We start from the raw sequence: 57671 nt of genomic DNA on the forward strand, positions 1-57671 counted from the left end.
TGGCTCAGCTGGCGGATCAGCGTGTCGATGGCCGTGGGCTCATTGGCGATCTCACCACGAAACTCCGGCTCATGCCGTCCCGCCTCGGCGATGGATACCGCAATGCTGGCCTTATGCACATCCAGCCCGATATAGGCGGCATGGACGTCGCTGGCGGCGCTGAGCCGCTCGGCGGCAGTGCGCTCCACAACGACCTGCTGAGTTGCGTTAGACTGTGTCATGACCTGCCTCCCTCAATAGTGGCTCTGTGTTGTTGCCCAACCTCAACGTAACCCACGACGTTGAGGAGGGGCAGGTCAATCCATCATGTCTACGCCAGGGGTGAGGAGGATTCCTCCGAACGGGCTGGCCATGGATGGCCAGCACCGGTCCTGCAAGTGGAGCAGGATGCGAGAGCGCCGCAGGGCGTCGGTAGCGCCCATGGAGGGTTTCACAGCGCCTCCTTGGAGGCCTATCGCCGGAAAAGCCGCGGATCAGGGCTTGTGCCGGTTCAACCCGCCCCGGTCGCCTTGACCGGGGCCTCGCGTTACCATAGCGGCCATTCGAGAGTCAGCAGAGTCCCGCTTTCATGACCGCACCGTCCGACAAGACCCGTGTCCTCACCGGCATCACCACCACCGGCACGCCCCACCTGGGCAACTACGTGGGGGCGATCAAGCCCGCCATTGCGGCGAGCCAGGATCCGTCCGTCCAGTCCTACTACTTCCTCGCCGACCTGCATGCGCTGATCAAGTGCCCGGATCCGCGGCGGGTGCAGGAGTCGCGCCTGGAGATCGCCGCCACCTGGCTGGCGCTGGGGCTGGATACCGATAACGCCATCTTCTACCGCCAGTCGGACGTGCCGGAGATCCCGGAGCTGACCTGGATGCTCTCCTGCGTCTGCGCCAAGGGCCTGATGAACCGCGCCCACGCCTACAAGGCGGCGGTGGCCGAGAACGAGGCCGCCGGCAATCAGGATCCGGACAAGGGCATCACCATGGGGCTGTTCGGCTATCCGGTGCTGATGGCGGCTGACATCCTGATGTTCAACGCTCACAAGGTGCCGGTGGGCCGCGACCAGATCCAGCACATCGAGATGGCGCGCGACATCGGCGGGCGCTTCAATCACCTCTACAAGGGGCAGTACTTCACCCAGCCCGAGGCGGTGGTCGACGAGCAGGTCGAGGTGCTGGGCGGCCTCGATGGACGCAAGATGTCCAAGAGCTACGACAACACCATCCCGCTGTTCGCCTCCGAGAAGAAGCTCCAGAAGCTGGTGCGCAAGATCAAGACCAACTCCCTGGAGCCCGGCGAGCCCAAGGACCCGGCGAGCTGCACGCTGTTCCAGATCTTCTCGGCCTTCGCGACGGCCGACGAGACCGAGGCCATGCGTGGCGAGTACGCCAACGGCATCGGCTGGGGCGAGGCCAAGAACCGTGTCTTCGAGCTGCTCAACGAGCAGCTGCGCGAGCCCCGCGAGCGCTATCAGGGGCTGATGGAGGATCCCGGTCATATCGAGCAAGTGCTGCTCCAGGGCGCCGAGCGGGCCCGTGCCGAGGCGGCGCCCTTCATGGATCGCCTGCGCCAGGCGGCGGGGCTCGGCCGCTTCGTCTAAGCGTTGTTAAGCGTCGTCTAAGCGTCGCCTGAGCCATGCTCACGGCCTCGGGCCGGGCCCCTTGTGGGCCCGGCCCTTTTATTGCCGGATCGAATGAAAACCATCCATACGATGATTTCACGTTCTGCTCCGGATTCGTTAGTCTGCGCGCTAACCTGACCACTGATCCAGACGCCTCCGGAGGCTCCGTCATGAGTGAACTTGCCCTGTCGCGGCGCTCCCGTCTGACCCTGCCGACCCTCGCCGCCGCCGGCCTGCTGCTGGGAGCGCTGGCCGTGGGCAGCGCCTTCGGCGCCCGTATAGGGGGGCTGATGGTGGTGGGGGGGCTGCTCGGCATGGTGCTCTACCACGCCGCCTTCGGCTTCACCTCCGCCTGGCGGGTCTTCATCACCGAGCGTCGCGGCCGCGGCCTGCGCGCGCAGATGCTGATGCTGGCCATCGCCGTGGCGCTGTTCTTCCCAGTGCTCTCGGACGGCAGCCTGTTCGGCCAGTCCGTCACCGGTTTCGTGGCGCCCATCGGCGTGTCGGTGATCGTCGGCGCCTTCCTGTTCGGGCTCGGCATGCAGCTGGGCGGCGGCTGCGCCTCCGGTACCCTGTTCACGGCCGGGGGCGGCAACGCCCGCATGCTGATCACCCTGCTGTTCTTCGTGGTCGGCTCGGTGATCGGCACGGCCCACTTCGCCTGGTGGCAGAGCCTGCCAGCTTTCCAGCCGGTCTCGCTGGTCAAGACCGCCGGTGCCGGCGGCGGCATCGCGATCAGTGTTGCGCTGTTCGCCGCCATCGCGGGGCTTACCGTGGTGATGGAGCGTCGCCGCCACGGCCAGCTGGAGCAGGCGCCTCGGGTCGATGTCGGCAATCGGCGCTGGCTCACCGGCCCCTGGCCGCTGCTGGCCGGCGCCGTGGCGCTGGCGCTGCTCAACTTCGCCACCCTGTCGCTCGCCGGCCGCCCCTGGGGGGTGACCTCGGCCTTCGCGCTCTGGGGCGCCAAGGGCTTCGAGCTGCTGGGCGGCGACGTCGGCCAGTGGGGCTACTGGCAGGCCCCATGGAACGCCAGGGCGCTCGAGGCCAGCGTGTGGGGGGACATCACCACGGTGATGAACGTCGGCATCATGGTCGGCGCCCTGGTGGCAGCGTCGCTCGCCGGCAAGTTCGCCCCCAGCCTGCGCATCCCGGCGCGCTCGGTGCTCGCCGCGGTGATCGGCGGCATCCTGCTGGGCTACGGGGCTCGCCTGGCGTTCGGCTGCAACATCGGCGCCTATTTTGGCGGCATCGCCTCCGGCAGCCTGCATGGCTGGGTGTGGCTGGTGGCGGCCTTCGCGGGCAACATGCTCGGGGTCAAACTGCGGCCCTTCTTCTTCGACGGGCGTGCCGCCCGGGTGTCGACAGCGAAGGGCTGCTGAGCCGCGTTTTCGTCTGCATCCAAGGCGCCCCGGCCCCCGGCCGGGGCGTCGTTGTTTTCGGCGTGGTAGAGTGTCGCCAAAGGCGCCGGTAGAGCGCCAACGGCCCGTTCCAGTCACCCTATCGAGGCGAGAGATGACCATCGAACACAAGCGCGCCCTCTACATTCCCTATGCCGGTCCACCGCTGCTCGAGATGCCGCTGCTCAACAAGGGCAGTGCCTTCACCCGTGAGGAGCGCCTGGAGTTCAACCTGATCGGGCTGCTGCCACAGAATGTGGAGACCATCGAGGAACAGGCGGAACGGGCCTATCGGCAGTACAGCCAGTGCCAGAACGACCTCGACAAGCACATCTACCTGCGGGCGATCCAGGACGACAACGAGACCCTCTACTACCGGCTGGTCTCCGAGCATCTCGAGGAGATGCTGCCGATCATCTACACCCCCACTGTCGGCAAGGCGTGCGAGGAGTTCTCCAACATCTATCGCAACCACCGCGGTCTCTTCATCGCCTATCCCGACCGCGATCGCATGGACGACATCCTCAGGAGCTCCACCAAGGACAACGTCAAGGTGATCGTGGTCACCGACGGCGAGCGCATCCTGGGGTTGGGCGACCAGGGCATCGGCGGCATGGGCATCCCCATCGGCAAGCTGGCGCTCTACACCGCCTGTGGCGGTATCAGCCCGGCCTATACCCAGCCGATCATGCTCGACGTGGGCACCAACAACCAGGCGCTGCTCGACGATCCCATGTACATGGGCTGGCGCCACCGGCGGGTCTCTCAGGAAGAGTACGACGCCTTCATGGCGGAGTTCATCACCGCGGTTAAGCGCCGCTGGCCGAACGCGCTGCTGCAGTTCGAGGACTTCGCCCAGGCCAACGCCCTGCCGCTGCTGGATCGCTATCGTGACCAGCTGTGCTGCTTCAACGACGACGTCCAGGGCACGGCCTCGGTGGTGGTGGGCACCCTGATGGCGGCCTGCCAGGCGCGCGACGAGGGCATCGGCCAGCAGCGAGTGGTGTTCGTGGGCGCCGGCTCCGCCGGCTGCGGCATCGCCGAGCAGGTGGTGGTGGCCATGCAGGCCGAGGGGCTGACCGAGAAGGAGGCGCGCTCGCGCATCTACATGGTCGATCGCGAGGGACTGGTCACCAATGAGCAGGCCTGGCTGCGCGACTTCCAGGGGCGCCTCGCCCACGACCCGGCCCTGGTGGCCGAGTGGGAAGGCCAGTCGCTGCTCGAGGTGGTACGCCGGATCGAACCCACGGTGCTGATCGGGGTCTGTGGCATGCCGGGCATCTTCACCGAGGAGGTGGTGCGCGCCATGCACGCCAACTGCGAGATGCCGCTGATCATGCCGCTCTCCAACCCCACCTCGCGGGCCGAGGCGGTGCCTGAGGACGTGATCCGCTGGACCGATGGCCAGGCCCTGGTCGCCACCGGCAGTCCCTTCCCGCCGGTCGAGCACGACGGCCGGAGCATTCCCATCGCCCAGTGCAACAACGCCTACATCTTCCCGGGCATCGGCCTGGGCGTGGTGGCGGCCGGGGCGAAGCGGGTCACCGATGCCATGCTGATGGCCTCGTCCCGAGCGCTGGCCCGCGAGGCGCCGCTGGTCAAGGAAGGGAAGGGCGCGCTGCTGCCGCCGCTCTCACAGATTCGCGAGCTCTCCAAGGCGATCGCCTTCGACGTCGCCGCCCAGGCCCAGGGCGAGGGCGTGGCGCTGAAGACCAACGGCATCAAGCTGCGCCAGGCCATCGAGCGCAACAGCTGGACGCCGGAGTATCGGCGCTATCGTCGCCGCTCCTTCTGAGCGGATTCCGGGCATGAAATAGGCCCCGCCGGTTTTCCGGCGGGGCCTTTTCGTTGCTCGTCATGGTGGAAGGGCTCGGGCTCTTTCGGCGACAGGCCCGGGGGTGCCGGACCATCGATGAGGCGCTGTGACCCCACCCCTGGGCGCTACCGATGCCCTGCGTCACTTTCGCATCCTGCTCCGCTAGCAGGGCCGGTGCTGGCCATCCATGGCCAGCCCGTTCGGAGGAATCCTCCTCACCCTTGGCATCGGACCCCCTCTTAGGCCTGTCCCCGACAGCCTCTCGCCCGTTGGTGTCAGGCCGACCCAATCATCTTGCGCAGCACGTAGTGGAGGATGCCGCCGTGGCGGTAGTACTCCAGCTCGTTCTCGGTATCGATGCGGCACAGCGCCTCGATCTTCTTCTCGCCCTTGTCGCTCTTGATGGTCACCTTGACCTTGCCGCCGGGCGTGAGCTCACCGAGCCCCTCGATGGAGACCTGTTCGTCACCGGTCAGGCCCAGCGTCGTGCGGCTCTCTCCCTCCGGGAACTGCAGCGGCACCACGCCCATGCCGATCAGGTTGGAGCGGTGGATGCGTTCGTAGGACTCGGCCAGCACCGCGCGCACGCCGAGCAGGCGGGTGCCCTTGGCCGCCCAGTCGCGGCTGGAGCCGGTGCCGTACTCCTTGCCGGCGATCACCACCAGCGGTGTGCCTTCCTGCTGGTATTGCATGGCGGCATCGTAGATCGCCATCTGCTCGCCGCTCGGCACGTGGCGCGTCTCGCCGCCGACCACGCCGTCGAGCATCTCGTTTTTGATGCGCACGTTGGCGAAGGTGCCGCGCATCATCACCTCGTGGTTGCCGCGCCGCGAGCCGTAGGAGTTGAAGTCCACCGGCTTGACGCCGTGTTCCTGCAGGTAGCGTCCGGCGGGGCTATCGGGCTTGATGGCGCCGGCGGGGGAGATGTGGTCGGTGGTCACCGAGTCGCCCAGCATGGCGAGCACCCGGGCGTCCTTGACGTCCTCGATGGCCTCGGGGGTGCGGCCCATGCCTTCGAAGAAGGGTGGGTGCTGGATGTAGGTGGAGTCCTTGGACCACTGGTAGACCTTGCTCTGCGGTACCTCGATGGCCTTCCAGACCTCGTCGCCGTCGAAGACCTCGGCGTACTCCTTGCGGAACATCTCGGTGTTGACCTGCTCCACGGCCTCGGCGATCTCCGCCTGGCTCGGCCAGATGTCCTTGAGGAACACCGGCTCGCCGTCCTGGTCGGTGCCCAGCGGGTCGCGGGTCAGGTCGAGCTGAACGTTACCGGCCAGCGCATAGGCGACCACCAGGGGCGGCGAGGCGAGCCAGTTGGTCTTGACCAGCGGATGTACGCGGCCCTCGAAGTTACGGTTGCCCGAGAGCACCGAGGCGACGGTCATGTCGCTGCCGTTGATGGCCTCCTCGATGGGCTCGGCCAGCGGGCCGGAGTTGCCGATGCAGGTGGTGCAGCCGTAGCCCACCAGGTTGAAGCCCAAGGCATTCAGGTCCTCCTGCACGCCGCCGGCTGCCAGGTAGTCGGTGACCACCTTGGAGCCCGGCGCCAGCGAGGTCTTGACCCAGGGCTGGGTGGTGAGCCCCTTCTCGCGAGCCTTTCTGGCCAGCAGGCCGGCGGCCATCATCACGCTGGGGTTGGAGGTGTTGGTGCAGGAGGTGATGGCGGCGATCACCACGGCGCCCGGGTTGAGCTTGAAGCTCTTGCCGTCGAGGTCGACGTCCTGGCTGGTGTGGTGTTCGTAGCTCTCCTCGACGCCCACGGCGGTCTGGCCGCCCTCGGACTGCCAGTTGCCCTGCTCTTCCTCCGTGGCCTTGTCGCCGTTGTCGGCCAGCAGCGTCGCGAAGGTGGTCTTCATGTCCTTCAGGGTGACCCGGTCCTGGGGCCGCTTGGGGCCGGCCAGGCTCGCCTCGACCTCGGTCATGTCCAGCGCCAGGGTGTCGCTGAAGATCGGCTCATCGCCGGGCTCGCGCCACAGGCCCTGCGCCTTGCTGTAGGCCTCGACCAGCGCCAGCTGCGCGTCGTCGCGGCCGGTCAGGCGCATGTAGGTGAGGGTCTCGTCGTCCACCGGGAAGAAGCCGCAGGTTGCGCCATACTCCGGTGCCATGTTGGCGATGGTGGCACGGTCGGCCAGCGGCAGGTCCTTGAGGCCGTCGCCGTAGAACTCGACGAACTTGCCCACCACGCCCTTCTTGCGCAGCATCTCGGTGACGGTCAGCACCAGATCGGTGGCGGTGATGCCCTCGCGCAGCTTGCCGGTAAGCTTGAAGCCGACCACCTCGGGAATCAGCATCGAGACCGGCTGGCCGAGCATGGCCGCCTCGGCCTCGATGCCGCCGACGCCCCAGCCGAGCACGCCCAGGCCGTTGATCATGGTGGTGTGGGAGTCGGTGCCGACCAGGGTGTCGGGGTAGGCCAGGGTCTTGCCGTCCTGCTCCTTGGTCCACACGGTCTGGCCCAGGTACTCCAGGTTCACCTGGTGGCAGATGCCGGTGCCGGGCGGCACCACGCGGAAGTTGTCGAAGGCCTGTTGGCCCCAGCGCAGGAATTCGTAGCGCTCGTGGTTGCGCTCCATCTCGATGGCCACGTTGTCCTTGAACGCCGTGGGGTTGCCGAACTTGTCGACCATCACCGAGTGATCGATGACCAGGTCCACCGGGGAGAGCGGGTTGATGCGGGCGGGATCCTCGCCGAGCGACTCCACCGCGGCGCGCATGGAGGCCAGGTCGACGACGCCGGGCACACCGGTGAAGTCCTGCATCAGCACCCGGGCCGGACGATAGCCGATCTCGCGATCGGAGTGGCCCTGCTGCTGCCAGTCGACCAGCGCCTGCAGGTCCTCGCGCTCGACGCTCTCGTCATCGGCGAAGCGCAGCTGGTTCTCCAGCAGGATCTTCAGCGTCTTGGGCAGGCGGTCGATGTTGCCGAGCGCCTCGGCGGCCTTGGGCAGGCTGTGGAAGTGGTAGGTATGGCCGCCGGCGTCCAGCGTCTCCATGGTATCCGGTAGGGAGTCGTTGCTCATGCTGTCTGTCCTCCTTTCGCATCGCGGGGAGTAGGGGGCACCATCCTGGCACCTCCTCGGTACATGGTCATGATAGAAGGCGTTTTCAAGCGCTGCCCGGGACCGGCAGTGGCCGGACGCCCTTGAAATGGCGGGCCTGGCCCTCCATATTGCTGCAACATCACACGAGGGCGGTGAACGTCGAATGAACGAGGAACAGCTCGAGTCGCGGGAGGTGCACTGCCCCTACTGCGATACGCCGTTCGACCTGCTGGTCGATCTCTCCCAGGGCAGTCACGCCACCTGGGAAGATTGCCCGCGGTGCTGTGCCCCGATCCAGCTGCGCATCGATGTCTCGCCGGTCAGCGGCGAGCTCGACTCGCTTTCGCTGGGGCGTGACGACGACGTGCTCTAGTCGGCGCTGCTCTCCGGGGCCGCAAGAACATCGCATCGTCGGGCTCACCGCACTGGCCCCAGCGGCCTGCGCCATGCCGGCATGCGTCGGCATCGCCCAGCCCACTGTGCCACTCCCGACTCCACGAGGTCATTCCATGAGCGACGCGCGTCACGAACGCCTGATCATCCTCGGCTCCGGCCCCGCCGGCTACACGGCGGCCGTCTATGCGGCCCGCGCCAACCTCAAGCCGCTGCTGATCACCGGTATCCAGGCCGGCGGTCAGCTGACCACCACCACCGATGTCGACAACTGGCCGGGCGATGACGAAGGCGTTCAGGGCCCCGAGCTGATGGAGCGCATGAAGCGCCACGCCGAGCGCTTCGACACCGAGGTGCTGTTCGATCACATCAGCGAGGTCGAGCTGCGTGAGAAGCCCTATACCCTGAAGGGCGATGGCGGCACCTATACCTGTGATGCGCTGATCATCGCCACCGGCGCCAGCGCCCGCTACCTGGGGTTGCCCTCCGAGCAGGCGTTCATGGGCCAGGGCGTCTCGGCCTGCGCGACCTGCGACGGCTTCTTCTATCGCAAGCAGGAGGTCGTGGTGGTCGGCGGCGGCAACACCGCGGTGGAGGAGGCGCTCTACCTCTCCAACATCGCCTCGAAGGTGACCCTGGTGCATCGACGCGATAGCCTGCGCGCCGAGAAGATCCTCCAGGACAAGCTCTTCGAGAAGGCCGAGAACGGCAACGTGGTGCTCGAGTGGAACCAGACCCTCGACGAGGTGCTGGGCGACAACAGCGGCGTGACCGGCGTGCGGCTGCGCTCCACCGAGACCGGCGAGACCAGGGAGCTGGCGGCACCGGGGGTGTTCATCGCCATCGGCCACAGCCCCAACACCGGCATCTTCGAGGGGCAGCTGGAGATGGCCGGCGGCTACATCCGGGTGCAGTCCGGCCTTGCGGGCAACGCCACCGCCACCAGCGTGCCGGGCGTGTTCGCCGCCGGCGACGTCATGGACCATGTCTACCGCCAGGCCGTGACGTCCGCCGGCACCGGCTGCATGGCGGCGCTGGACGCCGAGCGCTACCTCGACGAGCTTTGATAGCGCCAAGTCGTAAGCGCCGAGCGCCAAGCTGACAAGTGCCCGCAGAGTTGTTGGTGCTGAAACAACATTGACCCCGTTGGTTGTGAAAGCCAACGGGGTCAATGGTTGATGCAAGCCGGGCCTAAGCGATGATTCTGCGGCGCTCGGCGCTCGGCGCTCGGCGCTCGGCGCTCGGCGCTCGGCGCTCGGCGCTTGTGGCTAGTAGTGCGGCGGCCGCTCGTCCTCGGGGCGGGAGGCCGCCGCATCGCCCTCCTGCAGTGTCCGCTGCTGGTCGCGCAGCCGCTCCTGCATCAGCGCATTGATCCGCTCGAGCTGGGTCAGGCGCCGTTCCTGGCCGGCCACGGCCTCGTCCAGGGTGTCGAGCCAGTGCTCCTGGTAGGCGATCCGGCTCTCGAGGGCCTCCAGGCGGCGGGCCAGCTCGTCAGGCGTCGTTGCATCGCTCATGATAGAATCCTTGTGCTGCGTGTCGCCGTTCATCGTGGCACCTTCATGCATGAGGGTCCCTTTCTTCCTTTCACCACTATTAGAGAGTTTTACAGGTCCATGAATCGAAAGGTCGTGTTTCGTTGCAGTCTCATCAGCCTGCTGCTGGCCGCTCCGGCGCCGCTGCTGATCGCCCTGCTCGTCCATCTCACCGGCGGCGTGTTGTCCCGTGAGCTGTTTGCCAGTCTCGAGGTCGGCGGCGTTGCCGCGGTCTATTTTGCCACCGCGGTCGCGGTGTTCCTGGTGCTGCTGATCGCCACCCTGGCGCTCAACGCGCTGACGCCGCAATTGGTCAACCTGGCCGAGGTCGAGGACGACGATCGCGAGATCGGCGAGGTCAAGTGGTTCAACGTCAACAAGGGTTACGGCTTCATCACCCGCGACGACGGCGAGGATGTCTTCGTGCACTTCCGAGCCATTCGCGGGCGCGGGCATCGCACCCTGGCCGAGGGCCAGAAGGTGCGCTACCACGTCATCCAGAATGAGCGGGGGCTGCAGGCCGACGACGTCACCGTGATTACGTGAATCGAAGCGCCTGCGCTCGCCCAGGCGTTGTTGGAAGCGCGACGCGAGATGCTCATTTACTAACGTAAACTCCGCTCTCTCGCCGCGCTCCCGCCTAGCCTGGCCATCGCTCGGCAGCTTCTAGCTTGTAAACACCGCTGATTTCAAGCCTTTCATGACAGCGCCCCGCCTCGGTGGGGCGTTGTCGCGTCTGGGCCATGGGGCGGGCTCACTGCCCGGAGTCGGGCCAGTCGATCGGCTGTTCGGTGCCGTCGGGCAGCACCTGCATGAAGCGGTCCGGATCGTCGCCGGGCTGCCAGCCGCCCAGCGAGCAGCGCACCTCGCACTCCAGCCGTCGGGCGGCCTCGCGGGCGCACTCGGCGTCTGTCGCCCAGGGCGTGTGCGAGCTGTCGAACCACAGGCTGGCGAAGCCGTCGGCGGCCTTCTCCATCAGCAGCACCGGCACCGGCGTCACGTCCGTCCCGCCGCGGGTGCGCCACTGGCGCTTGCCGGCCGGGGCCAGCGCCTCGGCGCCGATGGCCTCGGCGAGCCAGGCGTTCAGGCGCGCAATGTCGCCGCGGGCCAGATAGATCTCGATATCGGGATAGGATTCCATGGGTGCCTCAGGGCCGCGCCGTGCCGTTGACGAAGAGCCGTGCGAGGATCGCCTCGTAGACTCGGCTCAGGTCGTCGAGGTCGGCGGCGCGCACCCGCTCGTTGACCTGGTGGATGGTGGCGTTGCAGGGGCCGAGCTCGACCACCTGGCTGCCCAGGGTGGCGATGAAGCGCCCGTCGGAGGTGCCCCCGGAGGTGGAGAGCGTCGGTCGGATCCCCACGGCATCCTCCACGCCGGCCACGGCGGCCTCGACCAGGTCGCCCTCGGCGGTCAGGAAGGGCTCGCCGTTGAGCGTCCAGTCCAGCCGGTAGTCGAGGCCATGGGCATCGAGCAGCGCTTCGGTGCGGGTCTTGAGCTGCTCGTGGGTCACCTCGGTGGAGAAGCGGAAGTTGAACACCACTTCCACGTCGCCGGGGATGACGTTGGTGGCGCCGGTGCCCGAGCGGAGGTTGGAGATCTGGAAGCTGGTCGCCGGGAAGAAGGCGTTGCCCTCGTCCCAGTGCTCGTGGGTCAGGGCGTCCAGGGCGGGCATCGCCTGGTGAATGGGATTGCGCGCCAGGTGCGGGTAGGCCACGTGACCCTGGATGCCCTTGACGTGCAGCACGCCGCCCAGCGAGCCGCGCCGGCCGTTCTTGATGACGTCGCCGAGGCGATCGGTGGAGGAGGGCTCGCCGACGATGCAGTAGTCGAGGCGGTCGTGGGTCTCGCGCAGGTGCTCGACCACGGCGCGGGTGCCGTCCACCGCCGGGCCCTCCTCGTCGGAGGTGATCAGAAAGCCGATCCGCCCGTGATGATCCGGGTGGGCTGCGACGAAGCGCTCCACCGCGGTGACCATCGCCGCCAGGCTGCCCTTCATGTCGGCGGCGCCGCGGCCCCTGAGCATGCCGTCGTCGTCGATGACGGGCTCGAAGGGCGGGGTGTCCCAGTGCAGGTGCGGGCCGCTCGGCACCACGTCGGTGTGGCCGGCGAAGGCCAGCAGCGGGCCATGGTGGCCGCGGGTGGCCCAGAAGTTCTCCACGTCGCCGAACGGCAGGCGCTCGATTTGGAAGCCGAGCGCCTCCAGGCGCTCGATCATCAGCGCCTGGCAGCCCAGGTCATCCGGCGTCACAGAGGGACGCCGGATCAGCTCGCAGGCGAGCGCCAGGGTCGGCGAGAGTTCGGCGGCCTCAGTTGTGGGCATGCAGCGCCTCGTTCAGCGCGATGGCGCTCTTGTTGGTGAGGCACTCGATGCGGCCGTTCTGGGAGTTGCGGCGCAGCAGCAGGTCGTCCTGGCCGGCCAGCTCGCGGGCGGCCACGGTGCTGGCGACCTGGCCCTGATCATCGAGCACGGTGACCTTGGCCCCGGCGGTGAGGTAGAGGCCGGACTCCACGGTGCAGCGATCGCCCAGCGGGATGCCGATGCCGGCATTGGCGCCGATCAGGCAGCCCTCGCCGACCTTGATGACGATGTTGCCGCCGCCGGAGAGGGTGCCCATGGTCGAGCAGCCGCCGCCGAGATCCGAGCCCTTGCCGACCATCACGCCGGCGGAGATGCGGCCCTCGATCATGCCCGGGCCTTCGGTGCCGGCGTTGAAGTTGACGAAGCCCTCGTGCATCACCGTGGTGCCCTCGCCGAGGTAGGCGCCCAGGCGCACCCGGGCGGTGTCGCCGATGCGCACGCCGGTCGGCACCACGTAGTCGGTCATCTTGGGGAACTTGTCGACGCAGTCCACGGAGAGCGGGCGCCCTTCCAGGCGAGCCTTGAGGCGACGAGCCGGCAGCTCCTCGATGTCGATCGCGCCTTCGCTGGACCAGGCGATGTTGCGCAGCAGGCCGAACATGCCGGTGAGATCCAGGCCGTGGGGCCTGACCAGGCGATGGGAGAGCAGGTGCAGCTTGAGGTAGACCTCCGGGGCGCTCTGCGGCGGGGCATCCACGTCGAGGAACATCGCCACCAGCGGGCGCTGGCTGGCCGCCAGGGTCTCGGCCAGCTCGGCCTGTTCCGGGTGGCCGGCGTCACGCAGCGCCCCGGCCAGCGCGCCGCACTGCTCGGGCAGGAAGCTCACCGCGGCGTTGCCGTCGGGGGCGTCGAGCACCTCGGCGGCGGCGGCCACCAGGCTCGCGTCCGGGCCGAGCAGCGGGGTCGGGTAGTAGATCTCCAGCCAGTCGCCCTGGGTGTTCTGGGTGCCGATTCCGAGTGCAAAGCTCAGCATGGGGGTGTCCTCTGAAAGCGTGGGGAGGGGCACTTGGGCCCCTAGAGTGAGTCGTAGTCGCCGTCGCGGTAGCCGACGAGGATCTCGTCGCCGTTCTCCAGCAGCGGTCGCTTGAGCAGGGTGGGGTGCGCCAGCAGCAGCTCGCGGGCCGAGTTGGCGTCGAGGTTCTCCTTCTCCTCGTCGTCGAGCTGGCGCCAGGTGGTGCTGCGCTTGTTGAGCACCTCCATGAGCGGCACCCGGTGCAGGATGTGCTCCAGCAGCGGGGCCGAGAGGCCGTCCTCGCGCAGGTCGTGGACCTGGAAGGGCATGCCCACACCCTCCAGGGCCTTGCGCGCGCGGCGGCAGGTGTCGCAGTTCTTGATCACATAGAGCGTCAGCATCGGGGGCTCCTCTCGATGAAGCGGCGCAGGCGGCGCGCGGCCTCGGCGGTGGCGTCGACCTCGGCCACCAGGGCCAGGCGCAGGCGCCCGGCGCCGGGGTTCGTGCCGTCGTGCCCCGGACGCCCCACTCTATCGTCGGTCGCGGGACGACCCATGTAGGAGCCGGGCAGCACGCCGACGTTCTCCTCGGCGTAGAGCGCGCGGGCGAAGGCTGCGTCGTCGCCGCCCGGCACCGCGGGCCACAGGTAGAAGCCCGCCTCGGGGGCGGGGAAGTCTAGCACCGGGGCGAGGATCTCGGTGACCGCGGCGAACTTCTCGCGGTAGGCGTCGCGGTTGGCGCGCACGTGGTCTTCGTCGCTCCAGGCGGTGATGGAGGCGTGCTGCAGCGGCAGCGACATGGCGCAGCCATGATAGGTGCGGTAGCGCCGGAAGGGCGCGATCAGCGAGGCATCGCCGGCCACGAAGCCCGAGCGCAGCCCCGGCAGGTTGGAGCGCTTGGAGAGCGAGTGGAACACCAGGCAGCGCCGGTAGTCGTGGCGGCCCAGGCGCGCGCAGGCCTCGAGCAGCCCGGGGGGCGGCGCGGCCTCGTCCAGGTAGAGCTCGGAATAGCACTCGTCGGAGGCGATGATGAAATCATGCTCGTCGGCGAGCTCGAGCAGTCGTTTGAACTCCGCGAGCGGCGTCACCGCCCCCGTCGGGTTGCCCGGCGAGCAGACGAACACCAGCTGGACCTCGCGCCAGGTCTCCGCCGGTACCGCATCAACATCCGGACGAAAGCCCGTCTCGGCGCGACAGTCCAGGTAGAGCGGCTGGCCGCCGGCGAGCAGGGTCGCGCCCTCGTAGATCTGGTAGAACGGGTTGGGCATGGCCACCCGGGCGGGGCGGGTGCGGTCCAGCGCCGCCTGCACGAAGGCGAAGATCGCCTCGCGGGTGCCGTTGACCGGCAGCACCTGCTGGTCGGCGTCGAGGCCCGCCAGGCCGAAGCGCCGGGTCGCCCAGTCGGCGATGGCGCCACGCAGCTCCGGGATGCCGGCGGTGGCCGGGTAGCGGGCGAAGGCCTGGCGGTGCTCGTCGAGCGTCTCGAGAGCGGCGGCGTAGGGCGCGTGCTGGGGCTCGCCGATCGTCAGCGAGATGGGCGAGACCCCCTCGGGCGGTGTCACGCCGGCCCTGAGGGCGGCGAGCTTCTCGAAGGGGTAGGGCTTGAGGGCGTCGAGATCGGGGTTCATGGGTGTCCAGGTGCGCCTTGGGCGTTCGAGCGCCGGCGTCGTTATCGGTGATGACCCCGCACGGGGTGAGCTACGGGCGGGGAGGGCGTCGATTATAGGGAAGCCCCGGGGCGGCCTCAAACGCCGGCCGCCCCTCGCGCTCATCCGGCGACCGAGAGCACCTCAATGAGCCGCTCGCGCAGCAGCTGCTGCCGCTCGGGATCGGTGAGCGGCGCGCCGGCCTTGTCGGTGATGAAGAAGACGTCCTCGACCCGCTCGCCGAGAGTCGCGATCTTGGCCGCCGACAGGGCGATGTCCTGCTCCATGAAGATGCGCCCGACCCGGGCGAGCAGGCCGGGGCGGTCGGGGGCGACCACCTCGAGCAGGGTGCGCTCGTTGGCCGGGTCCTGCTCGATGCTGACCTCGGTAGGAACGCGGAAGTGCTTGAGCTGGCGCGGGGTGTGGCGGGTGACGATCTGCGGGTAGTCGTCCGGATCGTCGAGTTCCTCCACCAGGTGGCGACGGATAGCCGCGATGCGCTCGCGGTCGCGGATCGCCTGGCCGTGATCGTCGAGCACGATGAAGGTGTTCAGCGTCCAGTCGTTGCTGGAGGTGGCGATGCGGGCATCGTGGATCGACAGCCCCAGCTGGTCCATGGCGGCGGCGGTGGCGGCGAACAGATCGTCCACCGAGCGGGTGTGGATGAACACCTTGGTGCCGCCCTCGGCCATGTCGTCGGTGGGGGCGTTGATCAGGATCAGCGGCAGCTGGCTGTCGCCGTGGTCGAGGATGCCCTGAGTCTGCCAGACGATCTCGCTGGGCGCGTACTGCAGGAAATAGTCCTCGCCGAGCGACTCCCAGAGCCGGTCGACCCGGGCCATGTCGGCGCCCACCGTGGCGAGCAGCGAGTGGGCCTCGCTGCGGGTCTCCTGCACCCAGTCGTCGCGCTCCAGGGGGTTCTCCAGGCCACGGCGCAGGGCGCGCTTGGTCTCGCCGTGCAGCTGGCGCAGCAGCGAGGCCCGCCAGCCGTTCCACAGCGTCGGGTTGGTGGCGTTGATGTCGGCCACCGTCAGCACGTAGAGGTAGTCGAGCCGGGTCTCGTCGCCGACCAGGCGGGCGAACTCGGCGATCACGTCGGGGTCGGTGATGTCGCGCTTCTGGGCCACCATGGACATCATCAGGTGGTGCTCCACCAGCCAGCTGACCAGGCGGGTGTCGCGGCTGGAGAGCCCGTGGCGCTCGCAGAAGCGCTCGGCGTCCCGGGCGCCGAGGATCGAGTGGTCGCCGCCGCGGCCCTTGCCGATGTCGTGGTAGAGCCCGGCGATCCACAGAAGCTCCAGCTTGGGCAGCTGGTGGATCAGGGTGGCGGCCACCGGGTACTCCTCGCGGGCCTCCGGCTTGCGAAAGCCGTGGATGCACTTGAGCAGGCGCAGGGTGTGGGCGTCCACGGTGTAGATGTGGAAGAGGTCGTGCTGCATCAGCCCCACGGCCTGGCCGAACTCGGGCAGGTACTTGCCGAGCAGGCCGTAGCGGTTCATGCGCCTGAGCTGGCGGGCGACGTTGCCGCCGGAGCGCAGCAGGGCCATGAAAAGGCTCTGGTGGCGCAGGTCGTCGCGATAGAGATCGTCGATCTGGTGGCGATTGTCGCGCAGCAGGCGGATGGTGGCGGCACGCACGCCCTCGATCTCCGGATGCTCGGCCATCAGCAGGAAGAGCTCGAGCAGCGCCGAGGGGCGCTTGTGGAAGACGTTGCGCGAGCGCGCCTGGATGTAGCCGCCCTTGATCTCGAAGCGCTCGTTGAGCGGCACCGTGGGCAGCGCCTGGCCGGCGTGCAGGATGGCCTCGTCGAAGTGCTGCAGCAGCATGTCGTTGAGCCCGGCCAGCGCCGTGACGTGGCGATAGTAGCGCTTCATGAACTGCTCGACGGCCAGGCGTTCCGGGGTGTCGCGGAAGCCGAACAGCTCGGCGATGGTGCGCTGGTGGTCGAACAGCAGCCGATCCTCGGCCCGGTCGGTGAGCATGTGCAGGGCGTAGCGGACCTGCCACAGGAAGGCCTGGCCCTGGCTCAGGATGCGCAGCTCGGCATCGTTCATGAAGCTGCCGGCGACCAGGTCCTCGTAGCGCTGGGTGTCGAAGTGGCGCTTGGCCACCCAGCCGATCATCTGGATGTCGCGCAGCCCGCCGGGTGAGCTCTTGATGTTGGGCTCGAGGTGGTACTCGGAGTTGTTGTAGCGGTAGTGGCGGCTGATCTGTTCCTGCCACTTGGCCTCGAAGAAGCGATCCGCCGGCCATAGCCGGTCGGTGGCAAGCCGCGCCTGCATCGCCTCGCGCAGCCGCTCGGGGCCGGCCAGGGTGCGGGTCTCGAGCAGGTTGGTGATCACCGTCACGTCGGCCTCGGCCTCGCGCTCGCAGTCGGTGAGCGAGCGCACGCTGTGACCGATCTCCAGGCCGATGTCCCACAGGAAGGTGATGAAGGCGGTCAGCGGCTCGCGGTAGGGCGCGTCGTCGTCCGCCTCGAGTAGCAGCAGCAGGTCGACGTCGGAGTGGGGATGCAGCTCGCCGCGGCCGTAGCCCCCCACGGCGAGCAGCGCCACGCCCTCGTCGGGCCAGTCGTGCTGCTCCCAGGCGATGGCCAGCAGGCGGTCCAGGCACCAGGCCCGGCCGTGCACCAGATCGCGGATGTCGGCACCGGCGCGGAAGCGCTCGTCGAGGCGGGCCTGGATGCTCCGCAGCGCCGCCTTGAAGGGGGCGATGGGGGAACGCTCGCCGGCGAGTTCGGCCCGGAAGGCCTCGACGTCGAAGAGGCTCTGGTCGGGCACGAAGCGATAGTGGTGCAGCAGCATGGCGTCGACTCAGCGGTCGAGGAAGGAGAGGTCTTCGTCGCTACGCGCGGTCAACACCTCGACCCCCGTCGCGGTGACCAGTAGCGTGTGCTCCCACTGGGCGGTGAGGCCCTTGTCCTTGGTCACGGCCGTCCAGCCATCGCGCAGCACCTTGGTCTGGTGGCTGCCGACGTTGATCATCGGCTCGATGGTGAAGCACATGCCCTCTTCGAGGGCGATATCGGCCTCGGGGGCGTAGCCGTCGTAGTGCAGGATCTGCGGGTCCTCGTGGAAGCCGGCGCCGATCCCGTGGCCGCAGAAGTCGCGCACCACCGAGTAGCCGTTCTCCTCGGCGTGGGACTGGATGGCGCGGGCCAGTTCGGACAGGCGCGCGCCCGGGCGCACCAGGGCCATGCTGCGGTAGAGGCACTCCTGGGTGACGCGGCACAGGCGCTCGCCCTGGATGCTTTCGCCGACGATGAACATCATGCTGGTGTCGCCGTGATAGCCGTCGGCGGTCTTCACGGTGATGTCGATGTTCATGATGTCGCCTTTCTTGAGCTTCTTGGCGTCATCGGGGATGCCGTGGCAGACCACGTGGTTGATCGAGGTGCAGATCGACTTGGGAAAGCCGTGATAGTTCAGCGGCGCGGGGGTCGAGCCGAGCTCGTTGACGATGAAGTCGTGGCAGCGCCGGTCGAGTTCGCCGGTGCTCACGCCGGCCTTCACGTGCGGGATGATCATCTCGAACACGCTGGCGGCCTGGCGGCCGGCTTCGCGCATCTTCTCGATCTCGTCGGGCGTCTTGATGGGTACGTTCATGGAATCTCGAATCAGCGGTGGGGCCGCCCGGAAAACGGCAGGGACGGGGAGCGGGTGACTTCATCTTGGAGGCCATCCATGGTATAAAGCTGCGCGCTTTCCTGCAATCGCGGAGCCCATGTCGGTCCATCGGCACCTCGGCGAGGCACGAGGGAGTGCGTCAATCAATGCAATGCCTTGAAAACACACATGCACCGGCACATGGTCCCGGGTGCTGTCGTGGCCATCCTCGATGACGCGACGGTCGGATCCATGGGGTGCGTGGAGGCCTAACCCGATTTTCCAGGAGTCATCCATGGCACACGTCAACATGCGTGACCTGCTCAAAGCAGGTGCTCACTTCGGTCACCAGACCAAGTACTGGAACCCGAAGATGTCCAAGTTCATCTTCGGTGCCCGCAACAAGATTCACATCATCAACCTCGAGCACACTCTGCCGGCCCTCAACGAGGCCATCGATGTGGTCGAGAAGATGGCAGCGGCCAACAACAAGATCATGTTCGTCGGCACCAAGCGCAGCGCGAGCAAGATCATCAAGGAAGAGGCTAACCGCGTCGGTCAGCCGTTCGTCAACCACCGCTGGCTCGGCGGCATGCTGACGAACTACAAGACCATCCGCGTCTCCATCAAGCGTCTGCGCGAACTCGAGGCCATGCACGAAGATGGCACCTTCGAGAAGCTGACCAAGAAGGAAGTGTTGATGGCGACCCGCGAGCAGGACAAGCTCGAGCGGTCTGTGGGCGGTATCAAGGAAATGGGCGGCCTGCCCGATGCCCTGTTCGTGATCGACGTCGATCACGAGCGCATCGCCATCAACGAGGCGAACAAGCTGGGCATCCCGGTCATCGGCGTGGTGGACACCAACTCCAACCCCGATGGCGTCGACTACGTGATCCCGGGCAACGATGACTCCATCCGCGCCATCCAGATCTACGTCAAGGCCGTCGCCGACGCCTGCGCCCGTGCTAAGGAAGGTCGTCTCGACGAGTTCGTCGAGGTGACCGAAGCCGAAGAAAGCCAGAGCGACGCGGCCGCCGAGTGATCGTCGGCCCGCCTGGGCCGGCCCGTCTGCCGTCGCTTCGGTGACGGCTCGCCGGACAGGCGCAAGGGGGCCCAGGCCCCCTTTTCTCGCTTCTTCTCCGCTATTATTCCAGGTCGAACCATTCAGAGGACACTACCATGGCAGCTATCAGCGCCTCCCAGGTCAAGGAACTGCGCGAGCGTACCGGGCTCGGCATGATGGAGTGCAAGAAGGCACTCACCGAAACCGATGGTGACATCGAGCAGGCGATCGATAACCTGCGCAAGAACTCCGGCCTCAAGGCCGCCAAGAAGGCCGGCCGCACCGCCGCCGAAGGCGCCGTGGTCACCCGTGTGGCCGATGACGGCAGCTACGGCGTGATGGTCGAGATTAACTCCGAGACCGACTTCGTCGCCCGTGACGAGAACTTCACGGCCTTCGCCGAGAAGATCGCCAACGCCTTCTTCACCGCCAAGAGCGAAGACGTGGCCGCCGTGATGGACGGCGAGCTCGAGACCGTTCGCGAGCAGCTGGTGCAGAAGATCGGCGAGAACATCAGCGTGCGTCGCTGCGTCGTGGTCGAGGCCGGCGACGGCAACCTGGTGGGCGAGTACGTCCACGGTGGCCGCATCGGCGTAATGACCGTGCTCAAAGGCGGCAACGCCGAGACGGCCCGTGACGTCGCCATGCACGTCGCCGCCATCAACCCGACCGTGGCGCATCCCGAGGACATGCCTCAGGAGCAGCTGGACGCCGAGAAGGCGATCATCCTGGCTCAGCCGGACATGGCCGGCAAGCCCGAGCAGATCGCCGAGAAGATGGTTCAGGGCCGCCTGAAGAAGTACCTGGCCGAGAACAGCCTGACCGAGCAGGCCTTCGTCAAGAACCCTGACCAGACCGTGGCCGAGTTCGCCAAGGCCGCCGGCGGCGAAGTGATCGGCTTCACCCGCTTCGAAGTGGGCGAGGGCATCGAGAAGGAAGAGGTCGACTTCGCCACAGAAGTCATGGAACAGGCCAAGCGCAGCTAAGGTCGCAGGTTCCAGAGTGACGATGGCGTGCGCGTAAGCGCACGCCATCGCGTATCCGGCCGGTAGATCCGGCCACCCCACCAGGTCCCATGCGTCGAGAATCCCGGAGACATCCCATGACCAGCGCCGATCAACCCGCCCCCAGCAAGCCCGAGAAATCCCGTTCCGAGGTGTCCAAGTACAAGCGTATCCTGCTCAAGCTGTCCGGTGAGGCCCTCACCGGAGATGCCGACTTCGGCATCGACCCCAAGGTGCTGGATCGCCTGGCGCTGGAGATCGGCCAGCTGGTGGGGATCGGCGTTCAGGTCGGCATCGTGGTCGGCGGCGGCAACCTGTTCCGCGGTGCGGCCCTGCACGAGGCGGGCATGGACCGCGTCACCGGCGACCACATGGGCATGCTGGCCACCGTAATGAACGCCCTGGCCATGCGCGACGCCCTGGAACGCTCCAACATCCGTTCGCGGGTGATGTCGGCGATTCCCATGAGCGGCGTGGTGGAGCATTACGACCGTCGCACCGCCATCCGCTACCTGACCTCCGGCGACGTGGTGATGTTCTCGGCCGGCACCGGCAACCCCTTCTTCACCACCGATTCCGCGGCCTGCCTGCGCGGCATCGAGATCGACGCCGACGTGGTGGTCAAGGCCACCAAGGTGGATGGGGTCTACGACAAGGATCCCGTCAAGCACGCCGATGCGGTCAAGTACGAGCAGCTGTCCTATGATGATGCGCTCGACCAGAAGCTCGGCGTGATGGATTTGACCGCTATCTGCCTGGTGCGGGACCATGACATGCCGGTGCGGGTCTTCAACATGAACAAGCCTGGCGCCCTGCTGAACCTGGTGGTGGGTGGCAAGGAAGGCACGCTGATTGACAGAGGGTGAGACAGTGATCGACGACATCAAGAAGGATGCGGAAAGCCGCATGAAGAAGAGCCTCGAGGCCCTTCATTCCAACTTCAACAAGATCCGTACCGGTCGGGCGCATCCCAGCATCCTGGATGCGGTGACCGTTGAGTATTACGGCAGCCAGATGCCGCTCAACCAGGTGGCCTCGGTCAACGTCGAGGACGCCCGCACCCTGACCGTGGTGCCCTGGGAGCAGAGCATGGTGCCGAAGATCGAGAAGGCCATCATGACCTCCGACCTGGGCCTCAACCCGGCAAGCGCCGGTAACGTGATTCGCGTGCCGATGCCGATGCTGACCGAGGAGACCCGCAAGGGCTACATCAAGCAGGCCCGCCAGGAAGCCGAGCACGCCCGCGTGGCGGTGCGCAACGTGCGCCGCGATGCCAACGGGGATTTCAAGTCGCTGCTCAAGGACAAGGACATCACCGAGGACGAGCAGCACCAGGGCGAGGACGCGATCCAGAAGCTGACCGACAGCATCGTCGCCGAGATCGACAAAGCGCTGGAGTCCAAGGAACGCGACCTGATGCAGGTCTGAGGACGGCGATCGGCGCAGGCGAGCGCCGCCGGCGACGGATCGCCCCACGGCGAGCCGCGGGCCCTCGGTCCGCGGCTCGCCGGCCTTCATGCTCTTACCCGCCATGCGAGACATCATGACGTCACCGCAGTCCCCCCGCGGCGCGGCCGCTGCCGACCCCGCCGCCTCCGAGGCCCCGCTGCCGCGCCATGTCGCGATCATCATGGACGGTAACAACCGCTGGGCGAAGGCGCGCGGCCTGTCCGGCATCCGCGGCCATCACGCCGGCGTCGAGGCGGTGCGAGCCGTCATCCGCCGCGCCGCCGAGCGCGGCATCGAGACCCTGACGTTGTTTGCCTTCTCCAGCGAGAACTGGAAGCGCCCCGCCAGCGAGGTCAATGCCTTGATGGAGCTCTTCCTGATGGCGCTCCAGCGCGAGGTGAAGAAACTGCATCGCCACGGTCTGCGCCTCTCCGTGATCGGCGATCGCTGCGGCTTCTCCGCCTCGATCCAGAAGCATATCGAGAGCGCCGAGGCGCTGACCCGCGACAACACCGGCCTGCACCTGGTGATTGCGGCGAACTACGGCGGTCGCTGGGACATCGCCTGCGCCGCGCGTCGCCTGGCCGAGCGAGTGGCCGCCGGCGAACTCGCCCCCGAGGCGATCGACGAGCAGGCCATGGACGAGGCGGTGAGCCTCGCCGGCGATGCGCCGGTGGATCTGTGCATCCGCACCAGCGGCGAGCAGCGCATCTCCAACTTCTTGCTCTGGCAGATGGCCTACGCCGAGCTGCATTTCACGCCCGTGCTGTGGCCGGATTTCGACGGCGAGGCCTTCGATTCTGCCCTGGCCGATTACCAGGGGCGCAAGCGGCGCTTCGGCATGACCGACGAACAGCTCGAAGCGCAGCTGGGGGAGTAACACGTGCTCAGACAACGCATCATCACCGCGGCCTGGCTGGCCCCCCTGGCCCTGTTCGGCCTGTTCGGCCTCGACGGCGCGGGGTTCGGCCTCTTTACCGCGGCCATCGTGCTGCTCGCCGGCTGGGAGTGGGCCAACCTCGCCGGCGTTGCCGCGCCGGGGCGCCGCCTGCTGCCGGTAGCCGGCCTGGCCGTGCTGATCGCGCTGTGCTGGGCCAGCGGCGTGGCCTGGGAGAGCTGGCCGCTGTGGCTCGGCGCGCTGGGCTGGCTGGTCAACCTCTACTGGGTGACCGGCTACCCCCAGCGCCTGGCGCAGTGGCAGTCGACCGGCATGCGTCTGGGCATGGGCCTGTGGGTGCTGTTGCCGACCTGGATCGGTTTCAACGTGCTGCGCGAGAGCGGCGCCGTCTGGCTGCTCTTCGTGCTGCTGCTGGTGTGGGGCGCCGATATCGGCGCCTACTTCGTCGGCCGAGCGTTCGGGCGTCGCAAGCTGGCGCCCGCCGTCAGCCCCGGCAAGACGTGGGAGGGCGTGTCCGGGGGCCTCGCGGTCACCGCCGCGCTGGCGGTCGGCTTCGCCGTCTGGCAGGGCCTCGGCCTCGCCTCCGGCCTGGCACTGCTGGGCGCTACCCTGGTGGTGACCCTGGCCTCGGTGCTGGGCGATCTGCTCGAGAGCATGCTCAAGCGTCATCGCGGCATCAAGGACTCCAGCCGGCTGTTGCCGGGTCACGGCGGGGTGCTCGACCGCATCGACAGCCTGACCGCGGCGGTACCGCTGTTCGCGCTGCTGCAGGGTGGCGTACTGTGATGCCGCGTCGTGTGACCGTGCTGGGCGCGACCGGCTCCATTGGCACCAGCACCCTGGAGGTGCTGGCTCGCCACCCGGATCGCTACCGGGTGCACGCGCTGACCGCCCATCGCTCCCGGGAGGCGCTGCTGGCCCAGTGCCGGGTTCACCGTCCGGCGCTGGCCGTGCTCGACGCCGAGGGCGACGCCGCCTGGCTGCGCGCGCGCCTGGGCGAGGCGGGCTTGGCTACCGAGGTGCGCGCCGGCGCCGAGGCTCTGGTCGAAGTCGCCGAGGCCGCCGAGGTGGACACCGTGATGGCGGCCATCGTCGGGGCCGCCGGCCTGCTGCCGACGCTCGCCGCCGTGCGTGCCGGCAAGCGGGTACTGCTGGCCAACAAGGAGGCCCTGGTGATGTCCGGGGCGCTGTTCATGGACGCGGTGGCGCGCCACGGCGCCACCCTGCTGCCCATCGATTCCGAACATAATGCCATCTATCAGTGTCTACCCGTCGAGCATCGCGGCGGGCTGGCGCGTCACGGCGTGACCCAGCTGCTGCTGACCGCCTCGGGCGGCCCCTTTCGCGGCTGGACGGCGGCTGATCTCGCCGCCGTGACCCCGGATCAGGCCTGCGCCCACCCCAACTGGTCGATGGGACGCAAGATCTCGGTGGACAGCGCCAGCCTGATGAACAAGGGGCTCGAGCTGATCGAGGCATGCTGGCTCTTCGATGCCCGCCCCGATCAGGTGCAGGTGGTGGTGCACCCGCAGAGTGTGATCCACTCCATGGCCGCCTACAGCGACGGCTCGGTGATCGCCCAGCTGGGCAACCCGGACATGCGCACGCCGATCGCCTATGGGCTGGCCTGGCCGGAGCGCATCGAGGCCGGCGTCGAGGCGCTGGATCTGTTCCAGGTCGCGCGGCTCGACTTCGAGCCGGCCGATGAAATCGCCTTCCCCTGCCTGCGCCTGGCCCGCGAGGCCATGGCGGCCGGGGGGACAGCGCCGGCGGTGCTCAACGCCGCCAACGAGGTGGCGGTGGAGGCCTTCCTCGATGGCCGCCTCGGCTTCACCGGCATCGGCGAGCTGGTGGCGCGGGTGCGCGACACGCGCCCGGTCGAGGCCGCCCGGGATCTCGAGACCGTCCTCGCGGCCGATGCCCTCGCTCGGCAGGCGGCACATGACTGGCTGGCGCGGCAATGAGGCGCGCGCCATGACGCTGTTGACTGCAAGGAGATTGCCGTGGGCCTGATCCAGAACGTGCTGGCCGTCATCGTGGTACTTGGCCTGTTGATCACCTTTCACGAGTTCGGCCACTTCTGGGTGGCGCGGCGCTGCGGCGTCAAGGTGCTGCGCTTCTCGGTGGGCTTCGGCAAGCCGCTGTGGTCGCGCCGGGACCGCCACGGTACCGAGTTCGCGGTGGCTGCCATTCCGCTGGGCGGCTACGTAAAGATGCTCGACGAGCGCGAGGGTCCCGTCGACCCCGCCGAGCAGCACCTCGCCTTCAACAACAAGACCGTCTGGCAACGTATCGCGGTGGTCTCCGCCGGCCCTCTGGCCAACTTCCTGCTGGCCATCGTCGCCTACTGGGCGCTGTTCGTGGCGGGCACCACCACGGTGGCGCCGGTGGTCGGCAGCGTGGCCCCCGACTCCCCGGCCAGCCAGGGTGGGCTCGTACCGGGTCAGGAGATCACCGCGGTGCAGGGCGCAGCGGTGCGCTCCTGGGAGGAGATCAACCTCAAGCTGGTGTCGGCGATCGGTGAGAGCGGTGCGCTCACGGTGGCGGCGCGTGACGACGCTACCGCCGTTCCCCGGACCTATCGACTGCCGGTCGAGGACTGGCTGGTGCGACAGGACCCGCCGCGTCCGTTGGCAACCCTGGGCGTCACGCCCTGGCGTCCCGAGATCCCGGCGGTGTTGGGTCAGGTGGTCGAGGGCGAGGCCGCCGCCGAGGCCGGCCTGCAGGCCGGTGACGAGGTGGTGGCGGTCAACGGTGAGCCGGTGGCCGACTGGATGGCCTTCGTCGATCGCGTGCGCGAGAGCCCTGGCGAGACCCTCGAGGTCGCGGTACGCCGCAACGGCGAGCGGCGCTCGCTCTCCCTCACGCCCCGGCACCGCGTACAGGAGGCAGGGGAGGCTATCGGCTATATCGGCGCCGGCGCCGAGCCCGTCTCCTGGCCCGAGGAGTATCGCCGCGAGATCCGCTATGGGCCGCTGGCCGCCGTCGGCGAGTCGCTTGCGCGCACCGGCGAGATGACGGTGCTGACCCTGGGCGCCATTCGCAAGATGGTGGTGGGGCTGATCTCGCCGTCGAACCTCTCCGGCCCGATCACCATCGCGCGCATCGCCGGGGATTCGGCGCGCAGCGGTCTCGAGAGCTTCGTCAGCTTCCTGGCCTACCTCTCGATCAGCCTCGGGGTGCTGAATCTGCTGCCGATCCCGGTGCTCGACGGCGGCCACCTGCTCTATTACTTCGTCGAAGTGGTGCGTGGTCGTCCGGTCTCCGAGCAGGCCCAGGCGGTGGGGTTGCGCATCGGCCTGGCCCTGGTCGGCACCCTGATGCTGATGGCGCTCTATTTCGACCTGATGCGGCTCTGGTAGCCGGGCGTCGGCTTGTCAGTGGCCATGACAAATGTATAAGGTGCCTGTCTGGACCGGACGGCAGACCAACGCGAGCGAATCGATTGCATGAAAATCAAGACCATCGGACTGGCGGCGCTGCTGCTTGCCGGTGCCCAGGCGGCACTGGCGGATCCCTTTGACGTATCCGACATCAGGGTGGAAGGACTGCAGCGGGTCTCTCCCGCCTCCGTGTTCAACGCCTTCCCCGTCAGTGCCCGCGACCGGGTCGACGAGCGCGAACTGGCCGAGGCGGCTCGCGAGCTCTTCGCCACCGGCCTCTTCGAGGACGTGAGCCTGGCCCGCGAGGGCGATGTGCTGATCATTCAGGTGGTCGAGCGGCCGACGCTGGCGCGTCTCAATATCGAGGGCAACAGCCAGATTCCCGATGAGGACCTGCGCGATGGCCTCAAGCAGGCCGGCCTCGACGAGGGGCAGGTCCTGCAGCTCTCGACCCTCGAGGAGATCCAGCGCGAGCTGGAGGGTGTCTACCAGTCCCAGGGGCGCTACAGCGCCCGTATCGACACCTCCGTCGAGGAGGTGGGCGAGGGGCAGGTCCAGGTCAACATCGATATCGATGAGGGCGCGGTCGCCAAGATTCGCCAGATCAACATCGTCGGCAACCGCGACTTCGACGACGAGCGCCTGCGAGAGCTCTTCGAGCTCGAGGACTCCCCGGGCTGGTTCTTCGGCTGGTTCTCCAGCGACGAGTACTCCCGCGAGGCCCTGGCCGGCGATCTCGAGCGGCTGCGCTCCTTCTACCTGGATCGCGGCTACGTGAACTTCGCCATCGAGTCCTCCCAGGTCTCGATCAGCCCCGACAAGTCGAAGATCTTCGTCACCGTCAACGTCGACGAGGGGCGCCAATACCGCCTCGGCGACATCCGCTTCTCCGGTGACCTGCGCATCGCCGAGCGCGAGGCCCGGGAACTGCTCGAGGTCGAGAGCGGCGAGATCTTCTCGCGCAGCGACGTCACCGCCTCCACGGAGGCCCTGCGCTCGCGACTCGGCGCCGAGGGCTTCGCCTTCGCCAACGTCGATGGCATCCCCGAGGTCGCCGCCGCCGGCGACACCGTGGATCTGATCTTCCGTGTCGAGCCCGGCGAGCGCGCCTACGTGCGTCGCATCGAGTTCACCGGCAACACCACCACCCAGGACGAGGTGCTGCGCCGGGAAATGATCCAGATGGAGGGCGCGCCGGCCTCCACCGAGTCGATCAGCCGCTCGAAGCAGCGCCTGGAGCGCCTGGGCTTCTTCAAGCAGGTCGACGTCGAGACGCGGCCCGTGGCCGGCCAGCCCGACAAGCTCGACGTCACCTACACGGTGGAAGAGCAGCCCTCGGGCTCGATCTCGGCGAGCATCGGCTTCTCCCAGAGCGCCGGGGTGATCTACGGCGCCTCGCTCTCCCAGAACAACTTCCTGGGCACCGGTAACCGCGTCAACATCGGCGCCCAGCGCAGCGACACCTATACCAGCCTGAATTTCGGCTTCACCGATCCCTACTGGACTCTCGACGGCATCTCCCGCGGCTACAACCTCTTCTACCGCGAGACCGATTACGAGGATTCCGACATCTCGACCTACTCCACCGACTCCTTCGGTGGCGGGATCAACTTCGGCTATCCGATCAACGAGCTGACTCGCCTGAACTTCGGTGCCAGCGTCGAGGATCTGTCGATCAAGACCTACCGCGACACCTCCTCTGAGGTCCAGCGCTACGTCGAAGATCAGGGCGGCGACGCACAGAGCCTGAAGCTCTCGGCCAGCTGGACCCGCAACAACCTCAACCGCGGCATCATGCCGACCGCCGGCAGCTACCAGCGTCTGTCGCTGGAGTCCGCGGTGCCGGGCAGCGATGCCGAGTACTACAAGCTGCGCGCCCGGGCCCGCCAGATCTTCCCGTTCAACGAGGAGCAGACCTGGGGGCTGAAGTTCAGCGGCGAGCTGGGCTACGCCGACACCGTCGGCAACGATCCCTATCCGTTCTATGAGAACTTCTTCTCCGGCGGCCTCGGGTCGGTGCGCGGTTTTACCGGCAATACCCTGGGCACGCCCACCACGCCACCGGAAGGCACCAGCGGTGAGGATCGCACCCTGGGCGGCAACGTCCTGGTCGAGGGTAGCGCCGAGGTGCTCTTCCCGGTGCCCTTCGTCGAGGATCAGCGCTCGCTGCAGGCCTCGCTGTTCCTGGACGCCGGTAACACCTTCCTCACCGACTGCTATCCGGTGCGCGATGAAGAAGCCGGTCGCCAGCGCTGCGAGTCCGGCGTGGATCTGGGCGAGCTGCGCTACAGCGCCGGCCTCGGGCTCTCCTGGTTGACGCCGGTGGGGCCGCTGACCTTCAGCGTCGCCGAGCCGCTCAACGAAAAGGACGGGGACGATACCCAGTTCTTCCAGTTCTCGCTGGGTCAGACGTTCTGATCCGGCCCCGTTCCGAGGAATCTCGCCGCATGCGCACGCTCCCCGCCGCCCTCTGCCTCGGCCTGCTGGTCGCCACCACCGCGTCGGCCCAGGCCGATGAGGTGGCCGTGCTCGACTGGCGCGCCGCGCTGATGGAGACCGATGCCGCCGAGCGCACCATGACCGCGCTGAGCAATCGTCTCGCCGACCGGCAGCAGGAGGCGAAGGCCCTGGGCGAGGAGCTCCAGCAGATGCAGCAGCGCCTGCAGGCCTCGGGCGAGAGCATGACCGAAACCGAGCGGCGTACTACCCTCCAAGCGTTTCAGCGCAAGGGGCAGCGCTTCGAGACGCTGCGCCGTGAGATCGCCCAGGCGCGCCGCGAGGCCGAGCAGGGCTTCCTCCAGGAGGCCGAGCCCAGGCTGGATCAGGCGGTCCGGCAGGTCATCGAGCGCCATGGCGTCGCGGTGCTGGTGGATCCCAACGGCGTGCTGCACGCCGAGCAGGACCTGCAGGACCTGACCGGCGAGGTCACCGAACGCCTCAACGCCCTCTACTAGCCGGCCGTCCCCATACGATAGTGAGTTTCCATGAATCAAGACGCCCGAACCCTCACACTGGCAGAGATCGCCACGCGCCTGGGAGCCCGCCTCAAGGGCGACGGCGAGCGGCGGGTGAGCGGCCTGGCCACGCTACGCGACGCCACGCCGGATCAGGTGGCCTTCCTCGCCAACCGTGCCTACCTCAAGGACCTGCCCGAGACGCGTGCCGCCGCGGTGCTGCTGGCACCTGCTCACGGCGAGGCCTGCCCGGTGGCGAGCCTGGAGCTGGATAACCCTTACCTCGGCTATGCAGAACTCTCGCGCCTCTTCGATCCCCTGGTCGGGCGGACGCCGTCCGGCACTCATCCCACGGCAGTGGTCGCCGATGACGTTCGCCTGGGCGAGAACGTGGCCATCGGTCCTCAGGCGGTGATCGAGGAAGGGGTCGAGTTGGGCGACGACGTCGTGATCGGTGCCGGCTGCGTGGTGGGCGCGGATTCGCGCATCGGCGAAGGCTCGCGCCTGCACGCCAACGTCACGGTCTGCCACGGGGTGGTGATCGGCCAGCGTGCCATCCTCCACAGCGGCTGCGTGATCGGCGGCGACGGCTTCGGCTTCGCCCACGACGGCGGGCGCTGGCACAAGATCGCCCAGCTGGGCGGGGTGATACTGGGCGACGACGTCGAGATCGGCAGCTGCTCGAGCATCGACCGCGGGGCACTCGGCGACACCGTGATCGGCGACGACGTGAAGATCGACAGCCAGGTGCAGATCGCCCACAACGTGCAGATCGGCGACCACAGCGCCCTGGCCGGCTGCGTGGGCATCGCCGGCTCCACCCGGGTGGGCAAGCACTGCATGCTGGGCGGCGGCGTGGGGCTCTCCGGCCACCTGACCATCGCCGACGGCGTGCAGGTCACCGGCATGAGCCTGGTGACCAATTCGCTCCTCGAGCCCGGCATCTACTCCTCGGGCACCGGCGCCATGGACAACGCCCAGTGGCGTCGCAACGCGGTGCGCTTCAAGCAGCTCGACGACATCGCGCGTCGTCTGTCGCGTCTCGAGAAGGTCGGTCGCAGCGGTTGAGGCCCGACCACAGGGCGGTATAATCCTCCGCCTGTCTTCGCCGGCGCCCGAGCGCCGGCCGTGCCCCTCCCCGGGAAGGGCATCCTGTCATTTCAGAGGTTGCTACGATGGTAATGGACATCAACGAGATCCGTGAGTATCTGCCCCACCGCTATCCTTTCCTGCTGGTGGATCGGGTCACGGAGCTCACGCTGGGAGAATCCATCGTTGCCTACAAGAATGTCAGCATCAATGAGCCCTTCTTCAACGGCCACTTCCCGCACCACCCGATCATGCCCGGCGTGCTGGTGGTCGAGGCCCTGGCCCAGGCCTGCGGCATCCTCGGCTTCAAGACCGTCAACAAGCTGCCCGCCGACGGCTACGTCTACTACCTCGTCGCCAGCGACAACGTGCGCTTCAAGCGCCCGGTGATGCCCGGCGACCAGCTGGTGCTCGAGGCCCGGGTCGAGCGCACCAAGCGCGGCATCTGGAAGTTCGCCTGCCGCGCCACCGTGGACGGCGAGCTGGCCTGCGAGGCCGACATCACCTGTGCCGAGAGGAAGGTCGCTTGATACACCCCACCGCCCTCATCGATCCCGCGGCGCGCCTGGCCGATGATGTCGAGGTAGGCCCCTTCACGGTGATCGGGGCCGATGTCGAGATCGGGCCCGGCAGCCGCATCGGCCCTCATGTCGTGATCAAGGGGCCCACCGTGCTGGGCGCGCGCACCCGCATCTTCCAGTTCGCCTCGGTAGGTGAGGATTGCCAGGACAAGAAGTACGCCGGCGAGCCTACCCGCCTGGTGATGGGGGACGACAACGTCATCCGCGAGGGCGTCACCCTGCACCGCGGCACCGTCCAGGATCGCGGCGAGACCGTCGTCGGCTCGCGCAACCTCTTCATGGCCTACGTCCACGTCGGCCATGACTGCGTGATCGGCAACGACGGCATCTTCGCCAACCAGGTGACCCTGGCCGGTCACGTGAAGCTCGGCGACTCCGTCATCCTCGGCGGCCTCTCGGCGGTCCATCAGTTCTGCCACTTCGGCGACCACGCCATGGCCGGCGGCGGATCGATCATCACCAAGGACACCCCGGCCTACGTGATGATCAACGGCAACCCGGCCCAGGTCCACGGCCTCAATCTGGTCGGGCTCAAGCGTCGTGGCTTCTCCAAGGAGGCCATCCGCGGGCTGAGCGAGGCCTACAAGCTGGTCTATCGCCAGGGACTGACCACCGACCAGGCGCTGGAGCAGATCCGCGCGCGTTTCGCGCTGCCCGAGACCGAGATCTTCGCCGCCTCCATCGAGGCCTCGACCCGCGGCATCATCCGCTGAGGGAGGCGCGAACATGACGGTGCGTCGCGTCTATCTCGTCGCCGGCGAGCTCTCCGGCGACATCCTCGGCGCCGGCCTGATGCGCGCGCTTAGGGCGCGTCATCCCGGCGTCGAGTTTCGCGGCATCGGCGGCCCGCGGATGATCGCGGAGGGCATCGAATCCCGCTATCCCCTGGAGACGCTTTCGGTGATGGGCCTCGTGGAGGTGCTCAAGCACCTGCCGGGGCTGGTGCGGGTGCGCCGTGCGCTGAAGCGCGACGCGCTGGCCTGGCGGCCGGACATCATGGTCGGTATCGACGCCCCGGACTTCAATCTGGGCCTCGAGCGACAGCTGCGCGAGGCCGGTATCACCACCGCCCACTACGTCAGTCCTTCCGTCTGGGCCTGGCGCCAGGGGCGCGTCAAGGGCATCGCCAGGTCCGTGGACGCCATGCTCACCTTCCTGCCCTTCGAGGCGGCCTTCTACCTGCGCCACCGGGTGCCCGTGGCCTTCGTCGGCCATCCGCTGGCCGACGAGCTGCCCCTGGAAAATGACCGGCAGGGCGCACGGACGGCCCTTGGGCTGCCGGCGCCGGAGGAGGGCGGGGCGCTGCTGGCGGTGCTGCCGGGTTCGCGCGCCAACGAAATCCGCTTTCTCGGCGAGACCTTCCTCGCGGCCGTCGAACGCCTGTGCCGGGAGCGCCCGGCGCTCTCGGTGGTGATCCCGGCCGCCACGCCGGCGCGGCACAGCGAGCTCGAGACGCTGCTGGCGACGCGCCCGTCTCTCGCGGGGCGCGTCACCCTGATCGACGGCCGGTCGCGGGAGGCCATGGTGGCTTCCGACGCCGTACTGCTGGCCTCCGGCACCGCGGCGCTGGAGGCGATGCTCTGCCATCGGGCGATGCTGGTGGCCTACAAGATGGCGCCGGCGACCCACTGGCTGGCCAAGCGGCTGGTCAACACCGAGTGGATCTCGCTGCCCAACCTGATCGCCCGCGAGACCCTAGTGCCGGAGCTGATTCAGGACGCGGCGAGCCCGGAAGCCATTGCCGCCCAGCTTGCCGAGATGTTCGACGACGAGCCGGCACGCAAGGCCCTGGAGGCGCGCTTCGCTTCGATGCATGCGGCACTTCAGCGCGACGCCAGCCGACGCGCCAGCGAGGCCATCGAGGCGCTGGTGGAGGGGCGCGCCCTACCGGCGAGCGTGGCCCCCGAGGCGGGCGAGGCCGCGATCGTCGAGGGTGAGCGATGACCGCGCGTCAGAAAGGCCAGGTCGTGAAAGACAAGGCGCTGCCGCCGCTGGTGATCGACTACGCCGGCGACCGGCTGGCCGGGGTCGACGAGGTGGGCCGCGGCCCGCTGATCGGTCCGGTGGTCGCCGCGGCGGTGATCCTCGATCCCGCGCGGCCCATCGAGGGGCTGAATGACTCCAAGGCGCTCACGGCGCGGCGGCGCGAGGCGCTGGACCGTGAGATCCGCAGCCGCGCGCTTTCCTTCGCCGTGGCCGAGGCCAGCGCCGCCGAGGTCGATGCGATGAACGTCTTTCATGCGACTCATCTCGCCATGCGTCGCGCCATCGATGCCCTGGCGCCGGGGGCCGAATACCTGCTGGTGGACGGTAATCGCCTGCCCGGGCATCATGTCCCCGGCCAGGCCGTGGTCAAGGGCGATGCCCGTCATCCGGCCATCGCCGCCGCCTCGATACTGGCCAAGGTCGAGCGCGACGCCGGCATGGTGGCCCTCGATGCCCGGCATCCCGACTACGGCTTCGCCCGCCACAAGGGCTATCCGACCCGCGAGCACCTGGCCGCCCTCAAGCGCCTGGGCGCGCTGCCCGAGCACCGCCGCTCCTTCGGCCCGGTCAAGCGCCAGCTGGCGCTGCTGTGAATCACAGAGCTGCAACGAGGACACCGGCGGATCGGCCTGCGAGGAGGCGCTGTGACCCCCTCCATGGGCGCTACTTTTGCCATCCATGGCAAAAGACCTCCTCTCCGGCCGGTCCCCCGCTGCCCGGCAGCGTTTGGCTGCCATACTGAGCTCTCTTGTCGCCCCTTCACTGCCAAGTAACGAGTCCGTCATGACCGCACCCTTCGTACATCTCCGCGTGCACAGCGAATTCTCCCTGGTCGACGGCCTGGTGCGTCTCAAGCCTCTGATCAAGGCCGCCGTGGCCCAGGACCTGCCGGCCGTGACGCTGACCGACGAGGCCAACCTCTTCGGTCTGGTCAAGTTCTACACGGGCGCCCAGGGCGCCGGGCTCAAGCCGATCATCGGCAGTGACCTGTGGCTGGCCAATCCCCACGACGAGGCGCACCCCTATCGCCTGACCCTGCTGGCCATGGACGACACCGGCTATCGCAACCTCACCGAACTGATCTCCCGGGGCTGGATGCACGGCCAGCGCCAGGGCCAGGCGCTGCTCGACAAGGCCTGGGTGCTGGAGCAGAGCGCGGGGCTGATCGCGCTCTCCGGCGGCCGGGAAGGGGAGATCGGGCGCCATCTGCTGAGCGACCATACCGACGAGGCGCGTGAGCTGCTCGAGGCGTGGAACGCCGCCTTCCCCGGGCGCTTCTACCTGGAGCTGACCCGCACCGGCCGCGCCCTGGAAGAAGACTGCGTACACCTCTCGGTGGAGCTTGCCATCGAGACCGGCACCCCGGTGGTGGCCACCAACGACGTGCGCTTCCTCGAGCGCGAGGACTTCTGGGCTCACGAGACCCGTGTGGCCATCGGCGAGGGCAAGGCGCTGGACGACAAGCGCCGCGAGCGGCGCTACACCGAGGAGCAGTACCTCAAGAGCCCCGAGGAGATGGCCGAGCTCTTCGCCGATATCCCCGAGGCCATCGAGAACAGCGGCATGATCGCCGCGCGCTGCAACGTCGACGTGCGCCTGGGCGAGATCTTCCTGCCCGAGTTCGAGATCCCCGAGGGGCTGACCCAAGACGAGTTCTTCCGCAAGATCTCCCACGACGGCCTGACCGAGCGCCTGGACTTCCTCTTTCCGGCCGAGCGCTACCCGAGGGACGGCCAGGAGTACGCCGAGATCGACGCCCGCTACCGCGAGCGCCTCGACTTCGAGCTCAACATCATCATCCAGATGGGCTTTCCCGGCTATTTCCTGATCGTGATGGACTTCATCCAGTGGGCCAAGGACAACGACGTCCCTGTGGGCCCGGGGCGCGGTTCCGGTGCCGGCTCGCTGGTGGCCTATGCGCAGAAGATCACCGACCTCGATCCCATCGGCTACGATCTGCTGTTCGAGCGCTTCCTGAACCCCGAGCGGGTCTCGATGCCCGACTTCGACGTCGACTTCTGCATGGAGAAGCGCGATCGGGTCATCGACTACGTGGCCGATCGCTACGGCCGCGATGCCGTCTCGCAGATCGTCACCTTCGGCACCATGGCCGCCAAGGCGGTGGTGCGCGACGTGGCGCGCGCCCAGGGCAAGCCCTACTCGCTCGGCGACAAGCTCTCCAAGCTGATCCCCTTCGAGGTCGGCATGACGCTGGCCAAGGCCATCGAGACGGAGCCTGCCCTCAAGGAGTACCTCGAGGCCGACGAGGAGGCCGCCGAGATCTGGGAGATGGCGAAGAAGCTCGAGGGCATCACCCGGGGCACCGGCAAGCACGCCGGGGGCGTGGTGATCGCGCCGACCAAACTCACCGACTTCTCGCCGCTGCTGTGCGACGAGGAGGGCAACGGCCTGGTGGTGCAGTTCGACAAGAACGACATCGAGGACGCGGGCCTGGTCAAGTTCGACTTCCTGGGCCTGCGCACCCTGACCATCATCGACTGGGCGCTGGAGATGGTCGACAAGGTGCGCGCCGTCGAGGGGCAGGGCGCACTGGACATCGACACCATCCCGCTGGACGACGCCCCGACCTTCGAGATGCTCAAGAAGGCCGAGACCACGGCGGTCTTCCAGCTCGAATCCCGCGGCATGAAGGAGCTGATCAAGCGCCTGCTGCCCGATTCGCTGGAGGACATGATCGCCCTGGTGGCGCTGTTCCGCCCCGGCCCGCTGCAGTCGGGCATGGTCGACGACTTCATCAACCGCAAGCACGGCCGGGCGGAGATCTCGTATCCGCACCCGGACTACCAGCATGAGCTCCTGAAGCCGGTGCTCGGCCCCACCTACGGCATCATCCTCTACCAGGAGCAGGTGATGCAGATCGCCCAGGTGATGGCCGGCTACAGCCTGGGCCAGGCCGACATGCTGCGTCGCGCCATGGGCAAGAAGAAGCCCGAGGAGATGGCCAAGCAGCGCGCGGGCTTCATGGAGGGCTGCGCGACCAACGGCATCGATAAGGATCTCGCCGGCAACATCTTCGACCTGGTGGAGAAGTTCGCCGGTTACGGCTTCAACAAGTCGCACTCGGCGGCCTATGCGCTGGTCTCCTACCAGACCGCCTGGCTCAAGGCGCACTATCCCGGGCCCTTCATGGCCGCGGTGATGTCCACCGAGATGGACAACCTCGACAAGGTGGTGCCGCTGATCGAGGAGTGTCGCCACCTGGGGCTCACGGTGACCCCGCCGGATGTCAACGTCGGCGGCTACAAGTTTACCGTCGATGAGCAGGCGCGGGTGGTCTATGGCCTGGGTGCGATCCGCGGCGTCGGCGAGGGCCCGATCGGCGCCATCGTCGAGGCCCGCGAGGCGGGCGGCCCCTTCGCGGATCTCTTCGACTTCTGCCGTCGGGTCGATCCCAAGCGCATGAACAAGCGCACCCTGGAGGCGCTGATCCGCTCCGGGGCGCTGGACACCCTGGGGCCGAGCCGCGCGGTGCTTACCGCGGCGTTGGAAGACGCCCTCAAGGCCGCTGCCCAGAACCAGACCAACCAGAACCTCGGCATGGTCGACATGTTCGGCGAGGCCTTCGCCGCGCCGGAAGAGGAGCAGCAGGACGCCTACGGCGACTATCGCCAGGTCCGGGAGTGGACCGACAAGGAGCGCCTGGCCGGCGAGAAGGACACCCTGGGGCTCTATCTCACCGGGCACCCCATCGACGAGTACGAGCTGGAACTCGCCCGCTTCGTCTCGACCCGCATCGGCGATCTCAAGCCGTCGCGGGAGCCCCAGCGGGTGGCCGGGCTGGTGGTCGGCGTGCGGACCATGAAGTCCAAGCGCGGCGACACCATGGCCTTCATTACCCTGGACGATCGCACCGGGCGCATCGAGGCGTCGCTGTTCGGCGAGCTCTTCGATCAGCTGCGCGGCCGGCTCGAGGCCGACCAGGTGATGATCGTCGAGGGCGAGGTCTCAAGCGACGACTACTCAGGCGGCCTGCGGCTGCGCGGCAAGGAGGTCACCCCCATGGTCGAGGCGCGCAGCCGCTTCGGACAGGCGGTGGAGCTCTCCCTGGACGGTGGTCGCCTCAACGGCCGCCTGGTCGACAGCCTGCGCGCGAGCCTCGCGCCCTACTGCGACGAGGCGGGCCTGCCGGTGCGGCTGCGCTATCGAAACGCCGAGGCCACGGGCTGGATGGAGCTTGCCGAGCAGTGGCGCGTCATCCCCTCCGATGAGCTGCTGACGGGGCTGCGTGAGGTGCAGGGTCAGGATGGCGTGCGGCTGAAGTACCGCTAGACCGGCGGTGGGCGACAGCAGCGTGCTGTGGTCCGCATGATGCCGGCGAGGGCGCCGGGGACAGGCTGAAGTGGAGGTCCGAGGACCATGGATGGCCGAGGTAGCGCCCAGGGAGGGGTTTACAGCGCCTCCACGTAAGCCTGTCGCCGGGTTAGCCCTGAGCCGCGCTTGTACCCGCTCGCTGTTGCCTTGCGCCTTGCGTTGAGGGTGCGATAATGCCTGCCACGCTTATTTTTTTGGCATCGCCTTCCCACGTGGGAGGGGCGGTGAAACACGACAAGGCGTCTGGCCAATGAATCCGAACTATCTCGACTTCGAACAGCCCATTGCCGAGCTCCAGGCCAAGATCGAGGAGCTGCGGCTGGTCGGCAACGACAGCCAGGTCAATCTCAGCGACGAGATCGGTCGTCTCGAGGAGAAGAGCCGCAAGCTCACCGAGTCGATCTTCAGGGATCTCTCTCCCTGGCAGGTCTCCCAGCTATCGCGGCATCCCCAGCGGCCCTACACCCTGGACTATCTCGAGCACGTCTTCACCGACTTCGACGAGCTCCACGGCGATCGCCACTTCGCCGACGATGCCGCCATCGTCGGGGGCATCGCGCGGCTGGACGACAAGCCGGTGATGGTCATTGGCCACCAGAAGGGCCGCGACGTGAAGGAGAAGGTGCGCCGCAACTTCGGCATGCCGCGCCCCGAGGGGTATCGCAAGGCGTGCCGGCTGATGGAGATGGCCGAGCGCTTCAAGATGCCGGTGCTCACCTTCATCGACACCCCCGGCGCCTATCCCGGCATCGACGCCGAGGAGCGCGGCCAGTCCGAGGCCATCGCCTACAACCTAGCGGTGATGTCGCGGCTCAAGACGCCGATTCTCGCCACCGTGGTGGGCGAGGGCGGCTCCGGCGGGGCGCTCGCCATCGGCGTCTGCGATGAGCTCGCCATGCTGCAGTACTCCACCTACTCGGTGATCTCCCCCGAGGGCTGCGCCTCCATCCTGTGGAAGAGCGCCGAGAAGGCGCCCGATGCGGCCCAGGCCATGGGCATTACCGCCGAGCGCCTCAAGGAGCTGGGCCTGGTCGATACCCTGATCGCGGAGCCGCTGGGCGGCGCCCACCGCCATCCGGTGACCACCGGCGAACGGATCAAGGCCTCGCTGCTGGCGAGTCTCGAGCGTCTCGAGGCAATGGACACGGAGACGATGCTCGAGCGCCGCTATGAGCGCCTGATGAGCTACGGCGCCCCGGTGTAGGCCCTCGATGCGCGACACAGGCGCGCTGCAGCCCCTGATCGACGACGCCCTGGCGGATACCCCGCCGGGGCGTGGTGTCTGGGTCGCCCTGTCGGGAGGCCTGGACTCCTCGCTGCTGCTGACCCTGGCGGCGGCCGCCTGCCGCCGCCACCCCCGCCCGCTGCGTGCGCTGCACGTCCATCACGGCCTGCAGGCCGCCGCCGACGACTTCGAGCGCCACTGCCGACGACTCGCCTCGCGGCTCGGCGTGCCGCTGTGGGTCGAGCGCGTCGATGTCGATCCGTCCGCCGGCCAGGGCTGCGAAGCGGCGGCCCGCGAGGCGCGCTATGCGGCCTTCGCCCGGCGCCTGGCGCCGGGTGAGACCCTATGGCTGGCCCAGCACGCGGACGATCAGGCCGAGACCCTGCTGCTCGCCGCCCTGCGAGGCAGCGGGGTGCGCGGCCTGGCCGGCATGCCGGCAGGCCGCGACGGGCGAGGGCATCGCCTGGCGCGTCCGCTGCTCGGCGCATCGCGGGCCACGCTCGAGGCCGAGGCGAGGCGCTGCGGGCTCGCCTGGGTGGAGGATCCCACCAACGCCGACGAGAGCCTGGATCGCAACTTCCTGCGCCACCGCGTGCTGCCGCTGCTCGAGACCCGCTGGACCGCGGCTCATCGGAGCCTCGCGCGCAGCGCGGCGCTGGCCGGCGAGGCCGATGGCCTGCTCGACGAGCTCGCCGCACTGGACCTCGAGCGCCTGGGCGACGACCCCGCCCGATTGCCTGTGGCGGGGCTCTCGGCGCTCTCCGCCCCGCGTCGCCGGCTGCTGATCCGCCATGCCTGCCAATGCCTCGGCCTTGCGACCCCGCCCGCCCGGCGCCTCGCGTCGCTGCTCGATCAGCTCGACGCCCGTGCGGACGGCGAGGTTCGGGTGGCCTGGCCCGGCGCCGAGGCGCGCGTCTGGCGGAGTCATCTCTACCTGCTGACCCCGGTCGAGGAGGTAGCGTCTGACGGCGGGCGGGGCGGGAGGTTGCTGGAGTGTCCGGTGGCATGGGACGGGCAGACACCGCTCGCCACGTCGCTGGGTGAATGGGACGTCACGCTGCGTCGGGACGACGGCGCCGCGGTTTCCTTGAGAGTGGCGCCGCGCGGCGGCGGCGAGCGCCTGCGCCTGGCCGGTCGCGGGCGACGCGACCTCAAGCGGCTGCTGCAGGAACTCGACGTGCCGCCCTGGGAGCGCGGGCGGCTGCTGGTGGTCCACCACGGCGAGGAGGCGGTGGCGGTCCTGGCGCCGTCGGATGACTGGCGGCTGGTGGCCGAGGGCTGGTCAGTCGCGTGACAGCGTCAGCGTGAAGCCGGCGGCCGCCTGGTAGTCGACCTCCTGCTCCAGATCGTTGAGCAGCAGGGCCGGGTCCTCCTGGGGGGCGAGCGTCAGATGCAGCGCCTCGCCGTCGGCGTCGAGTCGCGGCACGCCGGGCGGCTGCTCGGGACGCGAGTGATTGATCAGCACGGCCAGGCGCAGCAGGCGGGCCAGCCGCGCGTGGGAGCGCTGCTCGCTCGCGGGCAGCGCCTGCCACTCCTTGACCGGGAACTTGCGCCGATGGGCGCGCACCAGGAAGGCCAGCAGCCGCTGCTCCGGGCGCGAGAAGCCGGCCAGGTCGGAGTGCTCCAGCAGGTAGGCGCCGTGGCGATGAAACTGGCTGTGGGAGATGGCCAGGCCGATCTCGTGGAGCCGGCTCGCCCAGTCGAGGAAACGGACCTCGTCGTCGTCCAGCGCCCATGCCTCGCGGACCTGTTCGCAGAGCGCCTGGGCCGTAGCGGCCACGTTCTCGGCCTGGCGTGCGTCCACCCGGTAGTTGCGGGCCAGGCCGTCCAGGGTCTTGAACCGTGAATCCTCGGGGCTGTGGCGGCCCACCATGTCATAGAGCACGCCCTCGCGCAGGGCGCCGTCGGCGTAGCGCATCTGCTCGAGGTCGAAGGCCTCGAAGATGGCGCCGAGGATCGCGATGCCCGCGGGAAAGATCCGCGAGCGGTCGGCCTTGAGCCCCGGGAGGTCGACCCTGTCCAGCTGCTTGCACTTGATCAGCTGGCGGCGCAGGTTCGCCAGTCCGTCGCGGGTGATCACCCCCTCGGGTCCCTGGCCGGCCGCCGCGATCACCGCGGCGGCGGCCTTGATGGTGCCGCTGGAGCCTACGGGGTCGCTCCAGCCCAGGCGCTGGTAGGGCCGCTGGATGTTGGCCAGCTCCGAGAGGGCGGCCAGTTCCGCGCGGCGCATGCGTTTCTCGCTGATCTCGCCGTCGTCGAAGAAGCGCCGCGTGAAGGTCACGCAGCCCATCCGCAGGCTCTCCAGGGCCAGCGGTTCGAAGTGCTCGCCGATGATGAACTCCGTGGAACCGCCGCCGATGTCGACGATCAGCCGGCGGCCGTCCTCGGCCACCGCATGGGCCGCGCCCAGGTAGATCAGGCGCGCCTCCTCGCGACCGGCGATGATCTCGATGCGGTGGCCCAGCAGGGCTTCGGCGCGTTCGATCAGCGCCTGGCTGTTGCGCGCATCGCGCAGGGCATTGGTGCCGACGACGCGCAGGTCGCGGCGGGCGATGCCCTCGAGGAAGGGGGCGAAGCGGGCCAGACAGTCCAGTGCCCGGGTCATGGCGTCCTCGCGCAGCACGCCGTCCTCGTCGAGTCCGGCGGCCAGCTGCACCTTCTCGCCCAGCCGGGCGACCACCTGCAGCCGGTCGTCCTGGTAGTTGGCGACCAGCAGGTGGAAGCTGTTGGAGCCGAGGTCGATGGCGGCAAGGCGGCGGGGCTCGGCGGCGGTCGCGGGGTCGCTCGCGGTGGCGGAAAACCGGTCCGTTGGCACTGTCATGGCGCGTCCTGATGGGTGATGGAAAAGAGGTTGCGGGCGGTGTCCGGCGTTGTCAATTGCCCCGTGATGGCCGCCGCGGCAGGGCTTGCGTTTGCTGGCGCCCTTGACTAATATCGAGGCGTTCGCCTGTTCCGAATGCTTCACGACCGTTCCACGGCGTTTCCGTCGCGGTCAGTATCCAAGTCGTCAGACAGCCCACTGCTTCAGCCTGCGATCCCGGCCCCGTGCCCGACATCGCTGATCAGGCGAAAACGAACCTGCTTCCTCGCTTCCGATATCGGCCCGGCACCCCTGTTCAAGGCGGCTGCCCGCCCAGGCCATTCGATGCTTCACGACGAGAGGTAGCCTGTCCGGGCTCTGAACGCATCCACAGGGCGTCATCGTCTCGCCTCCTGTCTTTCCTCACGGCGCACTGCCGCCCGGCTTCCACGAGCAAATTCTGAACACACCGATGAATCTTACCGAACTCAAGCAAAAGCCAGTTCCGGAGCTTCTGGAGCTTGCCCGCGAGATGGGCATCGACAATCTGGCGCGCTCCCGCAAGCAGGACATCATCTTCGCCATCCTCAAGAAGCATGCCAAGAGCGGTGAGCCGATCTTCGGTGATGGCGTGCTGGAGATCCTGCAGGACGGATTTGGCTTCCTGCGCAGCGCCGACAGCTCCTACCTGGCCGGCCCCGATGACATCTATGTCTCGCCGTCGCAGATTCGCCGCTTCAACCTGCGCAAGGGCGACTCCATTTCCGGCAAGATTCGTCCGCCGAAGGAGGGGGAGCGCTACTTCGCGCTGTTGAAGGTCAGCGAGATCAACTTCGACAAGCCGGAGAACGCCAAGCACAAGATCCTCTTCGAGAACCTCACGCCGCTGTTCCCTCAGGAGCGGCTGCGCATGGAGATCGGCAACGGCTCCACCGAGGATCTCACCGCCCGGATCATCGACCTCACTGCACCCATCGGCAAGGGTCAGCGCGGCCTGCTGGTCTCCCCGCCCAAGGCGGGCAAGACCCTGATGCTGCAGAACATCGCCACCTCCATCACCCGCAATAATCCCGAGTGCCACCTGATCGTGCTGCTGATCGACGAGCGCCCCGAGGAGGTGACGGAGATGTCGCGCACGGTGCGCGGCGAGGTGGTGGCTTCGACCTTCGACGAGCCGCCGGCCCGTCACGTGCAGGTGGCCGAGATGGTCATCGAGAAGGCCAAGCGCCTGGTCGAGCACAAGAAGGACGTGGTGATCCTGCTCGACTCCATCACGCGTCTGGCTCGCGCCTACAACACCGTGGTGCCGAGCTCCGGCAAGGTGCTGACCGGCGGCGTCGACGCCCACGCCCTGGAGAAGCCCAAGCGCTTCTTCGGCGCGGCGCGTAACATCGAGGAGGGCGGCAGCCTGACCATCATCGCCACAGCGCTGGTCGACACCGGCTCCAAGATGGATGAGGTGATCTTCGAGGAGTTCAAGGGCACCGGCAACATGGAGGCCCACCTCGACCGCAAGCTGGCCGAGCGTCGCGTCTACCCGGCGATGAACATTCGCCGCAGCGGCACCCGCCGCGAGGACCTGATCGCCTCCGAGGACGAGATGCAGCGCATGTGGATCCTGCGCAAGCTGCTCAATCCCATGGAGGATACGGCCGCCACCGAGTTCCTGATCGACCGCCTGAAGGATACCAAGACCAACCTGGAGTTCTTCGAGGCCATGAAGCGCCGCTGAGGTTGCTCGGACCGAGCGGGCCAGGCGGTATCGGGAAGGGGCAGCATGCTATGCTGCCCCTTCCTCGTTTTGGAGCGGGATATCCTAATGAAGTATCAGGACCTTCGCGAGTTCATCGCGGTGCTCGAGGAGCAGGGCGAGCTCACGCGCGTCACCGCCGAGGTGGACCCCTATCTCGAGATTACCGAGATCTGCGATCGCACCCTGCGGGCCGGCGGGCCGGCCCTGCTGTTCGAGAACGTCAAGGGCCACGACATGCCGCTGCTCGGCAATCTGTTCGGCACGCCGAAGCGGGTGGCCATGGGCATGGGGCAGGACTCGGTGGCCGCGCTGCGCGAGGTAGGCGAGCTGCTGGCCTTCCTCAAGGAGCCGGAGCCACCCAAGGGCTTCCGCGATGCCTGGAGCAAGCTGCCGATCTTCAAGCAGATAATGAGCATGGGGCCCAAGACGGTGCGCCGGGCCCCGGTCCAGGCGCTCGTCTATGAGGGCGACGAGGTCGACCTCGATCGCCTGCCGATCCAGCACTGCTGGCCCGGGGATGCCGCGCCGCTGGTCACCTGGCCGCTGGTGATCACCCGCGGCCCCCAGAAGACCCGCCAGAATCTCGGCATCTACCGCCAGCAGAAGCTCGGCAAGAACCGGCTGATCATGCGCTGGCTCTCCCACCGCGGCGGGGCGCTCGATTTCCAGGAGTTCCAGAAGGCGCATCCCGGCGAGCCCTTCCCGGTGGCGGTGGCGCTGGGCGCCGATCCGGCCACCATCCTCGGCGCCGTGACCCCGGTACCGGACAGCCTATCCGAGTACGCCTTCGCCGGGCTCTTGCGCGGCTCGCGCACCGAGCTCGTCAAGTGCGGCCACGCCGACCTGCAGGTGCCGGCCTCCGCCGAGATCATCCTCGAGGGCTTCATCTATCCGGACGATAGGGCGCCCGAGGGGCCCTATGGCGACCACACCGGCTACTACAACGAGGTCGAACAGTTCCCGGTGTTCACGGTGACGCGCATGACCATGCGCGAGAACGCCATCTACCACTCCACCTACACCGGCCGGCCGCCCGACGAGCCGGCGATCTTGGGGCTGGCCCTCAACGAGGTGTTCGTGCCGATCCTGCGTCGCCAGTTCCCCGAGATCGTCGACTTCTACTTGCCGCCCGAGGGCTGCTCCTACCGCATGGCGGTGGTGACCATGAAGAAGCAGTACCCGGGGCATGCCAAGCGGGTGATGATGGGCGTGTGGAGCTTCCTGCGCCAGTTCATGTACACCAAGTTCGTGGTGGTGCTCGACGACGACGTCGACGCCCGCGACTGGAAGGACGTGATCTGGGCCATCACCACCCGCATGGATCCCGCCCGGGACACCGTGATGGTGGAGAACACCCCCATCGACTATCTGGATTTCGCCTCTCCCGTGGCCGGCCTGGGCTCCAAGATGGGCCTGGACGCCACCAACAAGTGGCGCGGCGAGACCGATCGCGAGTGGGGCACGCCCATCGTCATGGACGAGGCCGTCAAGGCCCGCGTCAGCGAGCGCTGGAACGACCTGGGCATCACGCTTTCTCCTGACAACGACACGAGGCATTCATGACGCCAAGGACCCTGACCTGCCTGGTCACCGAGGTCGAGGACCTCACCCCGGACGTCTTCCGCGTCCAGCTCGAGGGCCGCGCCGAGGCCGTGGCCCACGACCCCGGCCAGTACCTGGAGCTCAAACTCGCCGAGGACATCTGGGTGCCGTTCTCCATCGCCAACGCCCACGCCGGCGATGGCACGATCGAGCTGCACATCCAGCACTGGCCGGAGCGCGACAACTCCGCGCGGCTGCGCGAGCTGATGCAGGTCGCCGAGCGGCTGACCGTGCGCCTGCCCGGTGGCGATTGCGTGCTGGACCCGGACAGCACGCGCCCGCTGCTGCTGGTCGCCGCCGGCACCGGCTTCTCGCAGATGAAGGCAATCGCCGAGGCGGCCCTGCACCAAGACCCCGACCGCGAGATCGACCTCTGGTGGGCGGCCCGCGAGCGTCGCGATCTCTACCTGGAGCGCCTGCCCCGTGAGTGGGCCGAAGGGCACGCCAACCTGCGCTTCCATGCCGTGACCGAGGTCCCGCCGGAGCAGGCCATCGAAGGAGCGCACGTTCACGCCCATCACGACCGCATCGATCGGGCGCTGGCGACCGGCCTCGAGGACGTCTCCGGCCATGACGTCTACGTCTCCGGCTCCCCGGGCATGGTCTATGCGTGCGTCGACGTGCTGGCCTCATTGGGCCTCGAGGCCTCGCGAGTCTTCTCGGACGTCTTCGCCTACGCCCCCCGCGATCCCATCGTGCCCACCGCGGGCAGCCTGGTGCGAGAGGGCGGTTCATGAGCGCCTCGCCGATCCTGATTACCGGCGGGGCCCAGCGCCTGGGGCGCCACTGCGCGGAGCGCCTGCGCGACGACGGCCATCCGGTGATCATCAGCTATCGGCGTGAGCGCGAGGAACTCGAGGCGCTGCGCGCCCAGGGCATCGTTACCCTGCCTGCAGACTTCTCGAGCGAGGCGGGCATCATGGATTTCCTCGAGCGGCTCAAGGCCGAGACCTCCTCGCTGCGCGCCATCGTCCACAACGCCAGCGACTGGGCGCCGGACAGTAGCGGCGACGATGCCGGCGCCAACTTCGAGCGGCTGTTTCGCGTGCACATGCTGGCGCCCTACCTGATCAACCTGCACGCCCGCGAGCTGCTCGAGGCGTGCAGCGAGCCCCAGCGCGACATCGTGCACCTGACCGACTACGTGGTGCAGAAGGGCTCTCGCAAGCACGCCGCCTACGCCGCCACCAAGGCGGGGCTGGATAACCTGACGCTCTCCTTTGCGGCCATGTTCGCGCCGAAGGTCCAGGTCAACGCCATCGCCCCGGCGATGATCATGCTCAACCAGGGCGACGACGAGGCCTACGCCGAGAAGGCGCGCGCCAAGTCGGCCATGGAGATGATTCCCGGCCCCGGCGTGATCTATCAGAGCCTGCGCTACCTGCTCGACAACCGCTTCGTGACGGGCATCACCCTGCCAGTCGATGGCGGGCGGCATCTTCGCTAGAATGGCCGACACCCCTGATGACAACCCCGAAGAGGATAACGACATGGCGGGACACGACGAGAACTTCAAGGATGACAGCGGCCTGCTGGCCGTCTTCCTGGGCCTGGCGGTGCTGCTGGGCATGAGTGCTCTGCCGGCCACCATCGGCTGGGTCCAGCTCGCGACCGGCTGATCGCCGCCGCGCGACGCCCCTTGCCGAGGCCGCCCCGATACGGCACGATGGCAATATCGCTCAGGAGATGACCATGACACCCGCCCCGTACCCGACCCTTCGCTGCCTCGACGACGCCCCGCGTCGCGATGTCGAGTGCGCGGGCGCCCGGGTCGGCGAGGCGGAGCTGCAGGGCTGGTATGGCTACTGGTTTAGCACCGGTGTGCCGGTGGCCATGTCCTGAGCCGCACCAAGGACAGCGCCACGAGGCACGCCCACCGGGTTGCCTCCTCCCAGAACCCCCGGACGGCAACCCCGCCCGGGGGTTCTGCGTTTCACGGCATTCGACACCATCGACGACAGACAAGGAGAGAGATCATGACCGCATCCATCGCCATTCGCCTGACCCGGGGCTTCGTGGGCTATTACGGCTATTGGCGATTTAGCGAGCTGCGGTCGGCTCACTCTGCCACGCCCGACCGTAGCGAGATCGGTGGCTCCCGACAGACACGATGTACGATCGCTACCCGGAGTTGATGACCATGAATGCCCCCGTTTCGCTGGCCCCCGCCCCGCACCAGGCCGCCCCGACGTCCGATGCCGGGACGCCCGCCGCCTCGCTGCCCACCCCGGGCGAGCTGCGCCACACGCTTCCGCTCGCCCCCGCGCTCGCCGAGCAGGTGGCGGCTCACCGTCGGGCGATCCGCGCCATTCTCGACGGTCACGATGACCGCCTGCTGGTGGTGGTCGGGCCCTGTTCCGTTGACGACCCCGAGGCCGCGCTGGACTATGCGCGCCGCCTGGCCGAGCTGGCGCCGAGGGTCGCCGATCGGCTGCTGATCGTGATGCGCGTCTACGTCGAGAAGCCGCGCACCACCGTGGGCTGGAAGGGGCTCGCCTACGACCCCGACCTGGACGGCAGCGGCGACATGGCGCGTGGCCTGCACGCTTCTCGCAAGCTGATGCGCGACATCGCCGCGCTCGGCCTGCCGGTGGCCACCGAGCTGCTGCAGCCGATGCTGGCGCCCTACCTGGACGACCTGCTCGCCTGGGTGGCGATCGGCGCCCGCACCACCGAGTCGCAGCTGCACCGCGAGGTGTCCAGCGGCCTGGAGGCCGTGGTCGGCTTCAAGAACGGTACCGGCGGCGAGCTGCAGGTCGCCCTGGATGCCATGCAGTCCGCCGCGCATCCCCATCGCCACTTCGCGATGGCCGAGGATGGCCGGCCCATGGTCCGCGAGACCGACGGCAACCCCCACACCCACCTGGTGCTGCGTGGCGGCCATGGCGAGCCCAACTACTCGGCCGCCCATGTCCGCTCGGCGCGGCGCACCCTCGAGGCGGCCGGCCTCGCCCCGCGGATCATGGTCGACTGCAGCCATGCCAACGCCCGCAAGGATCACCGCCGTCAGAGCGAGGTGCTGCTCGACGTCCTGGGTCAGCGCGAGGCCGGCGACGCCTCGCTGGTGGGCCTGATGATCGAGAGCCACCTCCACGAGGGCAAGCAGCCGCTCGCCCCGGGGCGCCAGCGCTACGGCGTCTCGGTGACCGACGCCTGCATCGGCTGGGAGACCACCGAGCACCTGCTGACGACCGCGGCGGAACGCCTGCGGCGAGCGGCGCCGGGCGAGTAAAGAAAGCTGAGCGGCCCCGGGCGATTGCAAGAAGGGCCGCGCCTGTACCCGGGGAGGCGATGTGCGGATAATCGCCGCATCGTCTCTCTTCGCACAGGTCCTCCATGACGTTTCGCTTCGAACACCATGATCCCGCCACCTACCGCCGCCTATCCCGCCTGACGGGCCTGGCCATGGCCGGCCAGCTGATCGTCTTCGGGCTGCTGTTCTCGCAGCTGCTCGTCGCGGCCTTCGGCGGCAGCCTCTGGATCAATGCCCTGGGCGTGCTGCTGGGCCTGGCCGCCACCAGCCTGGTCTTTGCCGTGCTGCGACAGCGCCCCTGGATGGCCGGCATCCGCTACGTCTGGCGCCTCAAGCACCATCTGGCGCGGGTCAGCGCCTACCTGCCGGCCCTGCGACGCGGCATGGGCGAGGGTGACGAGGCGGCGCTGGCGGTGCTGGCCTTTTACCACCAGGGCATGGCCCAGCTCTCCGAGCTCGAGGGGCGCACCCTCGACGACGATGCCGAGCTGCTCGCCGAGCGCGAGGTGGTCCGTCACGCCCGCCGCGAGAGGGGGCTTTCCGAACGCGTCGAGGGCTTCGAGCTCGAGGACCTGAGTGCCTTCCGCAAGGGCTAGGGCGTGGCTGGGGTCATCGCCCTGTCACCTTCTCGATCTAGGCTCGACTCGTCGACCCGAAGGCGCCCGCGGCGCCTCGCCCACCTGACGAGGAGAGCAGCATGAGCAAGGAAATCGAGGATCATCGTGTCTTGAACCCCAGCAGCAATGAGCCCTTTGACGCAGTGCTCGCTCGTCATGTCTCCCGGCGCAGCGTGATGCGCGGCGGCCTGGGGTTGGCGGCCGCCTCGATGTTGGGGTTCGGCGGCGCTGCCCAGGCGCTGGCGTCGGGCGGCGCGAAGAAGACGCCGCTGAGCCTCGCCTTCGAGTCGGTGCGCGGCTCGCGCACCGATGCCGTGGTGGTCCCTGCCGGCTATACCGCCCAGGTGCTGGTGCCCTGGGGCACGCCGCTGCATGATCAGGCGTCGGCGTGGCACGAGGGGCTGGCCATGACCCCGCAGCGCCAGGCGGAGAGCGTCGGCATGCACCACGACGGCATGCACGGCTTCGCGCTCGAGCCTTCGAGCGCCTCGCGTCGCTTCGTGCTGGCGCTCAACAACGAGTACATCGACCAGCAGGCGCTGTGGGCGCCTCAGGGTGGGCCCACCAACGCCGAGGAAGGCGCTCGTCCCGCCGACGAGTCGCGCACCGAGATCAACGCCCACGGCGTGACCCTGGTCGAGGTGGCGCGCTCCGCCGATGGCCAGTGGAGCCATGTGGCCGGCTCGCCCTACAACCGTCGCTTCACCAGTGCGACTGAAATGGAGCTTTCCGGGCCTGTCGCCGGCAGCGACTATGTGCGCACGCCGTTCTCGCCGGAAGGCGTGCTTTGCCGTGGCACCAACAACAACTGCGGTAACGGCTACACCCCGTGGGGCACCTACCTGGCCTGCGAGGAGAACTGGCCCAACGTCTTCGTCAACACGGGAGCACGCTTCCGCGATGATGCCCGCATCGGCATACCCACCGAGCGTGGCCGCTATGGATGGGAGACCTCCGCCGGCGATGCCTCCGAACGTGATGGGGAATTTGCGCGTTTCGAAGTCACCCCGCGGGGGGCGAGTGCGCTAGACGACTACCGCAACGAGGCGCGCACCTTCGGCTATCAGGTGGAGATCGACCCCTATACCGGCGAGCGCGCCGTGAAGCGAACCGCCCTGGGGCGCTTTCGTCACGAGGGCTGCTGGCTGGGCAAGCTCGTGCCGGGCAAGCCGGTGGTCTTCTACTCCGGCCATGACGCCCGCAACGAGTACGTCTATAAGTTCGTCTCCGCCGCCGCCTGGGATCCGGTCGACGCCAATCGTCCCGGCGAGGCCTACGATCGCCTGGCCATCGGCGCCAAGTACCTGGACGAAGGTGTCCTCTATGCCGCCCGCTTCGAGGCCGACGGCCGCGGTGAGTGGCTGCCGCTGACGCCTAAGGCCCGCTCGCGTGATGGTCGTCCCCTGCACGAGGCGCTGGGGTTGGCCGCCGATGATCTGGCCGGCATCATCGTCAACACCTGCGACGCCGCCGATCTGATGGGCGCCACGCCCATGGACCGCCCGGAGTGGGCCAGCGTAGATCCTGCCTCCGGTGAGGTTTACCTCACGCTGACCAATAACAGTAAGCGCACCGGCGACGGCAGCACGGCGACCTATACCAACGATGGCGGCTCGCTCGACGAGCCGGGCGTGGGCTTCGCCACCGCGCCGGTGAACGCCGCCAACCCGCGTGCCGAGAACGGTGCCGGGCACATCATCCGCTGGCGAGAGCGTGACGACGTGGCGGCCTTCGACTGGGAGGTGTTCGTCTTCGGCGCGGCGGCCGACGATGCCGACAACCTCTCCGGCCTGACCGAGGCCAACCAGTTCGCCAGCCCCGACGGCCTGTGGTTCGATGACCGCGGCGAGGGCGAGGGCATCCTGTGGATCCAGACCGACAACGGCTATGAAGGCGTCGCCGAGCACACCAACGACCAGGTGCTGGCGGTGGTGCCCGGCGTCCTGGGGGCAGGTGAGGATGCGCCTTCGGTGGTGAATACGGGCAACCAGCAGGGGCTCAAGCGCTTCGCCGTGGGGCCCAACGGCGCCGAGGTGACCGGCATCTTCGCCACCCCGGATCGCACGGCGCTGTTCATCAACATCCAGCACCCGGGCAACTGGCCGGCATCTCAGGACGCGACTGAGCCGGCGTCGGGCAGCGTGCGTCCGCGGGCGGCGACCGTGGTGATCCAGAAGCGCGATGGCGGGCCGATCGGCGTCTGATCCTCGCCGCCTCCGTTCGCAAGCAGGCCCCTGCCATCGGCAGGGGCCTTTCTCGTTCAGGGGCCCGCCAGGTCGCTGCCGCGACGCCAGTGCGACATCGCCCACGGCCTCTTTCTCGCTGCCTGCTAATCTGTCAGAGATGATCGGTTGGCGTCGGGGCGGTGGTGCTCCGTGGAGTGCGCTCGCCGAGCATCCCCTCTTGCCAAGCGCCGCGAGGTCATCATGAACCAAACACGCTGTGTTCCTTCGTTGCGTGCCGGCATTGGCGCCGTTCTTCTCTTCGTACTGGAGCCCCATGGCGTCCTTGCTCAGGAGCTCACCGTCACCGATCTCGGTACGCTCGGCGGCAGCGAGTCCTTCGCCGTCGATGTCTCCCAAGGAGGAGCCGTCGTCGTCGGCGATAGCGACACGGGGATGGGGACACGGGCCTTCCGCTGGACGAAAGACGGCATGATGCAGGATCTGGGCACGTTGCCGGGCGGAACGTCCTCCTCGGCAGAAGGGGTCTCTGCCGACGGTGCCGTGATTGTCGGAACGAGCCGGAATGCCGACGGGAGTCAGGCCTTCCGCTGGACGGCTACCGGCGGCCTGGAAGACCTGGGCAGTCTCGGCGGCGATTTCACCGCGGCCAGCGGCGTCTCGGCCGACGGCAGCGTGGTCGTGGGGTTCAGCGGCACACCTGCCAACGTCGACCGCGCGTACCGCTGGACCGCTGCCAGCGGCATGGTGGATCTTGGCACTCTGGGGGGAGCGTTCTCCTTCGCCAACGATGTATCGGCCAACGGCGCCGTGATCGTTGGCCAAAGCGAGCGGGCGAATGGCGATTTCATCGGGTTTCGCTGGACGGCCTCCGAGGGCATGCAAGACCTCGGTTCCCTGGGCGGCAGCTTCTCGTCGGCAACGGCTGTGTCCGGCGACGGCATCGTGATCGTCGGTTTCAGCCTGACGGCCAGCGATGACGATCGCGCTTTCCGCTGGACCGAGGCGCAGGGCATGCAGAGCCTCGGCGTCTTGCCCGGCGACACCGACTCCCTCTCTTTTGGCGTGTCGGACGACGGCGCGGTCATCGTTGGTGAGAGCTTTTCCTCGGGCAGTGATAGCCGCGCCTTTCGTTGGACGGAAGCGGAGGGCATGCAGGATATCGGAACCCTCGGCGGGGATACCGCCGTCGCCAGTGCCGTCTCCGGCGATGGTTCCGTCATCGTTGGCCGCAGCACCACCGCGAGCGGCGACGAGCGTGCCGCGCTGTGGAAGTTCAGCGATGAGCCTCCGGAGTCACCGGTGATCATCGATGTCGCCAGTACGCTCCGAAGCGTAGCGGCGCTGGCGAATGACGCCTTTGCGGTGATGGAGTTGCGCCGGCGTGATCTCAACACGCTGCAAAATAGTTGCCGTGTCTCCCGCGCCGGGGACGTCTGCTATTCGGCGGCGACGGACGTGAGCGGTGTCGACGGCAATACCGATGCGCTAGGCAGCGTGACGGTCGGCTACGGGCTTACGGATCGGCTGTCGGCAGGCGTCACCCTGGGCCATGCCCTGTGGGAGGATCTGCCCAGCAGTGTCGATCGCGGTGACGGCAATATCGGTGGCGGCGTATACGTGCAGTGGCACGACACCGGGGCAGCGGCGGCTCGGTACCTTCGCGGCAGTCTCTCGGCGAACCGTTACGACGTGGACACCGCCCGTCAGGACTTAGGCTTTACCGAAGCCGCGACGGGCGATAGCCGTATCGAAGGCTGGAGCGCCGCCGTTGAGCTTGGTCAGTCGCATCCGCTCGAGGGCCGGTCGCACGTTGGCTATTACGGCGGTCTGCGGCATGGCGACCTGAAGATGCGCGCCTTTACCGAGCGCAAGGCGGCGTTTCCGTTCCGCTACGCCGAGACGACGCAGCGCCTGACCAGCGCCTTCGCGGGAGCTCGGTACGCCATGCCGCTGTCAGATGCGGTGCAGTGGTCGGTCGATGCCGAAATCGAGCAGGATCTGGCGCACGATGATCCCACCCTCATCGCATCCGCGGACTACATCGGCACCGTGACGTTCGACGCGGATACCGAGCAAACGCGAGGCGTGCTGTCCACCCGCGTGACCTATGCCGTCAACGATCGCCTCCACCTGTCAGTCACGCCCTATGTGGCGCGCACAGCGTTGGACGATACCGCCGTGGGCAGCGTGTTCGCCATCGAAGGACGGTTCTGATGCGCGATGGGTATCCCTTCGGCCTTAGCCTGCCGCACAGGGGCCCTGTCGGCGTTTGGGCCAGAGGGCGCGGGCATCATGCCCGGGCGGCGTAGGCGAAGAGCAGGGTCTCCTGGGCGCTGATCGGCGCGGCACCGCCGGCCTGCTGCTTGACGTAGAGGCCGTCGCTGCCGAGCAGCCAGCTCTGGCAGTTGTCCACCAGGTAGGTCTCGAGGTCCTTGCGGACCCGGGCGGCGAGTTTCTTGTCCAGCAGCGGAAAGCAGGTCTCCACCCGGTGGAACATGTTGCGCGCCATGAAGTCGGCGCTGGAGCCCCAGGTCTCGGACTTGCCGTCGTTGTGGAAGTGGAAGACGCGCGTGTGCTCCAGGAAACGACCGATCACCGAACGCACCCGGATGGTCTCGGAGATGCCCGGCAGCCCCGGGCGCAGGCAGCACATGCCGCGGATGATCAGATCGCACTCCACCCCCGCCCGGGACGCTCGGTAGAGCGCCTGGATCAGCTTGGGTTCGGTGAGCGAGTTGCACTTGATGATCAGGTGGGCGCGCTTGCCCTTGCGGGCATGTTCGGCCTCGCGGTCGATGCGCGCCACCATCTGCTCGTGCAGGGTGAAGGGCGCGTGCAGCAGCTTTTCGATATGCCGGGCCCGGCCCATGCCGGTGAGCTGCTGGAAGACCTTGTGCACGTCGGCGCAGAGCACCGGGTCGGCGGTGAGCAGGCTGTAGTCGGTGTAGAGCCGGGCGGTCTTGGAGTGGTAGTTGCCGGTGCCCAAGTGGGCGTAGTGGCGCAGCCGGCCCCGTTCGCGGCGCACGATGTGCATCATCTTGGCGTGGGTCTTGTAGGCCATCACGCCGTAGATGACGATGGCGCCGGCCTCCTGCAGACGCGAGGCCAGCGCCAGGTTGTCGGCCTCGTCGAAGCGCGCCCGCAGTTCGATCACTACCGTGACTTCCTTGCCGTTGCCGGCGGCCTCCACCAGGGCGTTGACGATGGGGGAGTCGGCGCCGGTGCGATAGAGGGTCTGCTTGATGGCCAGCACGTCCGGGTCGCGGGCGGCCTCGCCGAGCATCTTCTCCACCGGCGTGAAGGACTGGAAGGGGTGGTGCAGCAGGATGTCGCCCTCGGCGATCACGCCGAGCAGGCTGTCGGCCTTGAGCAGCGACTTGGGCAGGCCCGGCGTGAAGGGGCGGTAGAGCAGCTCGGGGCGCTCCACGGCATCGAGCACCGACATCATGCGCGTGAGGTTCACCGGGCCATCGACCCGATACAGATCGGTCTCCTCGAGCTGGAACTGGCGCAGCAGGAAGTCGGCGAGATCGTCGGGGCAGTTGTCGGCCACTTCCAGGCGCACCCCGCTGCCGTAGCGGCGCGACAGCAGCTCGCCGCGCAGCGCCGAGGCGAGGTCGGAGACCTCCTCGGGGTCCACGGACAGGTCGGCGTTGCGGGTCAGGCGGAACTGGTAGCAGCCGAGCACCGTCATGCCGGGGAAGACCTCCTCGGCGTGAGCATGCATCATCGACGACAGGAAGACGTATTCACTGAAGCCCTCCTCGCAGAGCGTCTCGGGCAGGGCGATCACCCGCGGCAGCGAGCGCGGCGCCGGCAGGATGGCCAGGCCCCCCTCGCGGCCGAAGGCGTCCTTGCCCTCGAGCTGGACGATGAAGTTGAGGCTCTTGTTGACCAGCCGCGGGAAGGGGTGAGAGGGGTCCAGGCCGATGGGGCTGACCACCGGGATGATCTCGGTGGCGAAATACTCCTGCACCCAGGCGCGCTGGGCCTCGGTCCAGTCGCCGCGGCGGCGAAAGCGCAGCCGCTGGGCCTCCAGGGCGGGGATCAGGACCTCGTTGAGGATCTGGTACTGGCGCGTCACCTGCTCGTGGGCGATCCGCGCGATCTCGGCCAGCACCGAGCGGGGCGAGCGGCCGTCGGCGCCGGTGGATTCGTCGCCCAGCAGCACCTGGTGCTTCAGGCCGGCCACGCGGATCTCGAAGAACTCGTCCAGGTTCGACGAGAAGATCAGCAGAAACATCAGCCGGTTGAGCAGCGGGTGGGCCTCGTCGAGGGCCTGCTCCAGCACCCGGACGTTGAACTGCAGGTGCGAGAGCTCCCGGTTGAAGTAGAGGCCGGGGTCGGTGAGGTCAGCCTCCGGGTCCGGCAGGGCCTTGGGCTTGATGCCGGTGCGGGTCTGGTTCAGGCGCGGGGCGGGCGGCTCGGGCAGTTCGCCGCCCTGGGCAGGATGGTCCGCATCGTGGCGGGGGATGGGGTCGCGCGTCTCTTCCATGGGAGCTCCCTGTCAGCGTGCGGAAGGGGCGCGACCCTCCCGTTGACTAGCGTGCGAGCAGCCGCGCTGCCCGCTTGGCGAAGTAGGTGAGCACGCCGTCGGCGCCGGCGCGCTTGAAGCAGAGCAGCGACTCGAGGATGACCGCGTCCGCCTCCAGCCAGCCGTTCTCGAAGGCGGCCATGTGCATGGCGTACTCGCCGCTCACCTGGTAGGCGAAGGTGGGCACCTTCAGTTCGTCCTTCACCCGACGCACCACGTCCAGGTAGGGCATGCCGGGCTTGATCATCACCATGTCGGCGCCCTCGGCCAGGTCCAAAGCCACCTCGTGCAGCGCCTCGTCACCGTTGCCCGGATCCATCTGGTAGGTGGTCTTGTCCGCCTTGCCCAGGTTGCCGGCGGAGCCCACGGCGTCGCGGAAGGGGCCGTAGTAGCGCGAGGCATACTTGGCGCTATAGGCCATGATTCGCGTGTTGACCAGCGCTTCCTGCTCCAGCACCCGGCGGATCGAGCCGATGCGCCCATCCATCATGTCCGAGGGGGCCACCACGTCGGCGCCGGCCTCGGCGTGGGAGAGCGCCTGCTTGATCAGGGTGGCCACGGTGCGATCGTTGTGCACGTAGCCGGCCTCGTCGAGGATCCCGTCCTGGCCGTGGCTGGTGTAGGGGTCCAGCGCCACGTCGGTGATGACGCCGAGCTCGGGAAGCGCCGCCTTGAGGGCCCGCACGCTGCGTTGCACCAGGCCCGCGGCGTTGTAGGACTCCTCGGCAAGCTCGCTCTTGAGCTCGGTGCCGACCACCGGGAACAGCGCGATGGCCGGAATGCCGAGCTCATGGGCCTCGCGGGCCTCCTCGATCAGCAGATCGATCGAGAGGCGCTCCACCCCGGGCATCGAGGGCACCGCCTCGCGCTGGCCCTCACCCTCCAGCACGAAGACCGGCCAGATCAGGTCGGCGGCGGTCAGGGTGTGCTCGCGCATCAAGCGGCGCGAGAAGTCGTCGCGGCGCATGCGGCGCGGGCGGGAGGTCGGGAACTGGCGTGGGGTCATGAAACTCAAGGCGTCTCTCCGGCAGTGGGATCTGGGCCGCCACAGGTCGATAGTGGCGGCGCAAGATGACGAAACGATGACATGGGGTCGACTGCCTCCGAGTATATCAGTGTCGACAGGCGTCGAAAGTCGCGCCTTGTCGCACCCCCGCCGACTCTCTAAAGTGAAGGCCTTGTGATTTCAGGGCCTGGCGTCGCCAGGCGCCTACCTTCAAGGAGACAGGCATGAGCAAACAGGTGGCGGTGATCCTCTCGGGGTGTGGAGTGCAGGACGGGTCCGAGATCTACGAGACCACCCTGACCCTGCTGCGCCTCGATCAGCTGGGCCTGGGCTATCGCTGCTTCGCCCCGGACATCGAGCAGCACCACGTCATCGATCATCGTCACGGCGCACCGGTCGAGGGTGAGACCCGCAACGTGCTGACCGAGTCGGCGCGCCTGGCGCGCGGCGAGATATTTCCTCTCGATGAGCTCGAGGCCGACGAGTTCGACGCGGTGATCCTGCCCGGCGGCTTCGGCGTCGCCAAGAACCTCTCGGACTTCGCCGTGACCGGCGATGGCCTGCAGGTGATCGAGGCGCTGACCGAGGCGCTGGCCGGCTTCCACCAGTCGCGCAAGCCGATCGGCCTGATGTGCATTAGCCCGGTGCTGGTGCCGCGCCTGCTCGGCCCGGGCATCGCCGTAACCGTGGGCAGCGATCCCGGCGTCGCCGGCGCGATCAGCGCCATGGGCGGCCTGCACCGCAGCTGCGGGGTGGGGGACATCGTGCTGGACTTCGAGAACCGGGTGGTGACCACCCCGGCCTACATGCTGGCGACCCGCATCAGCGAGGCCGCGACCGGCATCTTCAAGCTGGTCGATCGTATCGACGAGCTGATGGACCTGTAAGCGCCGAGCATCAAGCGCCGAGCGCCAAGGAAAACCCCCAGTCGGCGAAGTGCCGCTGGGGGTTTTTGCTGGAGTCATCATGCTGTGATGGCCGCTTGGCCGCGACGCTTACGGCTCGTCTTCTGCCCCGGTCTCCTTTTCCCGCTTGCGGCGCACCAGCCGGCCGAACAGCAGGCCGACCTCGTAGAGCAGGTACATCGGCACCGCCAGCAGGCTCTGGGAGACGACGTCCGGCGGCGTCAGCAGCATGCCGATGACGAAACAGCCAAGCACCACGTAGGGGCGCTTCTTCGACAGGCTCTCCACCGTGGTGGCGCCCGAGAGGATCAGCAGGAAGGTAGCGATGGGGATCTCGAAGGCCACGCCGAAGGCGAAGAACAGCTTGAGGACGAAGTTCAGGTACTGGTTGATGTCGGTCATCACCGCCACGTTCTCCGGCCCGGTCTGGGTGAAGAACTGGAACAGCAGCGGGAAGACCACGTAGTAGGCGAAGGCGGCGCCGCCGTAGAAGAGCGCAATGCTGGAGGCCAGGATCGGCAGGGCCAGCGCCTTCTCGTTGTCATAGAGCCCCGGCGCCACGAAGGCCCAGGCCTGATGCAGCACGTAGGGGATGGCGGCGAACACCGCCACCACCAGGGTCAGCTTGAAGGGCGCGAGGAAGGGCGAGGCGACCTCGGTGGCGATCATCTGCGAGCCTTCCGGCAGCAGCGCCA

Annotated in this window: 48 protein-coding genes and 1 pseudogene (1 of these 49 running past the window's edge); 35 read left to right on the top strand and 14 right to left on the bottom strand. The window is 68.1% G+C overall.

The genetic code is table 11. From position 1 onward, the window contains the following. A pseudogene (locus BM388_RS11370) lies at positions 1–221 on the bottom strand (hypothetical protein); the annotation flags it as partial. Positions 222–568: 347 nt separating this feature from the next. Between BM388_RS11370 and trpS the strand changes: the two are divergent. The 3 genes from trpS to BM388_RS11385 all read left to right on the top strand — a co-directional run bounded on the left by trpS (position 569) and on the right by BM388_RS11385 (position 4807). Continuing rightward, positions 569–1594, top strand: a complete 1026-nt coding sequence (gene trpS, locus BM388_RS11375; RefSeq protein ID WP_089850226.1) for a tryptophan--tRNA ligase — start codon at positions 569–571, stop codon at positions 1592–1594. Positions 1595–1785: 191 nt separating this feature from the next. Further along, positions 1786–2994 carry a YeeE/YedE family protein gene (locus BM388_RS11380; protein WP_089850228.1) on the top strand — a complete coding sequence of 403 codons (1209 nt, stop codon included), beginning with the start codon at positions 1786–1788 and terminating at the stop codon, positions 2992–2994. A 133-nt stretch (positions 2995–3127) separates the two neighbouring features. Next, positions 3128–4807 carry an NAD-dependent malic enzyme gene (locus BM388_RS11385; RefSeq protein WP_089850230.1) on the top strand — a complete coding sequence of 560 codons (1680 nt, stop codon included), beginning with the start codon at positions 3128–3130 and terminating at the stop codon, positions 4805–4807. A gap of 296 nt (positions 4808–5103) precedes the next feature. Here BM388_RS11385 and acnA read toward each other — a convergent pair whose 3' ends face one another. Then, positions 5104–7848 (bottom strand): aconitate hydratase AcnA, encoded by a 2745-nt coding sequence (acnA, locus tag BM388_RS11390; RefSeq protein WP_089850232.1) that lies wholly within the window; start codon positions 7846–7848, stop codon positions 5104–5106. 184 nt (positions 7849–8032) lie between these two features. Between acnA and BM388_RS11395 the strand changes: the two genes are divergently transcribed. Together BM388_RS11395 and trxB are read left to right on the top strand one after the other, a co-directional pair. Further along, positions 8033–8242, top strand: coding sequence for a zinc ribbon domain-containing protein (locus tag BM388_RS11395; protein ID WP_089850234.1), 210 nt, complete (start codon positions 8033–8035; stop codon positions 8240–8242). A 136-nt stretch (positions 8243–8378) separates the two neighbouring features. Then, positions 8379–9329, top strand: coding sequence for a thioredoxin-disulfide reductase (trxB, locus tag BM388_RS11400; RefSeq protein WP_089850236.1), 951 nt, complete (start codon positions 8379–8381; stop codon positions 9327–9329). A gap of 201 nt (positions 9330–9530) precedes the next feature. Here the strand turns inward: trxB and BM388_RS11405 are convergent, their stop codons facing one another. Then, on the bottom strand, positions 9531–9776 hold the full coding sequence (locus BM388_RS11405) for a SlyX family protein (protein ID WP_089850326.1): 246 nt from the start codon (positions 9774–9776) through the stop codon (positions 9531–9533). A gap of 99 nt (positions 9777–9875) precedes the next feature. On the opposite strand from BM388_RS11405, the gene BM388_RS18185 reads away from it, so the two are divergent. Then, a complete protein-coding gene (locus BM388_RS18185; protein ID WP_089850238.1) occupies positions 9876–10340 on the top strand; it encodes a cold-shock protein in 465 nt (154 codons plus the stop codon). 208 nt (positions 10341–10548) lie between these two features. Here BM388_RS18185 and BM388_RS11415 read toward each other — a convergent pair whose 3' ends face one another. The 7 genes from BM388_RS11415 to map all read right to left on the bottom strand — a co-directional run bounded on the left by BM388_RS11415 (position 10549) and on the right by map (position 18356). Next, on the bottom strand, positions 10549–10935 hold the full coding sequence (locus BM388_RS11415; RefSeq protein ID WP_089850241.1) for a hypothetical protein: 387 nt from the start codon (positions 10933–10935) through the stop codon (positions 10549–10551). Between the two features lie 7 nt (positions 10936–10942). Then, the gene (dapE, locus tag BM388_RS11420; RefSeq protein WP_089850243.1) at positions 10943–12115 is read right to left on the bottom strand and encodes a succinyl-diaminopimelate desuccinylase; all 1173 of its coding nucleotides are present in this window, start codon (positions 12113–12115) and stop codon (positions 10943–10945) included. Continuing rightward, positions 12102–13127, bottom strand: a complete 1026-nt coding sequence (gene dapD, locus BM388_RS11425) for a 2,3,4,5-tetrahydropyridine-2,6-dicarboxylate N-succinyltransferase (RefSeq protein WP_089850245.1) — start codon at positions 13125–13127, stop codon at positions 12102–12104. The genes dapE and dapD overlap by 14 nt, the downstream gene beginning before the upstream one ends. A gap of 41 nt (positions 13128–13168) precedes the next feature. Beyond that, the gene (locus BM388_RS11430; RefSeq protein ID WP_089850247.1) at positions 13169–13507 is read right to left on the bottom strand and encodes a Spx/MgsR family RNA polymerase-binding regulatory protein; all 339 of its coding nucleotides are present in this window, start codon (positions 13505–13507) and stop codon (positions 13169–13171) included. Further along, positions 13501–14733, bottom strand: a complete 1233-nt coding sequence (gene dapC / locus BM388_RS11435) for a succinyldiaminopimelate transaminase (protein ID WP_089850249.1) — start codon at positions 14731–14733, stop codon at positions 13501–13503. The genes BM388_RS11430 and dapC overlap by 7 nt, the downstream gene beginning before the upstream one ends. 140 nt (positions 14734–14873) lie before the next feature. Continuing rightward, complete coding sequence (locus BM388_RS11440; RefSeq protein WP_089850251.1) at positions 14874–17555, bottom strand: [protein-PII] uridylyltransferase; 2682 nt, start codon at positions 17553–17555, stop codon at positions 14874–14876. A 9-nt stretch (positions 17556–17564) separates the two neighbouring features. Then, positions 17565–18356, bottom strand: a complete 792-nt coding sequence (map, locus tag BM388_RS11445) for a type I methionyl aminopeptidase (protein ID WP_089850252.1) — start codon at positions 18354–18356, stop codon at positions 17565–17567. A gap of 295 nt (positions 18357–18651) precedes the next feature. On the opposite strand from map, the gene rpsB reads away from it, so the two are divergent. The 18 genes from rpsB to tilS all read left to right on the top strand — a co-directional run bounded on the left by rpsB (position 18652) and on the right by tilS (position 39614). After that, the gene (gene rpsB, locus BM388_RS11450; protein WP_089850254.1) at positions 18652–19398 is read left to right on the top strand and encodes a 30S ribosomal protein S2; all 747 of its coding nucleotides are present in this window, start codon (positions 18652–18654) and stop codon (positions 19396–19398) included. Positions 19399–19535: 137 nt separating this feature from the next. Beyond that, on the top strand, positions 19536–20405 hold the full coding sequence (gene tsf, locus BM388_RS11455; protein ID WP_089850256.1) for a translation elongation factor Ts: 870 nt from the start codon (positions 19536–19538) through the stop codon (positions 20403–20405). 116 nt (positions 20406–20521) lie between these two features. Then, positions 20522–21289, top strand: coding sequence for a UMP kinase (pyrH, locus tag BM388_RS11460; protein ID WP_089850258.1), 768 nt, complete (start codon positions 20522–20524; stop codon positions 21287–21289). 4 nt (positions 21290–21293) lie between these two features. Next, positions 21294–21851 carry a ribosome recycling factor gene (gene frr / locus BM388_RS11465; protein ID WP_089850260.1) on the top strand — a complete coding sequence of 186 codons (558 nt, stop codon included), beginning with the start codon at positions 21294–21296 and terminating at the stop codon, positions 21849–21851. Positions 21852–21966: 115 nt separating this feature from the next. Then, a complete protein-coding gene (gene uppS / locus BM388_RS11470; protein WP_089850262.1) occupies positions 21967–22752 on the top strand; it encodes a polyprenyl diphosphate synthase in 786 nt (261 codons plus the stop codon). A gap of 3 nt (positions 22753–22755) precedes the next feature. After that, positions 22756–23556, top strand: coding sequence for a phosphatidate cytidylyltransferase (locus BM388_RS11475; protein WP_089850264.1), 801 nt, complete (start codon positions 22756–22758; stop codon positions 23554–23556). Further along, positions 23556–24734 (top strand): 1-deoxy-D-xylulose-5-phosphate reductoisomerase, encoded by a 1179-nt coding sequence (gene ispC, locus BM388_RS11480; protein ID WP_089850267.1) that lies wholly within the window; start codon positions 23556–23558, stop codon positions 24732–24734. The genes BM388_RS11475 and ispC overlap by 1 nt, the downstream gene beginning before the upstream one ends. A 39-nt stretch (positions 24735–24773) precedes the next feature. Further along, positions 24774–26132, top strand: coding sequence for a sigma E protease regulator RseP (gene rseP, locus BM388_RS11485; RefSeq protein ID WP_089850269.1), 1359 nt, complete (start codon positions 24774–24776; stop codon positions 26130–26132). 87 nt (positions 26133–26219) lie between these two features. Beyond that, positions 26220–28571, top strand: coding sequence for an outer membrane protein assembly factor BamA (gene bamA, locus BM388_RS11490; protein WP_245781532.1), 2352 nt, complete (start codon positions 26220–26222; stop codon positions 28569–28571). Positions 28572–28600: 29 nt separating this feature from the next. Beyond that, positions 28601–29107, top strand: a complete 507-nt coding sequence (locus tag BM388_RS11495; RefSeq protein WP_089850271.1) for an OmpH/Skp family outer membrane protein — start codon at positions 28601–28603, stop codon at positions 29105–29107. A gap of 30 nt (positions 29108–29137) precedes the next feature. Beyond that, positions 29138–30175 (top strand): UDP-3-O-(3-hydroxymyristoyl)glucosamine N-acyltransferase, encoded by a 1038-nt coding sequence (lpxD, locus tag BM388_RS11500; RefSeq protein WP_089850274.1) that lies wholly within the window; start codon positions 29138–29140, stop codon positions 30173–30175. A gap of 107 nt (positions 30176–30282) precedes the next feature. Then, the gene (gene fabZ / locus BM388_RS11505; protein ID WP_089850276.1) at positions 30283–30726 is read left to right on the top strand and encodes a 3-hydroxyacyl-ACP dehydratase FabZ; all 444 of its coding nucleotides are present in this window, start codon (positions 30283–30285) and stop codon (positions 30724–30726) included. Next, positions 30723–31490 carry an acyl-ACP--UDP-N-acetylglucosamine O-acyltransferase gene (gene lpxA / locus BM388_RS11510; RefSeq protein WP_089850278.1) on the top strand — a complete coding sequence of 256 codons (768 nt, stop codon included), beginning with the start codon at positions 30723–30725 and terminating at the stop codon, positions 31488–31490. The genes fabZ and lpxA overlap by 4 nt, the downstream gene beginning before the upstream one ends. A 13-nt stretch (positions 31491–31503) precedes the next feature. Beyond that, positions 31504–32721, top strand: a complete 1218-nt coding sequence (gene lpxB / locus BM388_RS11515) for a lipid-A-disaccharide synthase (protein ID WP_089850280.1) — start codon at positions 31504–31506, stop codon at positions 32719–32721. After that, entirely contained in the window at positions 32718–33356 is a 639-nt protein-coding gene (rnhB, locus tag BM388_RS11520) for a ribonuclease HII (protein WP_089850282.1), read from the top strand. Before lpxB ends, rnhB begins: the two co-directional genes overlap by 4 nt. A gap of 190 nt (positions 33357–33546) precedes the next feature. Next, on the top strand, positions 33547–37053 hold the full coding sequence (gene dnaE, locus BM388_RS11525; protein ID WP_089850284.1) for a DNA polymerase III subunit alpha: 3507 nt from the start codon (positions 33547–33549) through the stop codon (positions 37051–37053). A 292-nt stretch (positions 37054–37345) separates the two neighbouring features. Then, the gene (gene accA, locus BM388_RS11530) at positions 37346–38299 is read left to right on the top strand and encodes an acetyl-CoA carboxylase carboxyl transferase subunit alpha (RefSeq protein ID WP_089850286.1); all 954 of its coding nucleotides are present in this window, start codon (positions 37346–37348) and stop codon (positions 38297–38299) included. A gap of 7 nt (positions 38300–38306) precedes the next feature. After that, a complete protein-coding gene (tilS, locus tag BM388_RS11535) occupies positions 38307–39614 on the top strand; it encodes a tRNA lysidine(34) synthetase TilS (RefSeq protein WP_089850287.1) in 1308 nt (435 codons plus the stop codon). Here the strand turns inward: tilS and ppx are convergent. Further along, the gene (gene ppx / locus BM388_RS11540; protein ID WP_089850289.1) at positions 39603–41141 is read right to left on the bottom strand and encodes an exopolyphosphatase; all 1539 of its coding nucleotides are present in this window, start codon (positions 41139–41141) and stop codon (positions 39603–39605) included. The genes tilS and ppx overlap by 12 nt on opposite strands. A 451-nt stretch (positions 41142–41592) precedes the next feature. On the opposite strand from ppx, the gene rho reads away from it, so the two are divergent. The 10 genes from rho (at position 41593) to BM388_RS11580 (ending at position 52745) form a co-directional block, all read left to right on the top strand. Then, on the top strand, positions 41593–42852 hold the full coding sequence (rho, locus tag BM388_RS11545) for a transcription termination factor Rho (protein ID WP_089850291.1): 1260 nt from the start codon (positions 41593–41595) through the stop codon (positions 42850–42852). An 87-nt stretch (positions 42853–42939) separates the two neighbouring features. After that, positions 42940–44436 carry a 4-hydroxy-3-polyprenylbenzoate decarboxylase gene (gene ubiD, locus BM388_RS11550; protein ID WP_089850293.1) on the top strand — a complete coding sequence of 499 codons (1497 nt, stop codon included), beginning with the start codon at positions 42940–42942 and terminating at the stop codon, positions 44434–44436. After that, positions 44433–45212 carry an NAD(P)H-flavin reductase gene (locus BM388_RS11555; RefSeq protein ID WP_089850296.1) on the top strand — a complete coding sequence of 260 codons (780 nt, stop codon included), beginning with the start codon at positions 44433–44435 and terminating at the stop codon, positions 45210–45212. The genes ubiD and BM388_RS11555 overlap by 4 nt, the downstream gene beginning before the upstream one ends. Beyond that, the gene (gene folM, locus BM388_RS11560; protein ID WP_089850298.1) at positions 45209–45922 is read left to right on the top strand and encodes a dihydromonapterin reductase; all 714 of its coding nucleotides are present in this window, start codon (positions 45209–45211) and stop codon (positions 45920–45922) included. Before BM388_RS11555 ends, folM begins: the two co-directional genes overlap by 4 nt. Positions 45923–45965: 43 nt before the next feature. Beyond that, positions 45966–46094 carry a hypothetical protein gene (locus BM388_RS18190; RefSeq protein WP_281245187.1) on the top strand — a complete coding sequence of 43 codons (129 nt, stop codon included), beginning with the start codon at positions 45966–45968 and terminating at the stop codon, positions 46092–46094. Between the two features lie 73 nt (positions 46095–46167). Continuing rightward, on the top strand, positions 46168–46317 hold the full coding sequence (locus BM388_RS17865; protein ID WP_175535086.1) for a hypothetical protein: 150 nt from the start codon (positions 46168–46170) through the stop codon (positions 46315–46317). A gap of 298 nt (positions 46318–46615) precedes the next feature. After that, on the top strand, positions 46616–47707 hold the full coding sequence (locus tag BM388_RS11565; protein WP_089850330.1) for a 3-deoxy-7-phosphoheptulonate synthase: 1092 nt from the start codon (positions 46616–46618) through the stop codon (positions 47705–47707). Between the two features lie 104 nt (positions 47708–47811). Beyond that, positions 47812–48324, top strand: coding sequence for a DUF3087 family protein (locus tag BM388_RS11570; protein WP_089850300.1), 513 nt, complete (start codon positions 47812–47814; stop codon positions 48322–48324). 101 nt (positions 48325–48425) lie between these two features. Then, positions 48426–50549, top strand: coding sequence for a PhoX family protein (locus BM388_RS11575; RefSeq protein WP_089850302.1), 2124 nt, complete (start codon positions 48426–48428; stop codon positions 50547–50549). Positions 50550–50771: 222 nt separating this feature from the next. Beyond that, positions 50772–52745 (top strand): autotransporter domain-containing protein, encoded by a 1974-nt coding sequence (locus BM388_RS11580; protein ID WP_089850304.1) that lies wholly within the window; start codon positions 50772–50774, stop codon positions 52743–52745. A gap of 76 nt (positions 52746–52821) precedes the next feature. Here BM388_RS11580 and ppk1 read toward each other — a convergent pair whose 3' ends face one another. Both ppk1 and hemB read right to left on the bottom strand, forming a co-directional pair. Continuing rightward, positions 52822–55026: a polyphosphate kinase 1 gene (gene ppk1, locus BM388_RS11585; protein ID WP_089850306.1), complete on the bottom strand. Its 2205-nt coding sequence runs from the start codon at positions 55024–55026 to the stop codon at positions 52822–52824. Between the two features lie 46 nt (positions 55027–55072). Next, a complete protein-coding gene (gene hemB, locus BM388_RS11590) occupies positions 55073–56071 on the bottom strand; it encodes a porphobilinogen synthase (protein WP_390882404.1) in 999 nt (332 codons plus the stop codon). Between the two features lie 224 nt (positions 56072–56295). Between hemB and elbB the strand changes: the two genes are divergently transcribed. Further along, a complete protein-coding gene (gene elbB, locus BM388_RS11595; RefSeq protein WP_089850310.1) occupies positions 56296–56958 on the top strand; it encodes an isoprenoid biosynthesis glyoxalase ElbB in 663 nt (220 codons plus the stop codon). Between the two features lie 108 nt (positions 56959–57066). Here elbB and tatC read toward each other — a convergent pair whose 3' ends face one another. Then, on the bottom strand, positions 57067–57671 hold the 3' portion of the coding sequence (tatC, locus tag BM388_RS11600; RefSeq protein ID WP_089850311.1) for a twin-arginine translocase subunit TatC. The gene runs 166 nt beyond the window's last position; 605 of the gene's 771 nt are visible here — the last part of the coding sequence; its start codon lies off the right edge, out of view — the gene reads right to left on this strand; its stop codon occupies positions 57067–57069.

It is taken from the genome of Halomonas saccharevitans (assembly GCF_900116405.1).
GTDB lineage: Bacteria > Pseudomonadota > Gammaproteobacteria > Pseudomonadales > Halomonadaceae > Halomonas > Halomonas saccharevitans.

What these genes read in the sequence shown, in the direction of transcription:
- trpS (WP_089850226.1), top strand. Translation starts at nt 569, where the DNA reads ATGACCGCACCGTCCGACAAGACCCGTGTCCTCACCGGCATCACCACC.
- BM388_RS11380 (WP_089850228.1), top strand. Translation starts at nt 1,786, where the DNA reads ATGAGTGAACTTGCCCTGTCGCGGCGCTCCCGTCTGACCCTGCCGACC.
- BM388_RS11385 (WP_089850230.1), top strand. Translation starts at nt 3,128, where the DNA reads ATGACCATCGAACACAAGCGCGCCCTCTACATTCCCTATGCCGGTCCA.
- acnA (WP_089850232.1), bottom strand. Translation starts at nt 7,848, where the DNA reads ATGAGCAACGACTCCCTACCGGATACCATGGAGACGCTGGACGCCGGC.
- BM388_RS11395 (WP_089850234.1), top strand. Translation starts at nt 8,033, where the DNA reads ATGAACGAGGAACAGCTCGAGTCGCGGGAGGTGCACTGCCCCTACTGC.
- trxB (WP_089850236.1), top strand. Translation starts at nt 8,379, where the DNA reads ATGAGCGACGCGCGTCACGAACGCCTGATCATCCTCGGCTCCGGCCCC.
- BM388_RS11405 (WP_089850326.1), bottom strand. Translation starts at nt 9,776, where the DNA reads ATGAGCGATGCAACGACGCCTGACGAGCTGGCCCGCCGCCTGGAGGCC.
- BM388_RS18185 (WP_089850238.1), top strand. Translation starts at nt 9,876, where the DNA reads ATGAATCGAAAGGTCGTGTTTCGTTGCAGTCTCATCAGCCTGCTGCTG.
- BM388_RS11415 (WP_089850241.1), bottom strand. Translation starts at nt 10,935, where the DNA reads ATGGAATCCTATCCCGATATCGAGATCTATCTGGCCCGCGGCGACATT.
- dapE (WP_089850243.1), bottom strand. Translation starts at nt 12,115, where the DNA reads ATGCCCACAACTGAGGCCGCCGAACTCTCGCCGACCCTGGCGCTCGCC.
- dapD (WP_089850245.1), bottom strand. Translation starts at nt 13,127, where the DNA reads ATGCTGAGCTTTGCACTCGGAATCGGCACCCAGAACACCCAGGGCGAC.
- BM388_RS11430 (WP_089850247.1), bottom strand. Translation starts at nt 13,507, where the DNA reads ATGCTGACGCTCTATGTGATCAAGAACTGCGACACCTGCCGCCGCGCG.
- dapC (WP_089850249.1), bottom strand. Translation starts at nt 14,733, where the DNA reads ATGAACCCCGATCTCGACGCCCTCAAGCCCTACCCCTTCGAGAAGCTC.
- BM388_RS11440 (WP_089850251.1), bottom strand. Translation starts at nt 17,555, where the DNA reads ATGCTGCTGCACCACTATCGCTTCGTGCCCGACCAGAGCCTCTTCGAC.
- map (WP_089850252.1), bottom strand. Translation starts at nt 18,356, where the DNA reads ATGAACGTACCCATCAAGACGCCCGACGAGATCGAGAAGATGCGCGAA.
- rpsB (WP_089850254.1), top strand. Translation starts at nt 18,652, where the DNA reads ATGGCACACGTCAACATGCGTGACCTGCTCAAAGCAGGTGCTCACTTC.
- tsf (WP_089850256.1), top strand. Translation starts at nt 19,536, where the DNA reads ATGGCAGCTATCAGCGCCTCCCAGGTCAAGGAACTGCGCGAGCGTACC.
- pyrH (WP_089850258.1), top strand. Translation starts at nt 20,522, where the DNA reads ATGACCAGCGCCGATCAACCCGCCCCCAGCAAGCCCGAGAAATCCCGT.
- uppS (WP_089850262.1), top strand. Translation starts at nt 21,967, where the DNA reads ATGACGTCACCGCAGTCCCCCCGCGGCGCGGCCGCTGCCGACCCCGCC.
- ispC (WP_089850267.1), top strand. Translation starts at nt 23,556, where the DNA reads ATGCCGCGTCGTGTGACCGTGCTGGGCGCGACCGGCTCCATTGGCACC.
- bamA (WP_245781532.1), top strand. Translation starts at nt 26,220, where the DNA reads ATGAAAATCAAGACCATCGGACTGGCGGCGCTGCTGCTTGCCGGTGCC.
- BM388_RS11495 (WP_089850271.1), top strand. Translation starts at nt 28,601, where the DNA reads ATGCGCACGCTCCCCGCCGCCCTCTGCCTCGGCCTGCTGGTCGCCACC.
- lpxD (WP_089850274.1), top strand. Translation starts at nt 29,138, where the DNA reads ATGAATCAAGACGCCCGAACCCTCACACTGGCAGAGATCGCCACGCGC.
- fabZ (WP_089850276.1), top strand. Translation starts at nt 30,283, where the DNA reads ATGGTAATGGACATCAACGAGATCCGTGAGTATCTGCCCCACCGCTAT.
- lpxB (WP_089850280.1), top strand. Translation starts at nt 31,504, where the DNA reads ATGACGGTGCGTCGCGTCTATCTCGTCGCCGGCGAGCTCTCCGGCGAC.
- rnhB (WP_089850282.1), top strand. Translation starts at nt 32,718, where the DNA reads ATGACCGCGCGTCAGAAAGGCCAGGTCGTGAAAGACAAGGCGCTGCCG.
- dnaE (WP_089850284.1), top strand. Translation starts at nt 33,547, where the DNA reads ATGACCGCACCCTTCGTACATCTCCGCGTGCACAGCGAATTCTCCCTG.
- accA (WP_089850286.1), top strand. Translation starts at nt 37,346, where the DNA reads ATGAATCCGAACTATCTCGACTTCGAACAGCCCATTGCCGAGCTCCAG.
- tilS (WP_089850287.1), top strand. Translation starts at nt 38,307, where the DNA reads ATGCGCGACACAGGCGCGCTGCAGCCCCTGATCGACGACGCCCTGGCG.
- ppx (WP_089850289.1), bottom strand. Translation starts at nt 41,141, where the DNA reads ATGACAGTGCCAACGGACCGGTTTTCCGCCACCGCGAGCGACCCCGCG.
- rho (WP_089850291.1), top strand. Translation starts at nt 41,593, where the DNA reads ATGAATCTTACCGAACTCAAGCAAAAGCCAGTTCCGGAGCTTCTGGAG.
- ubiD (WP_089850293.1), top strand. Translation starts at nt 42,940, where the DNA reads ATGAAGTATCAGGACCTTCGCGAGTTCATCGCGGTGCTCGAGGAGCAG.
- BM388_RS11555 (WP_089850296.1), top strand. Translation starts at nt 44,433, where the DNA reads ATGACGCCAAGGACCCTGACCTGCCTGGTCACCGAGGTCGAGGACCTC.
- folM (WP_089850298.1), top strand. Translation starts at nt 45,209, where the DNA reads ATGAGCGCCTCGCCGATCCTGATTACCGGCGGGGCCCAGCGCCTGGGG.
- BM388_RS18190 (WP_281245187.1), top strand. Translation starts at nt 45,966, where the DNA reads ATGGCGGGACACGACGAGAACTTCAAGGATGACAGCGGCCTGCTGGCC.
- BM388_RS17865 (WP_175535086.1), top strand. Translation starts at nt 46,168, where the DNA reads ATGACACCCGCCCCGTACCCGACCCTTCGCTGCCTCGACGACGCCCCG.
- BM388_RS11565 (WP_089850330.1), top strand. Translation starts at nt 46,616, where the DNA reads ATGAATGCCCCCGTTTCGCTGGCCCCCGCCCCGCACCAGGCCGCCCCG.
- BM388_RS11570 (WP_089850300.1), top strand. Translation starts at nt 47,812, where the DNA reads ATGACGTTTCGCTTCGAACACCATGATCCCGCCACCTACCGCCGCCTA.
- BM388_RS11575 (WP_089850302.1), top strand. Translation starts at nt 48,426, where the DNA reads ATGAGCAAGGAAATCGAGGATCATCGTGTCTTGAACCCCAGCAGCAAT.
- BM388_RS11580 (WP_089850304.1), top strand. Translation starts at nt 50,772, where the DNA reads ATGAACCAAACACGCTGTGTTCCTTCGTTGCGTGCCGGCATTGGCGCC.
- ppk1 (WP_089850306.1), bottom strand. Translation starts at nt 55,026, where the DNA reads ATGGAAGAGACGCGCGACCCCATCCCCCGCCACGATGCGGACCATCCT.
- hemB (WP_390882404.1), bottom strand. Translation starts at nt 56,071, where the DNA reads ATGACCCCACGCCAGTTCCCGACCTCCCGCCCGCGCCGCATGCGCCGC.
- elbB (WP_089850310.1), top strand. Translation starts at nt 56,296, where the DNA reads ATGAGCAAACAGGTGGCGGTGATCCTCTCGGGGTGTGGAGTGCAGGAC.